The sequence below is a fragment of the Salinisphaera aquimarina genome, from assembly GCF_042643355.1.
GTDB classification, from domain to species: domain Bacteria; phylum Pseudomonadota; class Gammaproteobacteria; order Nevskiales; family Salinisphaeraceae; genus Salinisphaera; species Salinisphaera aquimarina.
This window is the reverse complement of record NZ_JBHRSS010000005.1, coordinates 57,672-102,962: the sequence shown is the minus strand read 5'-3', so window position 1 is coordinate 102,962 and position 45,291 is coordinate 57,672. Positions and strand designations below refer to the sequence as shown.

The 45,291-nt window shown below is 56.6% G+C and carries 37 protein-coding genes, 1 pseudogene and 1 CRISPR repeat array (1 of these 39 cut by a window edge); of the genes and pseudogenes, 22 read left to right on the top strand and 16 right to left on the bottom strand.

Annotated features, from left to right (window positions below; genetic code table 11):
• The first annotated feature begins 296 nt into the window (after positions 1-296).
• Both ACFOSU_RS12680 and ACFOSU_RS12675 read left to right on the top strand, forming a co-directional pair.
• A complete protein-coding gene (locus ACFOSU_RS12680; protein ID WP_380690172.1) occupies positions 297-1,157 on the top strand; it encodes an SDR family oxidoreductase in 861 nt (286 codons plus the stop codon).
• Positions 1,158-1,293: 136 nt separating this feature from the next.
• The gene (locus ACFOSU_RS12675; RefSeq protein WP_380690170.1) at positions 1,294-1,542 is read left to right on the top strand and encodes a DUF7218 family protein; all 249 of its coding nucleotides are present in this window, start codon (positions 1,294-1,296) and stop codon (positions 1,540-1,542) included.
• Between the two features lie 970 nt (positions 1,543-2,512).
• Here ACFOSU_RS12675 and ACFOSU_RS12670 read toward each other — a convergent pair.
• Positions 2,513-2,719 (bottom strand): hypothetical protein, encoded by a 207-nt coding sequence (locus ACFOSU_RS12670; protein WP_380690168.1) that lies wholly within the window; start codon positions 2,717-2,719, stop codon positions 2,513-2,515.
• A gap of 95 nt (positions 2,720-2,814) precedes the next feature.
• The gene (locus tag ACFOSU_RS12665) at positions 2,815-3,633 is read right to left on the bottom strand and encodes a phytanoyl-CoA dioxygenase family protein (protein WP_380690166.1); all 819 of its coding nucleotides are present in this window, start codon (positions 3,631-3,633) and stop codon (positions 2,815-2,817) included.
• Positions 3,634-4,319: 686 nt separating this feature from the next.
• Here ACFOSU_RS12665 and ACFOSU_RS12660 point away from each other — a divergent pair.
• A complete protein-coding gene (locus ACFOSU_RS12660) occupies positions 4,320-5,453 on the top strand; it encodes an AI-2E family transporter (protein WP_380690164.1) in 1,134 nt (377 codons plus the stop codon).
• A 130-nt stretch (positions 5,454-5,583) separates the two neighbouring features.
• Here ACFOSU_RS12660 and ACFOSU_RS12655 read toward each other — a convergent pair whose 3' ends face one another.
• Complete coding sequence (locus tag ACFOSU_RS12655) at positions 5,584-6,549, bottom strand: zinc-binding metallopeptidase family protein (RefSeq protein WP_380690162.1); 966 nt, start codon at positions 6,547-6,549, stop codon at positions 5,584-5,586.
• A gap of 953 nt (positions 6,550-7,502) precedes the next feature.
• On the opposite strand from ACFOSU_RS12655, the gene ACFOSU_RS12650 reads away from it, so the two are divergent.
• The 10 genes from ACFOSU_RS12650 to ACFOSU_RS12605 all read left to right on the top strand — a co-directional run bounded on the left by ACFOSU_RS12650 (position 7,503) and on the right by ACFOSU_RS12605 (position 19,007).
• Entirely contained in the window at positions 7,503-8,495 is a 993-nt protein-coding gene (locus ACFOSU_RS12650) for a sensor domain-containing protein (RefSeq protein WP_380690160.1), read from the top strand.
• On the top strand, positions 8,401-9,267 hold the full coding sequence (locus tag ACFOSU_RS12645; RefSeq protein WP_380690158.1) for a putative bifunctional diguanylate cyclase/phosphodiesterase: 867 nt from the start codon (positions 8,401-8,403) through the stop codon (positions 9,265-9,267). The genes ACFOSU_RS12650 and ACFOSU_RS12645 overlap by 95 nt, the downstream gene beginning before the upstream one ends.
• Before the next feature lie 512 nt (positions 9,268-9,779).
• Positions 9,780-10,331: a hypothetical protein gene (locus ACFOSU_RS12640; RefSeq protein WP_380690156.1), complete on the top strand. Its 552-nt coding sequence runs from the start codon at positions 9,780-9,782 to the stop codon at positions 10,329-10,331.
• A gap of 326 nt (positions 10,332-10,657) precedes the next feature.
• Positions 10,658-11,104, top strand: coding sequence for a DUF2383 domain-containing protein (locus tag ACFOSU_RS12635; protein ID WP_380690154.1), 447 nt, complete (start codon positions 10,658-10,660; stop codon positions 11,102-11,104).
• 58 nt (positions 11,105-11,162) lie between these two features.
• Positions 11,163-11,987, top strand: a complete 825-nt coding sequence (locus ACFOSU_RS12630; RefSeq protein WP_380690153.1) for a manganese catalase family protein — start codon at positions 11,163-11,165, stop codon at positions 11,985-11,987.
• Positions 11,988-12,089: 102 nt separating this feature from the next.
• Positions 12,090-12,872, top strand: coding sequence for a succinate dehydrogenase iron-sulfur subunit (locus ACFOSU_RS12625; RefSeq protein ID WP_380690151.1), 783 nt, complete (start codon positions 12,090-12,092; stop codon positions 12,870-12,872).
• A gap of 229 nt (positions 12,873-13,101) precedes the next feature.
• Positions 13,102-15,642, top strand: coding sequence for a DNA ligase D (gene ligD, locus ACFOSU_RS12620; protein ID WP_380690149.1), 2,541 nt, complete (start codon positions 13,102-13,104; stop codon positions 15,640-15,642).
• Between the two features lie 43 nt (positions 15,643-15,685).
• Positions 15,686-16,462 (top strand): non-homologous end joining protein Ku, encoded by a 777-nt coding sequence (gene ku / locus ACFOSU_RS12615; RefSeq protein ID WP_380690147.1) that lies wholly within the window; start codon positions 15,686-15,688, stop codon positions 16,460-16,462.
• The gene (gene ku, locus ACFOSU_RS12610; RefSeq protein WP_380690145.1) at positions 16,455-17,510 is read left to right on the top strand and encodes a non-homologous end joining protein Ku; all 1,056 of its coding nucleotides are present in this window, start codon (positions 16,455-16,457) and stop codon (positions 17,508-17,510) included. Before ku (ACFOSU_RS12615) ends, ku (ACFOSU_RS12610) begins: the two co-directional genes overlap by 8 nt.
• A gap of 441 nt (positions 17,511-17,951) precedes the next feature.
• On the top strand, positions 17,952-19,007 hold the full coding sequence (locus ACFOSU_RS12605) for a DUF2235 domain-containing protein (protein WP_380690143.1): 1,056 nt from the start codon (positions 17,952-17,954) through the stop codon (positions 19,005-19,007).
• A 315-nt stretch (positions 19,008-19,322) separates the two neighbouring features.
• Here ACFOSU_RS12605 and ACFOSU_RS12600 read toward each other — a convergent pair whose 3' ends face one another.
• Both ACFOSU_RS12600 and ACFOSU_RS12595 read right to left on the bottom strand, forming a co-directional pair.
• Positions 19,323-20,504, bottom strand: coding sequence for a zinc-dependent alcohol dehydrogenase (locus tag ACFOSU_RS12600; protein WP_380690141.1), 1,182 nt, complete (start codon positions 20,502-20,504; stop codon positions 19,323-19,325).
• Entirely contained in the window at positions 20,501-21,256 is a 756-nt protein-coding gene (locus ACFOSU_RS12595) for an SRPBCC family protein (RefSeq protein WP_380690139.1), read from the bottom strand. Before ACFOSU_RS12595 ends, ACFOSU_RS12600 begins: the two co-directional genes overlap by 4 nt.
• Before the next feature lie 1,113 nt (positions 21,257-22,369).
• On the opposite strand from ACFOSU_RS12595, the gene ACFOSU_RS12590 reads away from it, so the two are divergent.
• From ACFOSU_RS12590 to ACFOSU_RS12560, 7 genes are all read left to right on the top strand, one after another.
• Positions 22,370-23,590, top strand: a complete 1,221-nt coding sequence (locus ACFOSU_RS12590; RefSeq protein WP_380690137.1) for a glycosyltransferase — start codon at positions 22,370-22,372, stop codon at positions 23,588-23,590.
• Entirely contained in the window at positions 23,587-24,171 is a 585-nt protein-coding gene (locus ACFOSU_RS12585; RefSeq protein WP_380690135.1) for an SAM-dependent methyltransferase, read from the top strand. Before ACFOSU_RS12590 ends, ACFOSU_RS12585 begins: the two co-directional genes overlap by 4 nt.
• On the top strand, positions 24,168-25,190 hold the full coding sequence (locus tag ACFOSU_RS12580) for a hypothetical protein (protein ID WP_380690133.1): 1,023 nt from the start codon (positions 24,168-24,170) through the stop codon (positions 25,188-25,190). The genes ACFOSU_RS12585 and ACFOSU_RS12580 overlap by 4 nt, the downstream gene beginning before the upstream one ends.
• Positions 25,177-25,899: a PIG-L deacetylase family protein gene (locus ACFOSU_RS12575; RefSeq protein WP_380690131.1), complete on the top strand. Its 723-nt coding sequence runs from the start codon at positions 25,177-25,179 to the stop codon at positions 25,897-25,899. Before ACFOSU_RS12580 ends, ACFOSU_RS12575 begins: the two co-directional genes overlap by 14 nt.
• Before the next feature lie 102 nt (positions 25,900-26,001).
• The gene (locus ACFOSU_RS12570) at positions 26,002-28,224 is read left to right on the top strand and encodes an HAD family hydrolase (protein ID WP_380690129.1); all 2,223 of its coding nucleotides are present in this window, start codon (positions 26,002-26,004) and stop codon (positions 28,222-28,224) included.
• A 35-nt stretch (positions 28,225-28,259) separates the two neighbouring features.
• Positions 28,260-29,138 carry a glycosyltransferase family 2 protein gene (locus ACFOSU_RS12565; RefSeq protein ID WP_380690127.1) on the top strand — a complete coding sequence of 293 codons (879 nt, stop codon included), beginning with the start codon at positions 28,260-28,262 and terminating at the stop codon, positions 29,136-29,138.
• Positions 29,139-29,552: 414 nt separating this feature from the next.
• The gene (locus ACFOSU_RS12560) at positions 29,553-30,269 is read left to right on the top strand and encodes a Crp/Fnr family transcriptional regulator (RefSeq protein ID WP_380690125.1); all 717 of its coding nucleotides are present in this window, start codon (positions 29,553-29,555) and stop codon (positions 30,267-30,269) included.
• A 273-nt stretch (positions 30,270-30,542) separates the two neighbouring features.
• Here ACFOSU_RS12560 and ACFOSU_RS12555 read toward each other — a convergent pair whose 3' ends face one another.
• On the bottom strand, positions 30,543-31,121 hold the full coding sequence (locus ACFOSU_RS12555) for a DUF421 domain-containing protein (protein WP_380690123.1): 579 nt from the start codon (positions 31,119-31,121) through the stop codon (positions 30,543-30,545).
• Positions 31,122-31,789: 668 nt separating this feature from the next.
• Here ACFOSU_RS12555 and ACFOSU_RS12550 point away from each other — a divergent pair.
• Positions 31,790-32,479, top strand: coding sequence for a response regulator transcription factor (locus tag ACFOSU_RS12550; protein WP_380690121.1), 690 nt, complete (start codon positions 31,790-31,792; stop codon positions 32,477-32,479).
• Positions 32,480-32,533: 54 nt separating this feature from the next.
• Here the strand turns inward: ACFOSU_RS12550 and ACFOSU_RS12545 are convergent.
• From ACFOSU_RS12545 to ACFOSU_RS12530, 4 genes and pseudogenes are all read right to left on the bottom strand, one after another.
• Positions 32,534-32,620, bottom strand: a pseudogene (locus ACFOSU_RS12545) (integrase core domain-containing protein); the annotation flags it as partial.
• A gap of 89 nt (positions 32,621-32,709) precedes the next feature.
• Positions 32,710-32,874, bottom strand: a complete 165-nt coding sequence (locus tag ACFOSU_RS12540) for a hypothetical protein (RefSeq protein WP_380690119.1) — start codon at positions 32,872-32,874, stop codon at positions 32,710-32,712.
• 134 nt (positions 32,875-33,008) lie between these two features.
• Positions 33,009-33,371, bottom strand: coding sequence for an antitoxin Xre/MbcA/ParS toxin-binding domain-containing protein (locus tag ACFOSU_RS12535; RefSeq protein ID WP_380690117.1), 363 nt, complete (start codon positions 33,369-33,371; stop codon positions 33,009-33,011).
• Positions 33,372-33,681: 310 nt separating this feature from the next.
• Positions 33,682-34,314 (bottom strand): hypothetical protein, encoded by a 633-nt coding sequence (locus ACFOSU_RS12530; protein WP_380690115.1) that lies wholly within the window; start codon positions 34,312-34,314, stop codon positions 33,682-33,684.
• A gap of 616 nt (positions 34,315-34,930) precedes the next feature.
• On the opposite strand from ACFOSU_RS12530, the gene ACFOSU_RS12525 reads away from it, so the two are divergent.
• Positions 34,931-35,686 (top strand): hypothetical protein, encoded by a 756-nt coding sequence (locus tag ACFOSU_RS12525; protein WP_380690114.1) that lies wholly within the window; start codon positions 34,931-34,933, stop codon positions 35,684-35,686.
• A gap of 39 nt (positions 35,687-35,725) precedes the next feature.
• Here the strand turns inward: ACFOSU_RS12525 and ACFOSU_RS12520 are convergent, their stop codons facing one another.
• The 6 genes from ACFOSU_RS12520 to cas3f all read right to left on the bottom strand — a co-directional run.
• Entirely contained in the window at positions 35,726-36,076 is a 351-nt protein-coding gene (locus ACFOSU_RS12520; RefSeq protein ID WP_380690112.1) for a helix-turn-helix domain-containing protein, read from the bottom strand.
• Positions 36,077-36,584: 508 nt separating this feature from the next.
• A CRISPR array of direct repeats spans positions 36,585-39,852; the repeat unit is 28 nt; unit sequence TTTCTGAGCTGCCTACGCGGCAGCGAAC.
• A 128-nt stretch (positions 39,853-39,980) separates the two neighbouring features.
• Complete coding sequence (gene cas6f, locus ACFOSU_RS12515; protein ID WP_380690110.1) at positions 39,981-40,547, bottom strand: type I-F CRISPR-associated endoribonuclease Cas6/Csy4; 567 nt, start codon at positions 40,545-40,547, stop codon at positions 39,981-39,983.
• Positions 40,544-41,587, bottom strand: a complete 1,044-nt coding sequence (csy3, locus tag ACFOSU_RS12510) for a type I-F CRISPR-associated protein Csy3 (RefSeq protein ID WP_380690108.1) — start codon at positions 41,585-41,587, stop codon at positions 40,544-40,546. Before csy3 ends, cas6f begins: the two co-directional genes overlap by 4 nt.
• A gap of 12 nt (positions 41,588-41,599) precedes the next feature.
• Positions 41,600-42,568 (bottom strand): type I-F CRISPR-associated protein Csy2, encoded by a 969-nt coding sequence (gene csy2, locus ACFOSU_RS12505; protein WP_380690106.1) that lies wholly within the window; start codon positions 42,566-42,568, stop codon positions 41,600-41,602.
• Positions 42,555-43,949: a type I-F CRISPR-associated protein Csy1 gene (csy1, locus tag ACFOSU_RS12500; RefSeq protein WP_380690104.1), complete on the bottom strand. Its 1,395-nt coding sequence runs from the start codon at positions 43,947-43,949 to the stop codon at positions 42,555-42,557. The genes csy2 and csy1 overlap by 14 nt, the downstream gene beginning before the upstream one ends.
• 72 nt (positions 43,950-44,021) lie before the next feature.
• On the bottom strand, positions 44,022-45,291 hold the 3' end of the coding sequence (gene cas3f / locus ACFOSU_RS12495; protein WP_380690102.1) for a type I-F CRISPR-associated helicase Cas3f. The gene runs 2,093 nt beyond the window's last position; the window shows 1,270 of its 3,363 coding nt (coding positions 2,094-3,363); its start codon lies off the right edge, out of view; its stop codon occupies positions 44,022-44,024.

Genomic DNA, 45,291 nt, shown 5'->3' with positions numbered 1-45,291 from the left:
CATTCTTGTGCGTGTTCATCCGGGTCACTCCTTTCGCTGACGGACTTTGAACACCCATCAGCTTCGGGCCCGTGGCTCGGATGAACAACCTACTGAGAGATCACACCTAGGCGTCCGTAGGTCTCCGGATAGTTAAGCTCATAATCCTTGGTCATGCTCTTTGAGATGGCGTAGGAGGGGCAGATTTCCCGGCTAGGATGTCGGATCGCAGCTTCTCGTGGAGCGGATCAACGCCTGGGTAAGTTGATGCCGAACATTCGCGGCTGTCTTTATAACGGTTTCTACAGGGATAGGCTATGAGTGACACGCATTTTCCCCGGCAGTCACAGGAACAGCAGCCTGGCGATGAGCACGCTATGCGGCCTGCGCCCGAATACATTCGCAACAATTACTCGCCCGCAGCCAAACTTTCAGGGAAGTGCGCGATCATCACTGGTGGGGATAGTGGCATCGGGCGCGCTGTCGCAGTTCACTACGCCGCCGAGGGCGCCGATTTGGTCATCGCGTATCGGAGCAAGAATGAGGAAAAAGACGCCAGCGAAACTGCAGCGTTAATCTCGGCATACGGACAACGTTGCGAATTGATGCGAGGCGACGTAGGCGACTCCACATTTTGCAGCGGCGTAGTAGAGCGTGCATTGGAACGCTTCGGAGCTGTCAACATTCTAGTCAACAATGCTGCCGAGCAGTATGACTGGTACGACATCACTGCCATACCCGACGATCAATTACTACGCACGTTCCAGAGTAATATATTTAGCCATTTTTATATGGCACGCGCTGCTGTACCTCATATGGGCGAAGGTGACGTCATCATCGCGACTTCGTCAGTCAATGCTTTCAAGGGTAACGATTCATTGATCGACTATTCGGCAACCAAGGGCGCCATCCAAGGGCTTGTACGCTCGTTGGCTCAGAGTTTGGTTGATCGTGGCATTCGCGTGAATGCCGTTGCGCCCGGACCGGTTTGGACACCGTTAATTCCTGCGAGCTTTTCAGCGGAGAAAACCGCCCATTTCGGGGGTCAAGTACCGATGGATCGTGCTGCCCAGCCCAGTGAAATTGCGCCTGCTTATGTCTATTTGGCAACACATGAATCCTCGTATATGACCGGCCAGACAATTCACCTTAATGGCGGGGTGATTCTCAATACCTAATTTTTCGAGAGGGCGCCAGTGTCGCCCATCCTCCGCGATCTAGTTGTAGCGTTGCGTTAGCGTCCCATGCCACGGAAAGTTAAAGAATATTTCAACCTGCCGGTGAGTATTCGCCGGTCTTAAACGAGGAGCCATCATGACGAAAAATCACGGCAAATCAGTCAAAAATGATGACCAATACGAGGCATTGCGTGACGAAGGCGCTAGCAAGGAAAAGGCGGCGCGCATCGCCAACGCTGACAAGTCGGGCGAAAAAGGTGGCAAGGCAGATCCATACGAAAAATGGACGCGTGGTGAAATGTATGACAAGGCGGCGGAAATTGGTATCGAAGGTCGTTCGAAAATGACTAAGAGCCAGTTGAAGGCTGCATTGCGTTCACACTAACTACGATTCCGCGTTTTCGCGTATGGGGACTACATCGCGTCGATAGCAAGTCTCTCACCCCATCCTAGTTGGCTAGCGATTGTAGTTCGAGAATCTCGGTGGCGCTCGCTCGCTAGCCGCGATGTCTTCCGCCGTATCTGTTTTTTGTGAGGTTAGCCGACCGACAAGGTGTCGTACGTGAGGTCATGATTTCACTTGCTTCTCGGGCCGTTTTCCGCAATGTCCGACAGCCTCTTTCGCCAATACCTAGACGATAACATTTAGGGTGATGCTTCATTTGGCTTGTTTCGTCTACCTACCAAACTATCCAGGCGGAGGAAATAGTCGTGTTTCTAGGTTCATCTATAGTCAATCAGCAGTGGTATCGGATCGAGCTAACAAAACCGCGATCCAATGATCGAGAAGAAGCGTTTGTTCGCAGGCTGTTCGAGCGCGCATTCGTCAATCATCATGCGCCGGCGGACATGAGTCTATGGGTCGAGCGCTACGAGAATGGTTGCGCCGCCCTGTACATTTCCCCGATCGCTGTAATCATCGAACCCGGTCTGGTACACCATACAAATGCGGTGCGTTGCACAATCCCTCCGGCATCAGCGCGACTTATTGCCGGCTCCGTACAAAAAACAAGACTCTCCGAAGCGGAATAGGTATATGGAAAAGGCGACAGTTAACAGGGATATTTCTTTTTTGTCAAATAGATAGGAAAATTTTCCGCTAAACTCGTGGAAACCGGTTTTCGCTAGTCCGAACAGCGATGGGCCATGGTGTGCTTGTCGACAAGAATAGAAGGGTTTGTGCCCTTATTGCTCATGTGATCAGCATGGGCTCGACTGAACCGTAAGAGTACCTCACGCTGAAACTGAGCACATAATGTGGCGTTGGTCAGAAATTCATCAGTGGTGTTGTTGAAACTTGCGCGCCATTTCCTCCTGAAAATCGGGCTGTCCTAGATAGCTAGCTCAGCTCCTTTCTAACCCATTGTCGCCAGTTCGCGTCCGGTTATGATCGCTTCTTCGCGCGACATGTAAGTGCGCTTGGGCGAGAGCTGCTTGGGCGCCTGCTCGTTATCAAACCGAACCTCGATCTCCCATCCATTCTCGACCTCTCTGCCGAGAATTTGGAATCCACGAGTCGTGTCACGCTCGAGTGTCTCCCAGTCAAATTGGTTCTTCTTCATCGGTGAATCCTCAGCTTCAGGTAGTGCAGGCTGAACTCAGTCTAAGTCCTTGGCATATTTCTGCGTAAAATGACGCTGTTGCGGCTTATACGGGCTTAGGTCCGCGCGTTCTCCAGCGGCTGAAAAGCCGTGTCGTTCATATCCAACGGCCCAATATGCTCACGCGTGGCGAGAAATTCCGGCCGCGGCTTATGGCCGCAATAGGGCTCGTTGAGCGTGTTGTCTATGCTGTTGTAGACGNGCAACGAGCCGGGCCGGCCCTTGGGCGCGACGATGCCGCCACGCTCGGCCAGCCACGCGAGGTCATCCTGCTCGGGTACGCCCACGCGCTGGGCCTTGAGCGAATCCTTCCAGTTGGCGTCGGGCGTGGGCTCGATCGCCGGCACGAAATAATGATGCGAGCCGGGGATGAGCATCAGCGGGCCGTTGAACTCGTTGTTGTCGGTGAGCATGAGCGAGGCGCTGATCGCGCGCATATGCGGCATGCCGTCCTCGGCGTGCCAGGTTTCGAAATCCGAGTGCCAGTTGAAGCCGCTGCCCTGGAAACCGAACTTGTCATTGATCCGCGACTGATGGATGTACACATCGCCGCCGAGCAGCTGGCGCACCATGCCGAGTATGCGCGGATCGCGCGTCAGTTCCGAAAAGCGTTTCGAAATCTTGTGCATGGCGAACACCGAACGCAGTTCGTCGGCTTCGGGGTCCCTGATTACCTGCTTCGAGTTCATCAGCGACGTGTCCTGGGCTATGTCGCGCAGTTCATCGAAGAACGGCTGGACCCGTTCTTGGGAGAAGAAGCCGTCGAACCACAGAAAGCCGTCCCGCTCGTAACGCGAGAGCGCTTCTTCGCCGAGCGGCCCGTCCCAGCGGTTCTGATTGCGGTTATGCACGACCGGATCCAGCCGCGGGAACATGGTCTTCTTCTCGCCGCTGCGGGTTGGATATGAATCTTTATCTTGTGTTGCTTTTGTCATCGCATGGCCTCACACAAACTTCTTATTAAAACTTTGGCGACCGCGGCCACAAGGCGACGTGGCACGGTCGAAGTGAACTTAACATCGAGCGCCGAGTCCGCGAACCCGGAAATTTACGGAGGGCACCTCTTGCTCTTGTTAACACCGGCATCAATAGCAGCGATGCCCAGTACGTTCGTTGAAGCGCCGAAAAGCGATTTTCCTATTATCGCGGAATATATTCGCGGATTAGACGAACTGTAATTAGACTTCCGAGTTGCACGTCTCTACGATCGAGTTCGGCGTCGCTAGCAGGCGCGGTCTGTTGACATAAGTCGAACGTTCGGGAAATCAGAAAACATGCAAAAAGAAGGCTCGCTGGGTGCGCACCGGCACACGGTCAATCGATTACGACGAGAGGGGATCGTGCAGCGATCTAAGGCATGTGCTCAATTACCTACTGAGCATTGATCACCCATGTCGCGCTCTACAAGTACTTGGTCAAAAATTTAATTACTCAGTTATTTTTCAGCTAGGAAATTTGGCATATTAATCCCAATTAGTGGGCTTTACGTATATATGATTTGTTCCTCCCAAATCGCGTAAGCTCAACGGCTAGATTACCCACCGAAAAGAATCCCTCGACGATGGCTGATCATGAACGGGATCAATATCGAGCGACCATTCGGCGATATTTGCCTAGCACTATGCCAATGTGGGTTGGGCAAGGATTTGTTATATATGCCTTGATCCAAGCGCTCACGCTAGCTAAAAATCTTCTTGTGCCGGTTGTGCTCGCATTTCTTCTAACAATGGTTTTCGCACCCTTGCGGCGTTTTTTGTATCGTCGAGGCATACCTGCACTGGTGTCCTCTATTGCGATCGTTCTGATGCTGCTTGCCTGTTTTCTAGCAATTATCACCACCGTGGTCGTGCCGGTCAGTACTTGGATCGAAAACGCGCCGGCGATAGAACGCGAAGTACAGGCCAAAATCCGGGATTTGTCCGCCACGCTTAACGGCATCTACGAAGCTGAGAGAAGTGTCCAGAATGCCGTTGATCCCGAAAAAACGAAGAACGCCCACGTTCGACAGGTTGAAATGGCCGACGACGGTATCTTCACAAACGCTATGCTGCTTGCGCCAAGTGTGTTGGCCCAGATTTTATTCACGTTCGTGCTTTGGCTGTTCCTGTTGGCTTCAGGCGACATGTTCTATGAAAAGCTCGTTCACATCACACCGACGTTGAAGGATAAACGCCGAGCGGTCCGAATTGTTTATGGGATTGAACGTCAGCTGTCTCGATATTTGATGACGATCACCGTCATCAATGCCGCCCTGGGTGCAGGCATTGGCATTGCGCTGTGGCAGCTTGGCATGCCCAGCCCGTTGGTTTTTGGCGTCATAGCTTTCGTGTTCAATTACATCCCGTATCTTGGTGCGATTGGTGGCATGTTGTTTGCCGGCGGGGTAGCTTTTATCACTTTCGACGGCACTATCTGGGCGTTGGTTGTCGCCGGAGTCTATCTGGGTTTGACGACAATCGAAGGCCAGTTCGTGACGCCATACTTCGTCGGCCGCAAGCTTCGCTTGAACACGGTTATGGTTTTTTTCACTGTGTCATTCTGGGCTTGGATTTGGTCTGCAGTGGGGATGATTGTGGCAGTCCCGCTGCTAGTGACAGTCAAGACATTCTGCGATCACATCGATGCGCTTCAGAATTTTGGCGATTTTCTCTCGGAGCGACACGCTGAATCATCCTCCGAAGCTCAAACTCCTTAGTCAGCGTTCAGGATTAGCTTCAGATGGGACCGTAGGCCGCCCGTAATTATTATGTCCGATTGATCATGGGCGCGGACTGCGGTACGCCGAAACTTTCACTTTGACGCGTCCACACGCTATAGCTGCCTACTTAACGCCCTTGCGCGCCTCTACGGAGCCAGTCATGTACGAAGGCGAGCTTGTGGTGGGTCGAGGGTGCGAGCATGAACGGATATAGATCCTGCAATCCCATCGAACGGTTGGTGTGATTGATGCCTACTGCAACTGCGGCGGCCACATGGATCAGACGCTCAGAATCAGTCTCTGTATATGGCCCCCAGTTCGTTCCGGGCAGATCAGCGGAGGACATGCCGGCGGCTATAAAACTATCTGTAAGATCGGTTAGGTGCAACAGATGTGCTGTTGTTTCAGCCCAATCTTCATGCGGGTGTGTGGACGCATAACTGGTTAAAAAGTGTTGCTGCCAGTCCTCCGGTGGACCGTTTTTGTAGTGACGCTTGAGCGCATCGGCGTAATCGTCGCGCTCGTCGCCGAACATGGCGCGAAAAGCATCCATGAAGTCGTCGCGGAGGCTTAGTCGCCACCACAGCATGTGAGCAATTTCATGTCGCATATGCCCGATCATGGTGCGATAGGGCTCATTCAGGCGTTGTTGGCGCGTTGTACGCACGACCGGGTCTGCCTCCGCGACGCTAATGGTGACCACCCCCTCCGCATGTCCCATCGGTGCAGGCTTATCAAGCTCGGCAAGCATGTGGAAAACAGGAGGAGCACCTGGATCCTCGGGTCGGAACCAATGCCATTGGCCCAGATTGTCGAGCGCCCAGCGCTTTGCAGCCTCGGTCTGCGCCCAGTTCGCGACGGCATTTTGAATAGAGGGATCGGGTGCGAGTGCAGTCATTGCACAGGAGCGACAAAAGGCACCCTCTTGAGGGGCGATCCAGTTGCACCCGATGCGCTCGCGATTGGTGCAGAAGGGGGGCATTGGCACGAAAGCTCTCGCCTGCGAATCGTAGCCCACGGGGGTACCATCTGCGGTTGTGAGATTATGGAACCAAAGCGAGCCAGAACCGACTGGATTGTCGAAGACTTGCATGTAGTAACCTCCTAACGACCTAAGCACGCCGCTTGAACGAAGTAGTCTACGGACCTTGTTTCTGAGGATAATAGTTTCTCACGAAGTCAGGTACACAGGTTATTCCTTCGCTCAGCAAGTATTGACGATGGCTACGCAGCTGCCACCGTAGAAGTGCGGTCAACGGCTAGCTGCAGGTGACGAGCCCGACGCCGTAAGACTTCGCTTATACGACCCTTGGCTTTCGAGGTAGCAAAAGTCGATCTAAAGAAGCAGCTTTGAATACGTACGCTACGCTTGTCGAGTCGTACGGAGCATCTCAAATAATCTCAGTACCCCAAGCTGTGCTGAAAGCCTTTGCGGCTGTTTTCGGCCATTGACTTAAGTGTCCTCAGCGCGCTGTTAATAGTCGATATCCATTGTCAGCGGCAAAGGAATGCCGCTATTAAATTACCTGCGAATCAATGTCGTACAATCCTGATGATCAACAATCTGCGTTGGACCGCCTTGTGCGCAGCGCTGCACATTCCGCGCATTGTCCCTGGGCGGTGTATTACCATGAAATCGACTAAACGCTGATACCGCATGCCAGCTTTGGCGTGTCAGTTTCGACGCCGTTTGATTCCAGCGGCGCACTTTGGAGCCAATCTGGACTGGATCCTACCGAACTGCTAATCATCAACGATGCCGTAACTGAAAATTCGCTGCCTATACCTGATCTAAATCCGCCTGACAGCGTGCCCGTGAGATTCTTGGGGCTGGTCCCCGTGAAGGGCCCTAACAATTCGGTGCTTGGTATTTTGGCGGTAGCCGATCACAGCCCCCACGCGGGCCTCAGTGCCGCTCAGATCTATGTCCTGCGAACGCTTGCAAGTCAGGTCGCGTTTCTACTCCAATCCAGCTGTGGCAGAAAAACAGACAGCCCGTCAAACGCGGCTGTGTCGGAACGTCTTCGACTCTTGGAATCTGTGGTCGTGAATGCCAACGACGCCGTGCTGATTACCGAAGCCGAACCCATCGACTTGCCGGGCCCGCGAGTGGTGTATTGCAATGCGGCCTTTACCCGTACTACCGGGTATACGGAAGCCGATGTGCTGGGCAAAACCCCGCGTATATTGCAACACAGCGAAACCGACCGCGCAGCGCTTGACCGGCTTCGGGATGCGCTTTCGACATGGTCACCTGTAGAGGTCGAACTGTCGAACGCGCGCAAGGACGGTAGCAAATTCTGGGTGGAGTTGAGCATCGCCCCGGTGGCGAACGAGCGCGGCTGGTTTACCCACTGGTTCTCTGTCCAGCGCGATGTGAGTCAACGCAAGCAGGCGGAGCAGTTGGTCAGCCGGGCCCGACGTGCGGATGCCGAAAACCTGGCGTTGGAGGCTAAATTACTAGAACGCCAGCGCAACGAAGAAAAACTTGCGTATGCGGCGTTCCATGACGAGCTCACGAAACTGCATAATCGCACCTATGTGATGGATCGTCTCAACAATATTTTCCGGCGCCTGCGCGCGGGGCGACCTTTGAAAGCAGCTGTACTTTATCTGGACATGGATCGCTTCAAGCTGGTGAATGACAGCCTAGGACACCGGTCCGGTGATTTGCTGCTCATGGGCATGGCGCGCCGCTTAGAGAGTTGCCTGCGAACAGGCGATACGCTGGCACGGTTTGGTGGTGACGAGTTCGTAATACTAGTCGAAGGCGAGGAGCATGAGAGTGCGGCCATACATCTAGCCGAGCGCATCATCAACCGCTTGACCAAACCGTTCGAACTCGGCGGGCAGAACATCTTTACATCTAGCAGTATTGGCATCGTTAATATTTACCGAAGACTACGACAACCCCGAAGACTTACTGCGCGACGCGGATGTCGCTATGTACGCTGCCAAAGCCGAGGCTGTAGGCAGTTACGCAATTTTTGCGGGTGCGATGCGAGAGAATGCGATCGAAGCACTCGCCCTTCAGAATGATCTTCGCCAGGCGATCGTCGACGAGCAGTTCGCGCTGCATTACCAGCCCATCTACAACCCATCGACGCAAACGCTGCATGGCGTTGAAGCACTGGTCCGATGGCATCATCCGGTACGGGGTTCGGTTGCGCCGAGCGGATTTATACCGGTAGCCGAAGAGATTGGCGTCATTCGTGATATAGGCCGCTGGGTCATGAATGAGGCGTGCAATCAGCTTAGTGTATGGAGCGAGCAATATCCCGAACATACGTTGCATTTGAGTATAAATGTCTCGGCCTCGGAATTCAGTCATCCACAGTTTCTTGCTGACCTTGAGGCCGTATTGCGGGCCACCTCTATTTCAGCTTCACGCCTGCAGATCGAAGTAACCGAGAGCGTGTTTTTATCAAACCCAGAACGCGCCGGGGCCGTGCTCGAGGCCGTGCGCCGATTGGGCGTACGGGTTGCGTTGGACGACTTCGGGACGGGGTATTCCGCGTTGGAATACATCGACAAATATGAAATCGACGCAATCAAAATCGATCGAGCTTTTATCGAACGAATGCTAACCCACAAGCGCACCTTGGCTATCGTACAAAGCGTATTGAGTCTCGGCAAAGCGTTGGATCTCGCCATCGTCGCCGAAGGCGTGGAGACATGGGCACAGTACAACAAGCTCCACGCCATGGACTGCCCCCTTCTACAAGGATTTCTGCTCTGGCGGCCTATGCCACCAGCAGAAATGACGGTCGTATTGGGTAGGTCGCTCCACCGTGCTCGATTCGGCCAATGATCGCGACCGTGTGACGAAATCGCGGCGGAATAGGCACATTCTGTCGACACACAAGGCTCGCTGGTTGGCCACGTAAAATGTCCCATCCAATGGCGACCATAGGCTATTGGTGAGCAGTACTAGCGTGAGGACATCTGACTAAGTTTCCGTAGGGGTGAAGCGTAAAAGACAAATGACAAGTGCGAAGCTTCTCCGGAACCTCCCCCAACCAAGATTCACCTCTGTTCGGAGTCACTACTCGAGCTAGATTTCTCGTCAGCATGGAGGCAAGCGAACCATAACGCGATCAGCATGGAAGCTCTTGATCTAGCATCAGCACGCTGTAGGCGCTACCAGTAACTTTCCGGACCGGGAATCTACGCTGTGCTATTCGAACTACTAAGGCTTATGCTCTCTCGCCATCTCTGCAGCAGGGCCTTGCCGTGTGGCAATTCATATCGACTTACGCTCAGACACTCACTGTCATCGTAACTGGCGCCACTGTTATCGTTTGGGTCGTTTACGGACAGATCATGGCCGCGAACCAAAAGCGTCAACAGAAGCCGAGGCTGTTCATCCGGCAGGGTGGGGGAACTAGCTTTGACTCAATATGTTTGCTATGCAATATGGGCAACGAGTCCGTCTACCTCCGCGGCGTGTTCATCGATATACAGACGGTCGAAGGCGAACAGCAAACCGCAATCGCTGAGAAAGAGTGGAAAGGTGGTGCCGAGGCATCCACGGCCGACGACATAGCGCAAGGTCCAATCGCCTCGAGCCAGCAGATGTCGATGGGTTCGTTCCGTCAACTCTTGCAGGAAGCGTGTCGAAAAGCAGGATTGATTAAAGGTAAAACGGTATCGGAAGACGCGTTATTCTGGCAACGGCTGGAATCATTCACTGTGACTGCAATTGTCACGGTCGGCCCGTACGAAAAGACCGTCGGCGCAACGCGGTCTTTTCAAATCGATCAGTCGAACCAGCAACTCACCTCTAAGTCGGCGAGCACATTCTTACGTTCATCGAGACGCGACGTCAAAGCATTAGGTCGGTATCTAAGCCGGTACATCGATGAAGACGCTTAGCGGTTGTGGGATCCACGAGCGCAGCGATGCACCGCTTCTTTAAATCTGGCGCGGGATGACCGCAGCGTAGCGGCCAAACCAGGTACCGTACAGCAACCTGGCCTATGGTGATCCGAACCTTACATAGCTTTGTTACAGTATGCCTTGGAGCAGGGCACTCGCGATTGGCTCGCATCAGCTGATCAAGTTGTGCCTGGCCAAGCTGGTCCCGGCTGCTTCATGGTCCGTTCCGCTGCCGGACCGGTGAATTACCGACCGTATATGTGCCTATAGCGCTACTTCCACGCTAAGCGCACTGTCAGTCGCACCACATCGCGACTACAGAAATGCTAATGGTAACTACAGTTGGACACGAGAGCGATCTCATAGATCTCTTACACGATTTGATCAAGCTCGACTACGATGCAATCGATGCCTACGACGCGGCTATCGAGCGTCTTGACGATAGCAAGGCCAAGGAGGCGCTCGCTGGTTTTCGCAAGGATCACGAGCGCCACATCGCGGACCTCTCTCCTCACCTAAGCGGAATGGGAAGCGACGTACCGTCGGATAGTGGTGCGAAAAGCATTCTCACCGAAGACAAGGTCAAAGTTGCGTCCCTAATTGGCGATTCCGCAATCCTAATTGCTATGGCTACTAACGAAGCTGAGACGGAAGCGGCTTATCGCTCCGCAAGTGAACGCGACGACATCGACACGATGTTAAGGGCCAAGTTCGAGCAAGGATTGGCTGATGAGTCACGTCATAAAGAGTGGATGAAAGAACGCGCGTAATTCGTCTTACCGTCCGCTATGTTGTTCGCCTCTATATTTGTCTTAACTAGGAGCTCGTATGTTCCGTCATTCTTCTAATCTCCAGTACCCGGTCAAAGTCGATAAGCCAAATCCACAGTTCGCAATGTTGCTTCAACAGGCCATCGGCGGTGTCGAAGGCGAAATTCGCGTGGCCATGCAGTATTTCTTCCAGGCTATGGGCGCGCGCGGCGACGACCGAATCCGCGATCTACTAATGTCCACGGCGACCGAGGAGCTCTCCCATATCGAGATGCTTGGTCACGCAGTTGCGCTTAATCTCGAAGGCGCGCCCCTGTCATACCAGGAAGAATCAGCGAAGGATCCAGTGATCAATGCCATTCTCGGTGGCATGAACCCTCGCCACCTGTTGTCCTCGGGTCTATCTGCAATGCCCGTAAATGCCAATGGTGTGCCGTTCGATATGAGCCATGTCTATGCGACTGGCAATATCGGTGCGGACATGCTGTGCAACGTCGCTGCCGAAGCCGGCGGCCGAGTTTTGGCCTCGCGACTTTATAACTGGACTGACGACAAAGGTATGAAGGATTTCTTATCCTTTCTCATCGCCCGCGACACCTACCATCAACAGCAATGGCTGGCAGTCATCGAAGAACTCGGCGGCATGGAAGAACAGCTGCCGATTCCCAATTCCACCCCCGAGAATCATGAGGCGATGGAGCATTCCTACTACTACCTCAACACCCTCTTGGATAAAAAAGCACCTGAAGGTCGCTGGAGCCAAGGTCCTTCGCTCGACGGCCGCAGTGAGTACTCCACGAAGCAGGAGCCCGAGCCGACCGGCCAAGAGCCGTCGCTGGGTAAAGCGCCCGAGAACTCAGGCGCGCAGAAAGAGCAAATGTAGTTCCCGAACCACTGGCGAAAACGCTGCGCCAGACTCAGTCAGAGTCTGGCGCAGCGACAATAACTTTCGGTTCATAAGCTGTTTGGTTCGCCGGAGACGAGTATGGCCAAGTTTCGATTGCCCAAGAATTCTCGTGTTGCTGAAGGTAAGCGCTATCCGGCCGCGCGGGGCTCCAAAAAAGTCCGAACTTTCAGAATTTATCGATGGGAGCCGGAAGCGGCGGAGAATCCGCGCTTAGATAGTTACGAGATCGATCTCGACAAGTGTGGGCCGATGATTCTTGACGCTCTGATCAAGATCAAAAATGAAGTTGATCCGACACTCGCGTTCAGGCGATCCTGCAGAGAAGGTATATGTGGGTCGTGTGCCTTCAATATTGATGGCAAAAACACGTTGGCATGTACTACGCGTATCGAAGATACCAGGGCAGGGGCGATCAGTATTTATCCACTTCCCCACATGCCTGTGGTGAAGGATCTGGTTCCAGATCTGACCCACTTTTATGCGCAGCTCGCTTCAATAGAACCTTGGCTCAAAACCGATACCCCGGCCCCCACGCGCGAACGACCCCAGACGCGCGAAGATCGCACCAAACTCGACGGCTATTACGAATGCATTCTATGCGCCTGTTGCTCGACTGCATGCCCCAGTTACTGGTGGAACCCCGAGCGATTTCTCGGGCCCGCTGCGTTATTGACGGCTTATCGCTGGATAATAGATTCACGCGACGAAGCTACGGGCCAACGGCTGGATGACCTAGAAGACCCATTCAAGCTTTATCGATGCCATACCATCATGAACTGTACAAATACGTGCCCAAAGGGGCTCAATCCAGCAAAGGCGATACAAGAAATAAAAAAGCTACTGGTAGAACGTCGTTCGTGATTCGAAAACGCCAGGGGATATCACGCCTGGCTCTCCTTAGCGGTCATGCTGAGCCCGACTGTTGGCCGACGTCGGGCTGATAGCCCGACATGAACGGTAGCAATTTACTTGGGGTGAACTCCGTATTTCACCTCATGGCCGAGCCAGCGCGCCTTGCTATCGTTTGGATACGTGTTCTTCGAGGAACGTCAGGTATGCACGGCCAAATGATTGCATCTGCCCACAGCCCATGAGCACGTTGGACGACTATCACAGCAAGCGTGATTTCAAAAACACTGGCGAACCGGCGGGCTCTGACAACGGCGCGAGTCAAGGAGACGGGCCGGTGTTCGTGATACACAAGCATGCCGCTTCGCACCTGCATTTTGATTTGCGCCTGGAAGAGGGCGGCGTGTTGCGAAGCTGGGCTTTGCCCAAGGGGCCGAGCCTGAAGCCGGGCGAGAAACGCCTGGCGGTGGCAGTTGAGGATCATCCCCTCGACTACGGCGACTTCGAAGGCACGATCCCGAAAGGCCAGTACGGCGGCGGTACTGTGATGATCTGGGATCATGGCCACTGGCGCGAGAAGAGCCGACGCAAGAAGGATCGTATCGACTTCGAACTCATTGGCGAGAAGCTAACGGGTCGCTGGACGCTTGCACAGATGGGCAGTAAGGCCGGAGGGCAGGGCAAGAACTGGCTGCTGATCAAGCGCCGTGACCGGGCCGAGCCAATCGAGGAGCCGGATGACGAGGATGTGAGTGTGGTTACCGGACGCACGATGGAGCAGATCGCCGACGGCGCGCCACCAGCTACTACACCTACGCTTGAGTTGAACCTTGGAGAGGTCGACGGTGCGCGCAAACGTGCAATGGCCCGTACGCCCAAGCCACGGTTGGCCAGGCTATCGAAAAAGGTACCGGCTGGGGATAGGTGGCTGCACGAGATCAAGTTTGATGGCTATCGTATTCTGGCTCGGCTCCAGAACGGCCAAGCGCAGTTGCGTACTCGCAACGGCAAGAACTGGAGCGATCGCTTTACGGCAACACGCCGGGCAGTGGAAGTGTTGCCGGTCCAAGACGCGGTGTTCGACGGCGAGATCGTGGCGCTCGATCGCAACGGCATCAGCCGTTTCGGCGTGCTACAGGATGCAATCAGCCGCAAACTTACTGACCGCTTAGTTTATCAAATCTTCGATCTGCTTCATCTCGGCGAATACGACCTCCGTAAAGCGCCGCTGATCGAGCGCAAGCGTCTGCTCGCCGAACTGCTCCAAAATACAGGCGACCATCCGCGGCTGCGCTATACCGATCATGTGGTCGGTCAAGGCCCCGCTTTTCTCGAACAGGCCGAAGCAGCCGCCTTGGAAGGCATCATTTCCAAGAGGAAAGACAGTACTTACAGCGCCGGTCGCAGCAAGCAGTGGCGCAAGACCAAGATGAGTCACGACGCGGAATTCGTTGTCGGCGGATTCACCGAGCCGAACGGCGCGCGCACCCGCTTCGGTTCGCTGCTGCTGGGCGTCTATGAGGCGAACGATCGATTTGTCTATTCGGGGCGCGTGGGCACCGGCTTCTCGGCTCGCCAGATCGACACGATCCATGCCGCTCTGAAAAAAATCGAGATCGAGGCCCGTCCATTCGCCGAACCGGTACCGGATTCGGCTGGTGCCCATTGGGTCGAACCCCTACTGGTCGTTGACGTAGCCTTCTCGGAACGCACCCGCGCAGGCGTACTCCGCCATCCCGGTTTTCGCGGCCTACGTGAAGACCGCGAGCCGACATCGATACGAGGGCAGCAATCGATGAAAGATGACCCGGAGGACCGCTCTGACCGCAGCGTGCCGGAACGACTGCCGCCCAGCGGCGCAAGCAAGACCGGCCGTGGCGGCAAGTCGGTCAAGTTCGAAGGCGTACGCCTGACTCACGCAGATCGGCTGGTTTTTCCTGAAGCCGGCATCAGCAAGCTTGACCTGGCACGCTACTACGTTGCGATTGCCGACTGGATGCTACCCGAACTCGTCGATCGTCCGTTGTCGCTGCTGCGCTGCCCTGGCGGCCTGGGTGACGATTGCTTCTTTCAGAGGCACCCGCGCGAGGCGATTCCGGAAAGCGTGCCGCGTACCGAAATCACCGAGAAGAACGATACCCACGCCACCTATGTCTATATTAGAACCGCAGCTGACCTAGTCGGCCTCATACAGGCCAGTGCGCTGGAAATCCATCCATGGGGCTGCCGCATGGACGCGATCGAAAAACCCGATCGATTGGTCTTCGATCTCGATCCCGGCCCGCATCTCGCTTGGACCGAAGTGATCCGCGTAGCGCGTACGCTGGGCGAACGACTGGAGGGGTTGGGGCTGGCCGCTTTTCCACGACTGACCGGCGGCAAGGGGGTACATCTCGTCGTGCCAATCGTGCGACGCAGCAGCTGGGACGAGGCAAAGGCATTCGCCCGCGCGGTATGTATAGCGCATGTGCGCGACGACCCAAAACGGCTCACCGCGAACATGTCGAAGGCCAAACGCCAAGGCCGTATCTATCTCGATTATCTGCGCAACGGTCGCGGCGCTACAGCGATTGCGAGCTATTCGACCCGTGCCCGTGCCGGCGCGCCGGTCGCGGTACCGATCCGGTGGGACGAACTCGATGCTGCTAGACGCGCCGATCATTATGATATCTCGGCCGTGGCAAAACGCCTTGCGTCGCTCGCTCATGATCCGTGGGAGGGCTTCCATGCCTCGACACGTCAGATTACACGGGCGATGCGAGATACGGTCGGCATGAAATGATGGTATGTCTGGGCAATAACAGAGCAGTTGACCTGAACAAGTTATGAGCGCACGAGCCTTCTGGAAGGGCGCGATCAGTTTTGGCGCTGTGCGCGTACCGGTGAAGTTCTACGCCGCGGTCGCTGACCGCAGCGTGCATTTCCGGTTATTGCATGAAAAAGACCGCGTACCGGTCAAGCAGGCGATGGTAAATCCGGAGACCGATGATGTAGTCGCCTATGCTGACGCTGAACGCGCCTATGTGACCGAGGACCACGACTGGGTTGTACTCGAGGATGAAGACCTGGATTCAATCGAGCCTGATGCCTCCCGCGAGGTCGAGATCCTGCATTTTCTGCCTCCCCGGGTCATCGACCATCGCTGGTACCTGCGGCCCTATTACCTGGGGCCCGACGGCGACGACGACAACTATGCCGCGCTGGTGGGCGCGCTCGAGAAGACCGGCAAAGAGGGTTTGGCACACTGGGTCATGCGCAAAAAGGAATATGTCGGCGCACTGCGCCTGCATGCAGGCTACCTGGTGCTGGTGTCTTTGCGCCATGCCGGTGAGGTGGTTTCGATCGAGGAACTCGAAGCGCCGAAGGGCCGTAAGCTCGACCAGAAGGAACTAGACATGGCGAGCGAATTGATCGGCATGCTGAAGGCCGAGTTCGACCCCGCTGAGTACCAGAACAAACATCGCGAGCGCATTCTCGACCTCATCGAGACCAAGCGTCGTGGCGGCAGCGTGAAGATACGTTTGATCAAGCAGGCGAAACCCTCAGGCAACGTCGCCAAAGCGCTGGAAGCCAGCCTAAAACGCGAGCGCAAGAGTGCCTGAAAAAAAGCAGCACCACGAACAAGAAAGTCACGAAGCGGAACACCATGGGCCGCGCCCGTTCTGGTCCGGCACGATCACTTTCGGCCTCGTCAGCCTCCCGGTGAGCCTGTTCGTGGCCACGCGCTCAAAACGAGTGGCGCTGCGGATGATTGATCACGAGGGCGAACCACTGGCACGCCGCTACTTTTGCCCCAAGGAGAAGACCGCGCTTGAGCCCGAGGAGATCGTGCGCGGCTACGAAATCGAGAAGAACAAGTTCGTGCTTGTGGACGAGGAAGAACTCGATTCGATCGCCCCAGTGAAATCGCAGGAGATCGATCTGCGGCGCTTCGTGCCGGTCGACGGAATCGACCCGATGTTCTTCCAGCGCGCTTATTTCCTCGCGCCGAGCCAGGGCGCGATCAAACCTTACCGGCTGATGGCGAAAAGCATGGAGGAAACCGAGCGCGCCGGGATTGCGACCTGCGTTATCCGCGGCAAGGAGTACTTGCTGGCCATTCTTTCTTATAAGGGTATTTTGCGCGCCGAGATCCTGCGCTTCGCCGACGAACTGCGAACGCCCGCGGATATCGGTCTGCCGAAAATTAAAAAAGCAAAAAACAAAACCGTGTCGCAGATGGTTAAGTCTATCAACGCCAATAGCCGAAAGACGCTGGACCGCGACGAACTGCTCGACGAACGCGCTGCGCGCATTCTAGGGATCGTAGACGAGAAGCTGGAGGCCGACGAGGACGTCATCCACGATCCGGAAGATATCGAGGACGAAGGCAAGGAGGATGAGAGTGTACCAGTTGATCTTATGGCCGTGCTTAAGCAGAGCTTGCAGCAGAAAGCCCATAGTTCTGGCCAACGCGGTGAAAAAAAGAGCAGCGGTAAGTCGAAACGGGCGGCCGGCTCGAAGAAAAAGCGTAATGGCAGAAAAAAAGATACCGGCACAAGAGACGATATGACGCGCGATGAGCTCTACACCAAGGCGAGGGATCTCGACATAGTCGGACGCAGCCGCATGACTAAAAGTGAACTCGCAGCAGCAACTAAAGGCACCTGACACGGCATAGGATGAATCAATCGGCAACTCGAAACTTTGGGTTGGCTCGTCTGTACTGGCTGTCGTGGGCGTGCTGGTGCACGAAGCCACGCCCCGATAATGTTCATCTAAGATCAAAGGTCAGGTACCCAAACGGACCACTTGATGTGGTGGTATTACGCGGAGGGACCTGTTGCGCCGAACAGGTGGGCGAAATGTCTTGAATAGGGATGCCACACACACTTAAATGCTGTTCAGCCGAAGACCGCGTTAGCGCAACGAAATTACGTAGAGGTCGATCAGGTGAAGCATACCTGACAGAAACTCGACGACTTCCGGTTCGAATGCGCTAGTGGGCAAGTGCTGTGACGTCAGATTCAGTCTAGTCGAACTTACGGATTGTAGAACGAGATCCGGGGTGGGACTGTGAGAGGAATCTTTTCACGTCCGCCAAGTTCTCATATGCGCAAGGACATAGTGGTTTGCTGCGATGGCACAAACAGCCAATTCGGCAAACTCAACACTAATGTGGCTCACGCCTACAATGCGTTGCCTAGCGATGACCCTAGACAGGTGGCGTTTTACGAGCCTGGGGTAGGCACCTTTGGCGCTCGGGTGTTTGGCCTTAATGTTGGAGAAACACTGGGCAAGGCCCTGGGTGCCGCCTTTGGCTACGGGATGCGCCACAATCTGGTTCAGGCTTACCGCTTTGTCATCGATGTTTACGAGCCCGGCGATCGGTTGTTCATATTTGGCTTTAGTCGTGGTGCTTTCACGGCACGCATACTCGCCGCCATGGTGGATGCGATGGGCGTCCTTGATACCGATGACCGCCATCTAGCCAAGCCTATGACCAAGGCGTATTTACGTAATGGCGGCGACGATTGGGAAGGTGGTCAGACTCGTCGAGCGTTGACATGCACGCCTCGTTTTGTCGGCGTATGGGATACGGTGGGCGCGCTCGGATTGCTGATTCGGCTGCACAAGTTCGATAACAACCGCCTGAGCCCCGGTGTGAACCGTGCCGCGCACGCACTGGCCATCGATGAGCGGCGCAGCCGCTTCAAGCCAAGTCTTTGGGAAGAAAACGAACTCGAAAGCGACCAAAGTGTTGCGCAGGTTTGGTTCGTGGGCGTCCACAGCGACGTCGGTGGCGGTTATGCGAGACGCGATCTGGCCGACATCACGCTGAGTTGGATGCTAGAACAGGCGGAGGCTGCGGGTCTCGCGTTAAAACCGAATGCCTACGAAGGACTCCAAGGAGATCCCGCGGGGCACCTCCATCATTCCTATCGTGGCGCATGGTGGTTATTGGGTCGCGATGTACGCTATCCGGGGGTGAAAGCGAGGTTTCATGAGTCGGTTGCGAAGCGCCTAGCCTGTGTTCGCGAGTACAATCCGCCAAACCTAGTCCGAGAGGTTTGCAAGGGGTTCTCAACCGTCCGCGGAAACGGCGTAGAACCCTTGTCTACCATAATGATCTCCGATCAATGGCCCCTTGACGAGGCGAAGGGGTAAAAGTGAACCTAGCAGATATCGACCTTACGCCGACTGCAGCGCAGCACAAGCTTTGCAGCGTCCGGCCCCTAAGGGTACCTAAACTCGAGTAGAAAGCATGTCGGAGGAGCGCGATCCGTCGAGCATGCCGATGACGAACCAAATGGGCAGGCCAATCCAAGTTATGCCGTCCTTGAACTGATGCCAAGCTAAGACTCTCGAGCCCGTCTGCACAACTTGCACCGCCGTAGTAGCCTTGACCTACCATCGGAATGGCCAAATTGGTACTACAGCGCGCGGCTTTTAGACTAAAAGTCGAACTGCAGAGGCTTTAGGTTACGGGCGCATTATCACCTTGACGCAACTGTCTCGGCGCTCAGCGAACATACGATAAGCTTCAGGGGCTTGGTCCAGACGCATGCGATGGGTGATTACGAAGCTCGGATCGATATCGCCCTGTTCGACGTGTTTCATCAACGGCTTGAGATAGTGTTGAACGTGTGTCTGCCCGGTCTTCACAGTTAAAGCTTTGTTCATGAGCGCGCCGATTGGAATCTTGTCGGCGATTCCCCCGTACACACCCGGAATGGACACTGTCCCGGCCTTGCGGCATGCCAGGATCGCCTGCCGAAGCACAATCGGGCGCGCGGTTTCCAACTGCATTTTTTGCTTGATGTTGTCGTACCAGTACTCCAGACCGACGCCATGCGCTTCGAGCCCCACCGCGTCCACACAGATATCCGGTCCGCGTCCGGCGGTCATGTCTCGCAGTGCCTCGACGATCTGAATGGTATTGCCAATCTCACGCGCATCGACCGTTTCGGCACCGTGCTCGCGTGCGGCCATGTCCAGCCGGGCGGCGACCGTATCGATGGCAATCACACGAGACGCACCCAGCATCTTGGCGCTGGCGATAGCGAACTGGCCAACCGGGCCACAACCCCAAATGGCGACAGTATCGCCCGATTGTATGTCGCATTGAGCGATCGCTTGGTAGCCGGTGGGAAAGATATCTGTCAGAAATAGAGCTTGTTCGTCGCTGACCGAATCAGGCACTTCCATGGGGCCAACGTCTGCGTAAGGCACGCGCACATATTCTGCCTGACCCCCTGAATAGCCGCCCAGAATATGCGTGTAGCCGAACAAGCCAGACGGCGACTGTCCCCACATTTTTTCAGCCAAGCCAGCGTTCGGATTGGAATTGTCACACAGCGAATGATAGCCACCGTCGCAGAAAAAGCAGTGGCCACAAGCGATTGTGAAAGGTACTACTACGCGCGCGCCGATTCGCAGATTGGTTACGGCCGAGCCGAGTTCGACTACCTCGCCCATGAATTCGTGGCCGACGATATCCCCGGCCTGCATGCCAGGCATGAAACCACCGTAGAGATGTAGATCCGAGCCACAGATAGCGGTCGCGGTAACCTTGATGATGGCATCGCGCGGGTTGAGTATCTGCGGGTCATCGACGGTATCCACGCGCATGTCCTGTGCACCATGCCAGCATACGGCTTTCATGACGTAACGCCCTCCTGCGGCAGTGAGCGAGTCCCGCCGCTAGGTATTTCACCGGCTTCCATGAGCTGCTTGAAATGGCGTAGATCCTCTCTCAACAACTCGCGCGAGAGGCCATTAACGAAACTCAGTGGGGCAGCAGAAAGCAGCCCATGCGGAAGTGCGTAGTGCAGATCGAGTTCCACCTGGGTGCCGCGCCCAGCCGGTCCGGGAACGAACCTAATCTCGCCACGCTGGGGCACTTCGGCGCCTTCCAGGCTACGCCATGCGATGAACTCGTTGGGTTGGTCGTCGGTGATTTCAGCATCCCATTCCAGTGTTTCGCCGATCGGGGTACGTGCACGCCAGTGGCTACGGCCATCGTCAAGCGTCTGAACGTCGATAATCGACGTCATGATTTCGGGTAATCGGGTGAAATCGCGCCAGAATGCATAAAGATCCTCGGGCGGACGGCTGATTGTGACGCCTGTGGTCAAGTGCATGGAACCGGTTTTATGGCCAGTCAACATTCTTTCGGCACAATGCGCGATGGCCGAACCCGTGCCCTTCAGACCTTGACCCGTGGACGCCCGATACGCCAGTAGTCCGCTGAAGGCGCCGAGCGCCAGCCCGCTCAACCCGCCGCGTCGAATCGCAACCATCAACGTGCCGACGCTGGCGAACAGCGCCAAGGATTGCTGGCGCTCGCGCTCACGGACGCTTTCGAGATGTCCAGTGTTCTGGCGGCGGTCCGAGTCGGGACGAGTTGGAGTCATAACAGGCTCTCTGTGATAAAGACTGAAGACCTAATGTAGCGCGCTAAGTTGTAAGTCGCGTCGGTGAAATCACTGAGTGTTCTTCCTGTGAGCGCGAGGTAATTTACTGTCCTCTGTAAGACCACCTTCACCCGTCAGATGTCCGGTTTGCTGATTCTCGAAGAATGGTTTATTGCTCTAGGAAAGTCCGTACCGGTCGCGGTATCTAACCCCGCGATCGGGCTCTATATCTAAACCACACATTGCAACTGACGCAGGAATGGAAATCACATGCCCTTTGAACTTGATCGCCGCGATAAGCGGCCCCTTAGCATGTCGCGCGTGCTCGACGAGGTGTATCAGCACCCGGTGGTGACTGGTGTCGCAGTCGTCGGTATTGCCCTGACTCTCGGGGCACTACTGCATTATGGCCCCCCAATAGGAACGCGCAGTCGGCATTCTCTTTTCGAGCGCATTCGCCGGTCGGTGCAATCGTTGACCGACTGAGTAACGCAGCGCGTTCAAAGCAAAGAAGCGGCACCAATCGGTCGTTCGTCAGGACTTTCGTATCACTGGCGGCGTGGTCGCGCGGCATGAGCATCTCTGCAGAGCGTGTTTTGAAGCGCGCCCGGATTACAGTCAGGATGGGTTGGCTATCCGCCTAGACGGAGGAAGATGGCAGCGCGACGTGTTTTGAGAGTTAAAAATTATTGCGATGATCCATGATGAGATATGTCGCGCTATGGGATGCTGGTGGCATGAAATGACATGTCGGAAAGGTCGGATGAGAGTAGATGGCGTAAATATGCGCTGCTGCGGGTGGCGCTGAATAGCGGATCATGAGCGGGTACTTTTAGAAGCCATACTGTCGCGCGTTCAGTATTGAGGGGGCCGTATCACCGATCATTTGAATATATTCGACAAGGCGCATAGTGGCGGTTGCTTTGCAGAATAATGGCGCGTCTGGCCTAAGCAGTAGCGTTCTGACGGCGAAATTGCGCCTTATCTCAAGTTCAATCGCCTGCGTCGCTTTAGTCGGCGAGTTAGGCTTTATCCCAAATTAAAGCGTCGATTCTTGGGCATGCGTAGACTCCCAGCGATATTTTCCAGCTGATCTTTCAGCCGGACCAGCCGATGAAAGGCGAATTTAACCGGCCAAGTGTGACCATGCGTAACGCTAAAAGACCCATCGGTTTTTTCGTCCACCACCAGGGGCATGGCCATGTTCGGCGTGCCAGTGCTCTGATCGAGCTGCTCCCGCCGCGGCCGGTGACCGTCTTCTGTGCCGAACCGGAACTGTTCGAGATACAACGGCCTGACGTCACAGTAGTGGCATTGCCGGATTTCCATTGCCAGCCGCCCGCTACCCGCCAGTTACTTCATCAGCCGAATTCTACGGCGTTGGACTGTGCGCCACTGGGCGTGAATGCACTCCGCGAAGGCATGGGTATTTTGGCGCAATGGTTTCGAGAGGCCAACCCGGCTTTAGTAGTCGTAGATGTCTCGGCCGAGGTTGCCCTGCTGGCGCGCATATGCAGTGTCCCTGCGGTCAAAATCCGTATGCATGGCAACCGATCCGATGTTGCGCATGAAGCTGCTTATAGTGCTTCGGTCGCCATGCTTGCACCGTTCGACGAACGCCTGGAGCAGCCTGAGTACCCGAATACCTTTCGCGCGAAGACCGAGTACGTCGGCGGGTTGGTGGGCAAGCGCACGCCGACGCGTGGTCGCGCGGCCGCGCGCGACCGCCTGGGTCTGCCGCAAGATCAGATGATTATCGTCACGCTCTCTGGCGGCGGCGGCCTGGGCGCCAATATCGGTTCGTTAACTATGGCGGCCCGAGCCTTCCCGAACGCGCTCTGGTTGCTTATAGGCAGAGTAGCGCGCCAAGGGCATGAGACGGATTTTTACAATCTGCAACTCGTCGGCTGGGTCGAGAACACGATGGACTATATCTGCGCTGCCGATATCGTGGTGGCGCCCGGTGGCGATAACACGGTGCATGAGATAGCGCAGGTAGGACGGCCTTTCATTTGTATTCCCGAGTGGTGTTATTACGCCGAACAGGAATGCAAGGCCCGCGCGCTAGAGTGCCTCGGGGCCGCGGTCTATGCGCCTACGTGGCCAGCTGACTTCAGTCGCTGGCGCACCCTCGTTGAGCGCGCCCAGGCATGCGACTTGGATGTGCAACGCAGTTTGACCTGCCCGAATGCCGCGGAGCATGGCGCGCGCTTTCTCGATCGACTGGCGGACAGTCTATGGGAAGAAGAAGCCCACACTCACCCACTGCAGGGCGGGCCAGAAGTCGCTAATCGCACACTGGGCGAAATCAGACTGATGACTCAACGCACATGAGGCCAATCCCCGACACCTCGCCAGCGTTCTTCGAGCGACTCTACCGGCACAACCCGGATCCTTGGGATTTTAAGCGTAGCCCTTATGAGACCGCCCGCTACCAGCGAATGTTGAATGCGCTTGGCGGTCGCCATTTCGAACGCGCATACGAGCCCGGCTGTTCCATTGGCGCGTTCACGGCGCGTTTGGCTCCGTTCTGTGGCGAGCTCGTGGCGTGCGACGCCTCTAATTGTGCCGTGGGCCGCACTCGCGAGCGAATGAAGCGTTTCCCGCAGGTGGCGGTGACCCATGCAGTGCTGCCCGGCGACCTGAGCCCCGGTCCATTCGATCTCATAGTGTTTGCCGAGATCGGGTATTACTTCGAGCTCCCGGTGTTACAACAGCTGGTACACAACCTAGCTAGTTGTCTGCGGCCCGGTGGGGTAATGCTGGGCTGCCACTGGCTGGGTGATTCGGCCGATCACGTCCTCCACGGCGCGCAGGTCCATGCGCTAATCGAACAAAATGGCTTCACACCCGTGCGTCCTCGTCCTGTATCGGACGACGGTTACCGATTGGATGTTTGGGCAGCCGAGCGATGAAAAGCGCACTGCTTACATTAATGGCGTTGTCAGAGCCACCCAAGCCCGTTGAGTACCGACAGGCGCTGCTCGAGATTCAGGATGCAATGGGAGAGTGGGTCGGTTTCGGACCCTGCCAGCTACAGCGGCGAATTGACGCGCTGATGCGTATCGCGCGGCACGATATCGGTTTGGCGCGATTGAGCGAAGGCCATTTGGATGCGCTATCGATTTTGGAAGAGGCCGGTGCGACACCCGAGCCAGGCGCGCTATACGGCATCTGGGCCTCCGGTGGTCCCGCAGATACCACGCACCTCGACGGTCCCGATGTGTGCACGTTATCCGGTGGCAAGCCTTTTTGTAGCGGAGCCGGCCTGGTTGATCGCGCCTTGATCTGGGTCAGCGATGCCCAGCGCTTGGTCGAGGTCGACCTTGCTGGGAATGCGGACAAGGTGAGTTGGGATAGCAGCAATTGGTGCGTCGATGCGCTGGCCGGCATACAAACTTGGACCGGCATGTTCGACGCGGTGCCGGCGCAGGTCGTAGATGGCGACGGCGGTCGCGATTGGTACTTCCATCGCCCGGGTTTCTGGATGGGCGCGCTGTGCCCGGCCGCCTGCTGGGCCGGTGGTGCACAAGGCCTGCTGGATTATGCCTTGGCGGCCGCGCGGGATAATCCGATCGCCGAGGCTCACGTCGGCCGCATGCTTGCAGCCTCTTTTGGCATGGAAAGCGCGCTTCGCGCGGCTTCGACGCCGTTGGCAGACGACCTGGCCGGTTTGCAAAGTGCGCATACGCGCGCGCTAGCAGTGCGCCATCTTATAGAGCGCGCAAGCACTCACATTATTGATGAATTCAGTCGGTTGCTCGGCCCACGGCCATTGATCAATATGCCCTCGATAGCGCGCCGAATTCAGGAGCTGCAAATTTATTTGCGCCAGTGTCACGGTGACCAGGATCTCGTAGAACTCTCGGCCACAGTCAGAGCGGGTGATCGCGCCGCATGTGCTTTTGAGGACGAGCCCCATGCCGGTGAATGATCCGCCTGTTCTGCGCGCACTTGATAGACAGCGTTCTCGAGATTTGCCTCTATCCGCACTCGGGCCGATCGCAATCATGGCGCCGCACCCAGACGATGAAACGTTGGGATGCGGTGGGCTGATCGCATTCTGCGCACAGCTGCAGGTGCCTCTTACCATCGTTGCCATTACCGATGGCGAGAGCTCTCATCCCGGCTCTCGCCGAGTCTCCCCCGAGCAGTTGATTGTATGGCGTGCTGAGGAACGCGCGCAGGCACTAGCAGCGCTCGGTGCGCAGGCAGCACAAGTAGAGCGTCTTCGTCTGCCCGACGGCGGCATGCACACTATGAGCACTGCAGCACGGCAGGACTGTGTTCGTCAGCTCGCCGCTATTTTATGCCGCGATCGCATTCAGACCGTGCTCGTGACTGCCGCTGATGATGACCACCCTGACCATCGCGCCAGCTACGCGCTCACCCGTCTCGCTCTGCAGCAGAAACCGACGGTACGACTCTTGACATACGCGGTATGGCCACCGTTGGGAGCGATAGCCGGAGGTAGCCGCTGGTCACTGGATATCGAGTCGGTGCGTGAGCGCAAACGCACCGCCATAGATTTCTTTGTCTCCCAGCGAGGGCAGATCGTCAAGGATGATCCGGCTGGCTTCATCATGCCCGCCGCTCTGCTGTCGCGATCGCTAGCTCTACAGGAACTTTATTATCCCGATTGAGAACAGTCTAGCTCTCTTTAATCGTGATTAAAGCAGAGCGTGTGTCGCGTATTCATACTGCCAGCTCATTCCGTGGCGAATCATCATCAGTCGGAACATGTAATGGATAATAGTGGGCATGAAAAAGAGCCGCCGGCGCTAGCCGGAACCTCGAATGGGCGGCCCTTATATCTCGTTCATATCGCCCTACAAGGATGTATCAAATCCGGCGATATAAACTACGGCCTCACAGCCGACACGGGCGGCCATATACGTTATTTGCTGGAGGAGGTGCGCGCGCTTCAGCAAGCCGGAGTAAATCAGTCAGTCGTTACTCGGGCGTTCGCCGATGCCAATCTAGGCCGCGAGTATCAGCAGCAGTCTGAGATTCTGATGCCGGGTGTGACGCTACATCGTTTGCGCGGTCAGTGTCCGGGCTATCTGTGCAAAGAAGACATGCATTGCGACCTGGACGCATTGACCGATGCACTGGCGCTCTGGCTACAGAAGTTGCCGCGCCTGCCCGATGTGCTGCATGCGCACTATGCCGACGCGGGTCTTCTTGCACTTCGAATGCGCGAGCGTCTGGGCATACCATTTATATTCACCGCTCATTCGTTGGGCGCGGTGAAGGCTCGCTGGCTCGAGTCTGTGCCGGGACACAGCGTGGCCGCGCCAGCCCTCAAGCAGCGCATGGCCGTAGAACAGCGCGTCATTGATTGCGCCGACCTGATTGTCGCCAGTTCGGAGGACGAGGCTACGAATCAGTATGGTCTGTACAGCCGGACGGATTGCGCCCGGCCGATACGTATCAATCCGCCCGGTTGTGATCTGAAGCGGTTCGGCGAACCCGCAATGCGTGGTCGCGTCGTTGCTTCATTGCGGCGTTTCCTCGCCGATCCGGACAAACCCATCCTGTTATGTCTGGCACGGCCGGTGCGCAAGAAAAATATAATTGGGGTGATCGACGCTTACGCTAGAGATCCCGCGCTGCGAGCCCGGGCCAATCTAGTGATTTTCGCCGGTACACGCGGCGATATCCAGGATCAGGAAGGCGAATGCGCTGAAGTGTTGCAGGCGATTGTCGATCGCATCGAACATTATGATCTTTACGGCAGTGTCGCCTTTCCGAAACAGCATCTCGCGGATGACGTGCCCGCGATCTACCAGCATGCTGCCCGCAGCGGTGGGCTGTTCATCAACGCCGCGTTCAACGAACCCTTCGGCCTGACCTTCATCGAGGCCGCCGCCGCTGGCTTGCCCATTATCGCGAGCTGTAATGGGGGCGCCCAGGATATTCTAAGCCGTTGCCAGAACGGCATTCTCATCGATCCGGAGAATAGCTCGGCAATAACATGCGCGGCTCACGATCTACTCGATGACCGCAAGCGCTGGTCGCGTTGTGCCCGCGGGGGCAAGGACGCCGTGCGTTACTACAGCTGGCAACGGCATGCTCGCCAGTATCTTCGCGATTGCTCAATGCTTACGAGTCCGCCGCGGCGTCACCTGCCCTTGATGGCGCATGCCAGCCCGCGGCCTAGTCTAATCAGACTCGCGTCCAGGTCGAGTTCGCTTCTAGTCACCGATATGGACGATACACTGCTGGGAGACGCCGCAGCACTTTTGGAATTTACCGAATGGCTTAAGCACAATCGGCAGCTGCGCTATGCGGTGGCGACCGGCCGCAGTGCCGCCGCCGCCTTCGCCGAACTGCTGAGTTGGCATGCACCGTTGCCTGACGTACTGATCAGTAGCGTGGGCGCCGAGATTCATTGGGCCCCAATCGCGCCACGCTACAAGGTGCGTTATATCGACAAGGTCGATCGGATGCGTGCAGATGCAGGCTGGGCCGAACAGTTGTCGGCACGGTGGCGACGCGACGCCTGTGCGGCGGTACTGGCGCGTTGCCCCCTTCTCAGGAAACAGCCGGCAGAGGCGCAGGGTCGTAACAAGCTCAGCTACTTCACTGATGCAGGGCCTAATGTCGTACCGCTGGTTCGAGAGCAACTTGCGAGGGCACAGCTCATCGCTCAGGTGGTTTATTCTCATGACCATTTTATCGATGTGCTCGCGCCCGGCGGTGCGAAGGGTGGGGCCGCCGAGCATGTGGCTCGGTGTCTGGAGATACCTGCAGCTCGGGTGGTAGGTGCCGGCAACTCGGGTAATGATCTGGATCTTTTGCGCCGCACGGCCTATGGAATCGCAGTGGCCAACCGCGACACCGATCTGCAAGCACTCGCACCGTTGCCTAGCGTTTATTTCTCGCGGGCGCCGCATGCCGCAGGGTTGGTCGAAGGCATGTGCTATTGGCAGGGCGGGGCGAGCCCTTCCGTAAAAACGGGTTGATAATGTGCTTGACGGAGCCACATGGCCTGAGAGCGTTGCCCACACCCTCTGTAGAGATCAGCGTTCTCACGCTCGTTCGCAATCGTCAGACTCAGCTCGATAACTTCCTGCGTGCCTTGCGCTGGCAGACCGGCGCCCTGTTCGAGGTAGTCATTGCGAGTATGCAGCCGGAGGTACCCGCGATTGAAGACGGTCTACCTTTCCCGGTTCGGGTGGTAAGCGTACCAGGCACCATACTGCCATTGGCTGCGGCACGTAACCGCGCGGCCTATGCTGCCCAAGGCGAACTGCTGATCTTTCTAGACATAGACTGCATCGCCGCGCCGGGGCTGGTCGCGAATTACGCACGCGCCCTGCGTGCTTACGATGCCTGCTTAATGGGCGAGGTACGCTACCTGCCTGCAGAGGCGTCGGTGCCCACCTTGGACTATCTAGCGCTCAGCGAACTTGCGATCCAGCACCCGGCACGCCCAGCGCCGCCGGCCGACGGGCTGTGTAGTGAAGACAATCCAAGGATGTTGTGGGGTCTATCGTTCGCCCTGCGACGCAACCGTTTTTTCGCAGCAGGCGGTTTGGATGCCGGTTATACCGGTTACGGCGGGGAGGAAACCGATTTTGCGTTGCGCCTCGCTGCTATAAATAGCAGGTTCGCCTGGTTGGCTGATGCACAAGCACTGCACCAATGGCACTCGATAAGTCGCCCACCATTGAATCACTTCAGAGAAATCATCGCCAACGCGCAGCGTTTTCGTGCAATCTGGGGAAGTTGGTGCCTTGAGTACTGGCTGGACGCCTTTGTGCAGATGGGACTTATCGAATGGTCTAATGGCGCCGATCGAATCTCACTACTGCGAGAACCGACAGCGAGGGAAGTTGAACGAGCTCTTGATGAGGGGAGTGGGCGTAGTTTCTAAAACAAGGTAGCTCGCAAAGCAGCTCTGACAGGAGTGCTATTAAGCCGGGTGCCACTATTACTCGAATGCAGTCAATCGTTTCAGGTTTCCACATGCCACAGTTGGTTCTCGATCCATCTGTTGTGACCTCATCAGTGGAGGCATATGCAGCTGATTATGATGTGCTGCAGATCGAGGCGTTATGGCTTCGATCACTTGCCCATAGGCTTATAGCGTTGGATCATTTGATCTTGGCAGTCGAGTTCGTCACTTACCTTAAGATCATAAGATTGCTCGGACGCGGCACCGCGCCGCGAATATCCGTGCAGGCGGCGAGTTGTCATCCATTAGGGCTGTCCTTAGGAATATCAGTATATGTCTGAACAAGATACGGAGAGCAGTACGCAAGCGTCTGATAGTGAGACGGACAGCTGCATGGTTGCAAAACTCAAGCACTACATCGACATCACCGACGCTGAGCACAAATTGCTGGGGGCACTTGAGAAGACCGAACGGTCTACTTCGGCCGGGGAAGAGATATTTGCTGGTGGGGACGTCAATAAAAATTTGTTCGTTGTAAAGTACGGGTGGCTCTACACCTACACCAACCTTCCAGATGGCGGACGACTCGTGGTGCGCGTGTACCACGCGGGCGATATCATCGGTATGCCAGCTCTGGCCTTCGATCATCACACGGTGAACCTACGTGCGGTGACGAAGGGCTGTCTTTGTCCATTTCCGAAAAGCGAACTGGATGTCATCGTGAAACGCGCGCCGAGGATCACCGCGTTGTTGTTTACTATTGCCGCGCGAGAGGAGGCGATCTTGGTCGATACGCTGCGAGCCGCGAGTCGCATGCGTCCTGAGTCGCGCGTAGCCCATTTATTGTTGGGTCTGCATGCCCGCTTGAAAATCACGAATTCTCAAATGGGAAATCGCTTTCGGCTTCCGCTTAACCAGACCGATATCGGAGACGCGATCGGCCTGACGAATGTCACGGTAAGTCGTACTTTCTCAATTATGGAGAAAAAGGGGCTAATTGAACGCGTGGATGGCGAGATAATCCTCATCGACCTTTGCGAGCTCGAGCGTCAATGTGATTTTCAGGATCGTCACGCGGCAATGGATACTTCTTGGTTTCCCTCTAGTTAAACGAACTGATTGTGTGCCTAGATTGCACTTAATGACTGGCGCGCGGCAGCTTGACTAATGCCTAACAGAGGTTGGGGAGCATAAGCATCGTGGTCCGAGGTCATTGCATTCAAGTGCCTCGTGCTTGGTATCGCTGGCCTCTTAAAGGACGTAGAGCGAGAGCCAGCCGATATGTGCGGAATCAGCGAATACTAAGATAGGAAGTTCGACCTCGGGGTTGTGCGTTGTTTCCGGTTGCACAAAAGAATCATACAGTTAATTTTCCGGCTTCGCCTATTGCGCAGAGTGCTCGCTGGTTGCTGAAGCTGCAGACATATTCCGGAGCGAATCGCTGTCGCGCACGCCTTTCAACAGCCAAGGATCAACCGTATCGTCGCGACGGATGACAGACACGTCGCCTGTTGATTCAAAGACGACGGCATAGACCTGATGGCGGTTTGAGATACCGGCCATTCGAAGTTTCGATCGCAGATCGCCTTCGGTGATCCGCGCGATATCGAGATTGGCGGTGAGTACGCGGTTACCCGCCATCAGCAACAGAGGCTCGTTATCCACAAGTCGTCCGACGAATCGAGCCGAGCGCCGACTCTTGGCGACCAGGTACTGGATTAGGTAGAGGGTCGTCAGAGCGGTAATGCCCGAGACTAGTGCAGGCGACTTCGAGAGTATTGTTGAAGCGAGAACCGATCCGAAGGCAACGGTGATCGCAAAATCGAAGCTAGACATCTTGGAGAAGCTTCTCAATCCACACAGTCTTGTTAACACAAGCAGCGAGATATAGATGCCTATCGCAGAGATTACGATCATCGTAAGACTCTGCGGACTAGCGGTCATCCACTGTTTATCAATCATGGAATTCTGCTCAGTTCAAAAGGGAGTTGCCGGGAGGAGACCACCAGCTATCTGCGTACGCGTTTTGTGTCCGCTAAACCGAACTCTTGTCTCATCAGCGTAGGCGTGGTTCCGGCCAGTTAGAAAATAAATCACTATTGTTAAAGCGAAAATTCAAGCTATGTCAGCTAACTCACCAGGCCGAGTGACATTGGAAAATAATCAAAAGAGGTAAATAAGGTTTTCCTAAAAATTTGAACTGTATAGGCATCGAATTGAAGTCTTGGATGCACATCTGGTAGGCGGAACATGCAAATGAATTCTCGTGCCTTGGTCGATTTTAATCGCGATAATATTAATTTAATTTGGTGAACTGTACTGCGCAATCCGGGTTTTTTCGCATAAGGTGCTACGTGCGGTTTGAAACGGGCGGACTTAGCAAGGCTCAAAATGCTGAACACGTGAGATCGTTGACCGTTCAGACAGCGTTAGCCAGAGGTCAATGTCTTGATTTGAACTAACACAAACAAATGCAGAAATGTGGCGCTTTTAGTTAGGAAACAGGGCGCCATTTGTTTGCAACGGGTATCACAGCCAGGGCCGCGTGGCCGCACCGTATACTTCTATAGCGCGAGTTATTGAGGGCACGCCCGTAACGAACGCCAGTTCTTTAATTTCGTTTAAAGCGCATGGCTTTAAACGCGCGTTATCCTGCTTCACGCATGTGCAAATATGTGAAATATGGCGAGGATATCGTGCAAAGCGAATTTTCTATTCAGATTATTAATGGCGATGCTGGCGTCCGCGAATCGCTAAAGCATCACTTTTATAGCGCTGGTCGAAAGGTCTATTGTTATTCGAGCGCTGAAGAATTTCTTAGAAGGGGAGCGACGCGCCGAGGTTGTGCCCTTATAGGCCTTCGGTTGAGTGGTATGGATGGCATAGCGCTTCAAAGAGAGTTGATTAAGTTGAACAGCCCAATAAGGGTAATCATCCTGAGTGCCTTTGGAAGCATCGAACAGGCTGTTACGGCAATGCGTTTGGGCGCAGCAGATTTTATTGAGCAGCCTGTTTTACCAGAACAATTACTTATACGTACTCAAGAGTTACTGAAGGCCGAGGAAGACGCAGATTTAGTGCGTCAGAAATTTGCCAAGCGTACGGTGCTTGTGGAGACTTTGACTTTTAGGGAAAAGCAGGTCTTTACTCTAATAGTGGAAGGCCTTTGTAACAGACAGATTGGCGATGCGTTGAATATCAGCCACCGAACGGTCGAAACGCATCGCGAACGAGTTATGCAAAAGCTGCACGCGAAATCTGTGCCGGATTTGGTCCGAATGTGGTTTGTTGCCAATAGCCACATGCGCCTAACCGCTTAACGCACTTGGATGCATGGGTATTGGTGAAAGGGCTACGTCGACAACCTGGGCACAGAGCCAGTCATAGCGAACCGTTCGATTGTAGCCTTCGACGTAAGCGTTCTGCTGTGGCCTACCCGGCTGGATATAATCGATTTTGATGTCTTGGTTTTTCGATTAACGAGGATATTGGTTTCCTGCGGTAGCACGAGAGGTGGCACGCGCAGCGGCCCAGATCTCGCGCTCGCCAGTCAACCACTGCCGAATGCAGTGGCGTGCACGGCGCTGCCGCCCATGGCGGTGTCGCCGATCGTGAGTGTTTTCAGGCTGCCGGCATTGGCGGCGATCCACTGAAACACGTAGCCGTCGGGCAATTCCTCAAACGCTAGGCTCAGGTGCGCCAAGGCTTCGAGCAACGCCAGCGCGCGATCTCTTGGTGGAGATGATCGGCGCGGGCGTCGCGGGCAAGTGACTGGTAACACGCAGGCCGCCCGCGCCGGACATGTCGGCGTGCCGCCGTGCTGGCGCCGGGTGAGTCAGTATAAATCCCCTAAGCGTAGATACCGTGCTCGATGCGGATCAGGTGATCTAAAACGGCGAGGAAGTTGCGCTCCCACGCGGCGCAATCCAGCGGCGTGCTTCCCCCGAAACGGTACTGGGCACGCGTAAGCCAGCCCAGCGCCTTGCTTTCATCGCCGAACGCCTGCGTTGCCCGCTCGATAAGAAGCTGCAAGCGCTGGAACCGATCGGCCTCACGCTGCTTGAGTGGCTCGCCGGCCTCGACACGATCCTTGCCTGTTCTCGGATGAATAACGAATGCGTCGAACCAGTCTTCGACGCCGTGGTGACGGGCGAATTCGTAGGCATCGGTGGCCGGGATGTCAGTGCCTACCGGATGGATTATAGCGGCCATAGAGCACCCTCCTAGGCTTTCCCAGACTGTATCAGAAACCGTCGCGTGCCTTACCAGCAAGGACGCCCCCCGAACGATCGTGAGGTCTATTTTGTCGCAGCTATTTTAGCGCTAATTCAGATCGGCCCAAGGACGAAGGGTTTGCGCTTCGGACGCGTTGGGTTTTTCCCTTACAGATTTAGGGTAGGAACTGAAGTCCCAGAACCCTATTCACTCGTGTTCCCAGGGGGGGGGCTAAAACGCAGTGTGGCGCGCTCAAACCCGGAGCCGAGTGTGGCCGGCATCAATGAATGGAGCGAGAGTGCTCCACTCACGTAAAGGCGCCATCCTGCATTGCCTGCGCTGCGCTGCAGACGAGCTCAACGTCCCCCGCCCTCAAGGCCGCGATGGGCGCCCTGTAATCAGTATCTCGAATAGGGCGGGCCAGCCAGGCCCAGGCCACGAAGGCATCGTCGAACAGCGCGTTGACACTAGAAATACCCTCGAGTGGGCGTCCTGCCTGGTCGAGCTGGCTGGCAGGGAGCACGAACCGGCCGTTCGCCGCGCGCCATCCGACCAGTCGCTTGCGCTTGATGTACTTGCGTACGGTCTCGGGTGACGCAATGCCCATCAGGTGTGCCATCGCCTTGACGCTGACAATGTCATTATCGGAACCTCCGATGTCCGGGTACGGTGGCAAATCAGGTGCATCGACGCGTTCGCCCGGGGGTTTTCCGAATAGCGTGTTTTCAACAGCCACCTGGCGATCAAATCCGACAGACCCTGTCCTTGCGCCTTTCGCCTCAATCGCATGGGCCTTTCCAAGAGGTCGTGTTCGGCCCACGACCAATAAGGCGGTCTCCAATGCTGCGGCCAGGCGCATGTCAGCCATTTGCTCTTGGCGCAGTGCGTCGGCCAGGCGGATAAGGTCTGCATCGTCCATTCGTTCGAGAATGCCCGCCACGTGACGGTAGATGCCCCGGCGTGCTTCACGACCAGCCGTCTCTGCCCGTGAGGGCTTAGGCCTTGAGCTGTGAAAGGGTCTATCAGCCATGAGGGGTGACTCGCTGCATTTTAATGCTTGAACAGCATAAGCCCATTACGCCCATGTTGCCCATTTCGTGTGGATCTGAGACTGAGGCGATAGCTGGAACCGGCTTGAAAGCTTATTTTTCAAGAACAACGTAGGGCCACGCGTCGCATACAAAGGTACGACTTGAATGGTAAAAAAGGAGACACGGTACAGGCGGTACGCCTGAGCGTGTGCCTCGAATGGTCGGTTGTCTGCAGCACGCCCACATCGTTATGTGCAGTGACGTGGCTCGCTATTCATTGCCGATAATCAGATGTCTCAGGAACGGCTGATTGAAATTTCGGGCGCTCGGGGCCTTTGATGACGTAATCGGTCAGCAGGCCCTCTAGCTCGTCACGGCTGTTCAATTCAGTGAATAACGATTGCGACAGACAATACCTGTATACAACCCAGGGGCCGATCGATGCACCCAGGTGACTTGCCGAGATATTTTACTAGGTTTACGATAATTACCATGTTTACGCCAGTCCGTCGGTCAAGGTGTGACATGAATAAAGACCCGATCAATCTCGACACAGGTTTTGAGCAAGAGATTCAGACGATCGCCGACAACGTCGCCATGGTGATGCGTCAGGTGCTGGCGCATGCGCCGCGGGCTCGGGTTAAGGCACTTCATCAGCGGCTACACAGCCTGATTCAGGAGATTCAGTCGGTTGAGCTGGACGCTGCTCGCGGCGAGTCGGACCTGCACCAGCAAGAGAAGATCGATGCTGTACTGGCGAGGCTTGGCTATGTTGTCAGTCTCGATTTATCAGCTGATGAGGTCGACCCGTCCGTTGCCAGTGGAGTGCATGTCCAAACTGCAAGCTCAACTGTAGGTCCTAAGCTCGCCGTCTTCACTGGCGAAGATTATGCCGACCCGGAACTGTCGCGATCCGCCGTTGCCCGTCGGCTGCCCGATATCGTGTTCGACGACCTACTGTCATCCGACGAGATCGGTCATGTCATGCGCGTGTCGCGGCCGACCGTGCTCAGACGGTTACGTGAGGGCGCGCTTATCGGCTGGTTGAACCAGGCCGGCAGTTACAAGTTCCCCGCGGGCCAGCTTGATCGTTATGGGAATCCCATCGCAGGCATCGCACTGGTACTTGAGCAGTTCAGCGACCCGCAGGTGGCCTGGGAGTGGGTGCTCAAGCCGCAAGGTGAGTTCGGCGGACGCTCACCACTCGAATTCCTACGTGCGGGCCGCGTCGATGAGGTGGTCGATGTCGCAAACGGCCAAGCCCTTGGCGCATTTGGTTGAGCTGGGGGCGGCCGCTGAATGGGAACAACATCAGGTTGATTAATCGGGCCATGGCCGATTGACGTCTTTCTTGCCGTCTGACGCGCGCGGGCGGGCGCGCCTGCGCAGCGTTAGCTCCTGGGCAGCCACGCGCAGCGGGCTCTCGGGCTCGGGTGGCAACAATCCATCGAGACTGCTGTTGAGCTTCAAGGCACGCAGAATGCGGACCAGGCTAATCAGGTCGATCGGTTGGCCGAGCTCGGCCTTGGAGACGGTCTTGCGAGACAGGCCCGCCTCGTGCGCGAGGTGCGCTTGGGTCAGGGTTCGGTTGAGACGATATCGACTCAGGCGAGCGCCCAACTGTTCAAGTGCCACATCATCGCTGATTTCGGATAGATCCAACGTGTCCACGATCGCACTCACTAAGAGACTTTACCGGGTTTAGTGTATCCGAACGGTTACCCGAAGTGATTCGGGGATAGCGCATTTAGTCGACCCGTGACCATCGCGAGTGTGCAATTTGCGCAACGGGGTCGCGGAGGTCGCCAAGCCTTGCGTCGACTTCTTTCTCGACTTACTGGCAGTAAATATCAGGCGTTTATCAAAGCCCGCGGGATCATCTGAAGCATGAGTATTGTTGGCCACTATGAAGAAAAAGTGGCGGCGGAAGGCTTCATCGATACTCTGAAGTGTCAGCGCTGCCATCGCCGACGATATAGAACGAACGGTATCGGGCGCACGGACGGATGCTTTCGACTACATCGTGTGCCACCACAATCCAAGGGTCGATGGACGGATTGCGGCGGGACATCGTTCGTATCAGCGAGCATGTCATCGCGATCCTGGAGAACGTGGTGTAAACCCGAGCTGCCTCCGCGGCAGCAAACTATGACCTGCTGATCGCCCTCGCGCTGTTCTGTTTCTGAGTTGCCTACGCGGCAGCGAACAACTCGTCATGCGGCAGTGGGCTCGATCCGTCTTTCTGAGCTGCCTACGCGGCAGCGAACGACGCCTACGAAACAGAGCAAGCGGACAAGCATTTCTGAGCTGCCTACGCGGCAGCGAACCCATCTACAACAAGGCGGACCCGGGCGTCGAGTTTCTGAGCTGCCTACGCGGCAGCGAACCCGGCCGTCGATATACCCCTCGCCGATCTGCATTTCTGAGCTGCCTACGCGGCAGCGAACTTCGGCGCGACCAGGGCCGTGCCAACGCGTTCTTTCTGAGCTGCCTACGCGGCAGCGAACGGCTACGTCGGCTTTAACTGCACCTTTGTCGATTTCTGAGCTGCCTACGCGGCAGCGAACCGGCGCCAGTGCCGTCCCGGCCGCTCCTTGGCTTTCTGAGCTGCCTACGCGGCAGCGAACACCGATTCACTGTTCCCGCCGATCCGGTGTACTTTCTGAGCTGCCTACGCGGCAGCGAACCCCGATTCACTGTTCCCGCCGATCCGGTGTACTTTCTGAGCTGCCTACGCGGCAGCGAACCATAACCGCAAGCAGCTGCAGTTCTCGCTGTCTTTCTGAGCTGCCTACGCGGCAGCGAACATAAGCCCGTGCTTTGCGTTGTAGGGCGTCTTTTTCTGAGCTGCCTACGCGGCAGCGAACCCCTCTCGTGTTGCGTGGTGGATTGGGTGTCGTTTCTGAGCTGCCTACGCGGCAGCGAACCGAAACGTACGCCTGACGTTCACCGTCAACACTTTCTGAGCTGCCTACGCGGCAGCGAACTCGGCCTGATGCACGACGTTGTTGATCTGAGCTTTCTGAGCTGCCTACGCGGCAGCGAACCCCTCTCGTGCTGCTCGGTGGATTGGGTGTCATTTCTGAGCTGCCTACGCGGCAGCGAACGTGGCATCGGCATCGGCGGCATTGCGGCATTTTTTCTGAGCTGCCTACGCGGCAGCGAACGGCCAGTCGTGGGGGAGCCCAAACGTTTCGCTTTTCTGAGCTGCCTACGCGGCAGCGAACGACTACGCTCTGCTCGGCTTCGACTGAATGCGTTTCTGAGCTGCCTACGCGGCAGCGAACCTGTTTTAGTTGGCCAGTGATAGAAACTGCCGTTTCTGAGCTGCCTACGCGGCAGCGAACTCACGCCAGTCACGTTCGGGCGCGCCGCGCTTTTTCTGAGCTGCCTACGCGGCAGCGAACCATGTCTTCGACGCTCGCGCGGGATTCTGCCTTTTCTGAGCTGCCTACGCGGCAGCGAACAAGCAACGTAAGCCCCGGGATAACACTGTCCTTTTCTGAGCTGCCTACGCGGCAGCGAACGAGCGGCCATGCGCCGCGATAGCGCACGGTCTTTTCTGAGCTGCCTACGCGGCAGCGAACTCGGTAATCAGCGCCACCAGTTCGGTAGCGACTTTCTGAGCTGCCTACGCGGCAGCGAACAGCGGCGCGGCGTGGTGGGGCGTGCGATATGTTTTCTGAGCTGCCTACGCGGCAGCGAACGGAAGCTGGCCATGGCGCCGATGGCACCGCCGTTTCTGAGCTGCCTGCGCGGCAGCGAACCGGTGAGCCTTCGTGATTGATTGCGTCCATCCTTTCTGAGCTGCCTACGCGGCAGCGAACGATATCGCCCGCGAACTGCGCCGCCGCCAGGTTTTCTGAGCTGCCTACGCGGCAGCGAACGATCTGGGCGCGGTGATAAGAGATCGCGGCCTTTTCTGAGCTGCCTACGCGGCAGCGAACCTTCTTTCGCTCCCGATATTCGCGGGCACGCTTTTCTGAGCTGCCTACGCGGCAGCGAACACGGCCGCCAGGTCGCGGTTCACCGTGCTATTTTTCTGAGCTGCCTACGCGGCAGCGAACATTCGCCGCTGTGGGGCTTCGATGGAAACGGCTTTCTGAGCTGCCTACGCGGCAGCGAACAGAAACCGTTCCCTGCGAATCGCGCGCCGATATTTCTGAGCTGCCTACGCGGCAGCGAACGTCGCCGCCCGCGATGCGGCGCTGGATGCGCATTTCTGAGCTGCCTACGCGGCAGCGAACCAAAGAGAAATACTTTATGGACCGATGCCACTTTTCTGAGCTGCCTACGCGGCAGCGAACTACCGGACCCGTGCCGGGACTTAGCACATTGATTTCTGAGCTGCCTACGCGGCAGCGAACCTCACTTCGGCGAAAGCATTGGCAATGCACTTTTTCTGAGCTGCCTACGCGGCAGCGAACTCTCAAAATCCTCGGTAAGCGCATGCACTGCGTTTCTGAGCTGCCTACGCGGCAGCGAACCTGAACAAACTCGCACCCAACGGCAAGGCAACTTTCTGAGCTGCCTACGCGGCAGCGAACCTGCTCACGAACGCCATACCGGCAGATATCGTTTTCTGAGCTGCCTACGCGGCAGCGAACGTCAGCTCTACGTCTCGCGCCTTTGCCGTCTTTTTCTGAGCTGCCTACGCGGCAGCGAACACTGACCGGGCCGCTGAAGGTGCCGGTGTCAATTTCTGAGCTGCCTACGCGGCAGCGAACGAGGAAGGGCCTGCGTTGGGCACGTTGGGGCATTTCTGAGCTGCCTACGCGGCAGCGAACGGCACGATCAGTGCCGATTAGCTCTGCATGCGTTTCTGAGCTGCCTACGCGGCAGCGAACGCCCATCCGATTGATCGAACGTAGCTCGTAATTTTCTGAGCTGCCTACGCGGCAGCGAACAAAGTGAGTTGATCGAAGTGCCGGACGCGATATTTCTGAGCTGCCTACGCGGCAGCGAACGAAATACTTGCCTTTGGTATCGATTTCGTTTCTTTCTGAGCTGCCTACGCGGCAGCGAACGCGCACTTGCGTGCTTCGCCGCGGTGGATCTTTTTCTGAGCTGCCTACGCGGCAGCGAACTATCCCCAATCAACAGATGGGCGGCAGCTGATTTTCTGAGCTGCCTACGCGGCAGCGAACCCGCAAGGCCAGCGCGATGCCTCGCGAGCACTTTTCTGAGCTGCCTACGCGGCAGCGAACAAAGCCGCGCTCGCTGCCCGAACGCGCCACCATTTCTGAGCTGCCTACGCGGCAGCGAACGTATGGGGGCAGCAGAGCGGCCCTGTCCACGTTTTCTGAGCTGCCTACGCGGCAGCGAACGCACGCGTCCCTCGAACTCATCGCCGTCGACTTTTCTGAGCTGCCTACGCGGCAGCGAACTTGAGTTGGTCGCGGCTGGCCTTGAGGGCGTTTTTCTGAGCTGCCTACGCGGCAGCGAACTAGAACAAATAAAGACCAAGTAATTGATTGTTAAAGAACAGTGGAATGCGCTGGCATTTTTTCCTAATTCTGAGGCAAGTTTTAAGTCACTGATTTTTAATGGCTGAAAAGCTAGCGCTGGAAAAGGGTTAAAACCACGGCACAGTGGCGTCGTTGCTTAATCCGTAGGTGTTAAAGTGGCCATCCCTTGGCTGTGTTTGCGGGTCTGTATGCTCGACAAACAAGCTGAATCGTTGGCCGGTACTGGCGCTACGTAGCTGCACGAACGGTAGCGATACGCGTTGCTCGACGCTGTCCGGTATGCGCTCCAGCACCGTTTGTTCCGATTCGGCGTGTCGACGCATACGGCGACGACGCAGACGCTCGGCATTGGTTTTGAACTGTCGCCGGCGCACGAATCGGTGCTTTGCCTGAGTCGGAACCGCGCTGACCGCGTTCACGTCTACATGATCGCGCATGCCGCTCAGCCACGACTGGGTCATCAGCTCGTTAAGTCTAGATTCCGTGCCGTGCAGGCGCAGGCACGCGCCGATTTCACGTGGCCGGAGGCGATGCTCGGGGAAGCTAACGCCGATGTCGTCGGCTTCGTGCGAGACAAGGGCGCGGTGCAATTTGGAAAACAGCGCACCCATGAGTTGGCCTGCCGGAAACTCCGGGTCGGGCCGTAGCTGAATGTCCAGGTAGTGCGTGGTCACGAGCCGGCCTCCCCGAATACGCCCCCGCGGATCAGTGTCGCCATCACGAAGTGCTGTTGTTCTGGCTCCGGCTTCTGATCCTTGAGCATCCAGTTGTCGAGCAGGGTGTAGAAATCGATCTTTTCCTTGGGTTGGCGATAAGCCGTGCCCTGCGTTGTCACTGAGCCATAGGGTTCGACCGCAATCGGGCCAAGTCCATTGTTGTTTGCAGCGGGATACCAAGTGTCTACGGTGCGCAGCGCGTTGCCGATTTTCTGGGAGTGCATGCCGGCTACGTTATCGACCTGATAGAGCGTCTTCGATTTGTCGCCTCGGCCACGGTCGAGAATGAGCTCCTGCGACGGGAAGACTTCCTGACCGGCGCCCACGCGAGCGAAGGCGGTGATTTCCAGCAGTACGTAATGGTCTCCGGATAAGCCGGCTGCGATCTGCCTGGCGAGCGCGTCGAGTGATGCCTGCGCCTTCGGATCCGCATCGAAGCCGCGCAGATCGAAGGCCAGGGCATCGAAAGTCCATTCATTCTCCGGCCGACCTTTAACGAGCTGACGGACATGAATTTCGATGTTCTCGGCGATCAGCCGGTTGCGCCACAGAAAACGCCCGTTGGCGAGGTTGTGGGCATAGCGGACCGCCAGTGTGTCGAAACCATGTTCTTCGCTGTAACCGGACACTGCGTTTCTCAGGCGGTCTTCGTAGCCGGCGTTGTTACAAGCCGAAGGCTTGCCGGCCCCACCGAGCACACGCAAAGTGAAGCGAGCCTTGAGCGTGTCGGCATCGTGGGGCAGGGCGGCGACATCGACGGTCTGCAGGTTGGGGTTTTCGATTGCGGCATCCAGCTTGGCCGGGTCCTGATCCTTGGTTTTCAGCCGGTTCGAGATCGTGCCGCGTACGGATTTCTCACGGATGGCGACCGCCGGCCATGCATCACTTTGGCCACGCGCAGACCAGTCGCCGGCGTAGAACAAGGCATCGGATGGATCGAGCTTGCGCTCGAATGCGAGGACAGAAGCGGTTTTGAGTGCGTCGTCTTTACTGGCCATGGTTATTCCCCCTCAGGAGTGCACGTGGTGGGTGTAGTCGTTATTGAGGCGATAAACGCCGTGTTCGAGATCGTTGTCGATGTACCAGAGCAGCGATTCGGGCCGGCTCAGCCGATGCGGGCTGACCCATTGGCCAATGGAATACAGGCTTTCCACGAATCGGAATGAGCTGGTCGAGTCGCGTGCATTGGCGACGTCGCCGGGGGCATGAAGATCGCCCAGGGCGCCGTAGCCGATCGGAATTGGCACGTGCCAGCCGGGACGGCTGCGTATTTGCCAGCGGTGCTTGCCGGTTTCTGCGTCGACGATGCAGTCGCGATGGAGGCGCGCGTAATCCAGCCAGGCATCCAGGCGCGTGGCGTCCGGTGCGTCATACTGTATTTCCGCCAGCCGGTCAGATAGCGCTTGTTCGTTGAGCACCAGTGCGAAACCCGGCAACAGCCGTGATCGACGCTGCAGGCGGCGGAATTCGGCTTCGTATTCATCGCTGTTGTCGGGCATCGAGACCAACCTGGGGTTCGGACGGCGTATTGGTCCGGCGGGCTCGATGATGCTGCCGCCCGCAATACGCATGCCGTGCACGATGTCGTCGATCTCGCGGGCGATACGCTGGCTTTCAGCCGCGTCTGGCCAGGTCTCGCGATCGACCGAGAAGATGAGGCTGATATCCAGATGCATGCGGCCTTCTTCGGCGATGGCCGCTGTCTTGCCGTCCTTGCCGACCGGGTTACGCGTGAGGTGAAACTGCTGCAGGTTGTAGCCGGCCGACGAGGACAGAATCTCGTGGCTGTGGCAGATCACGCCAATCTGATGAAACTCCAACAGCAGATCGTCCGGCAGTCGGCGTTCCAGCGCATGCATAAAGCCCACGAACGCGCTCATCGCGGGAAAACCCCAGGTGAGCGGGCTGGAAATCGCGTTAGCGTTCTGAATTCGTAGCCGGGGCAGCACTAACAGGTGGCGGGATTTATTCGTCGTCATCGTTGAATACCTCCGGCAGGGCGGCGAGTTCTTTTTCCAGCTTGGTCTGCCAGTCTTTCCATACGAACTCGAACGCTCGCCGGGCGTTTGGATCGCCGGCAGCAGCCTTGGAGAAATGTTTATGCTCGGGATCGCCCATGGCGTGTTTCACATGCCACTCCAGGCGGGCGTTTACCCAGCGGCTGAAGTCGTCACAGATCGTGGGCCACCAATCGGTAGCAAGCATGCGCTCGGCAAACTCGCGATCGAGCCCGGCGCGATAAGGATCGAGCCAGCACTGTTGTTCAAAGGGCAGGCGGCAATGCCAATCGTCGGTCCAGCCGGGTGCGAGTTGATGCATTTCGCTGGTGAACACAATCAGCTCGTCGACCAGTTCGGCGGTGAGCTGGTCGCGATAATCGCGCGTGTGCCTATTCGTCGCCGGATCTTCGGCGAGAAATTCCGCGAGTGCGCGAATTGCCGGACGAACGGCGGGTCGTGCGGCGTAAGCCCGGAACCCGGAGTTCGCTCGAATGGGGGCGACGGTGCGAGAGCGCCAGAGCGGCGGGGCAGAGCTCAGTAAATAGCTTCTGCCATTTCGCTCGCCGTTCAGCTGCGAAATGTTCCGTTTGCCGTTGTCGCCGCCGAAGCGCTGGATTCCAAGAGTCGGGTATTCGCAGTAGCCATGTCCCAGCGGCTGATCCTCGTAGCGCGCATCTCTTGCAGTTTTCGATTCTTCCGAAAATCGATCACGGTTGATGGTCTTGAAAACGCGGTGGACGAGCGAAGTTGCATACAGCGGCGCGAGAAGATGAAAGTCCTCGTCCATAGACGGGTCGTCGCCGCTCAGCCAGTAAATTTGTTTCGATCTCGGGTGTGTTCTATTGAGCGAATTATCCAGAAGACAAAATGAGTCCATCAGGCGTTGGCGAATGTCATGATCGTCGACAAAAGCATTAGCAAGACGCGAGTCATCGCGTTTTGCAAGATCGAGAATGGTTTGCCCGTCGATTTCCAGTGCCGCTAATTTCATGCGCTCTAACGGGCTAGCAGCATTGCCAACAACATCGACCAATCGTCTTGATTCTGATCCGAGAGATTTGGTGCCAACGATGGCGTTAGGATGATTCAACTTCGACGCCGGTCTGAACAGGCAATCGGCTCGAATGATGTCGGGATGCATATTTTTAACAACATGCGTGGCCAAGCGAATCGGATTTCTACCTTCATGCGACGCGGGAACTTGTTCCAGACATTCCAGAAGCCATTCTTCAACCTTGAGTCCCGTGGAAAAACTTTCGGACTCTAGTTTTTCGGCGTCCTCAACCGACCGACTATTTTCGTAATCGACGATAAAAGCCGCGATTTTCTGCCTTATTTCAGAGGCGCTAGTCGTCTCCATAATTTCTCTCCCCCTAGCTTGTCTAAAAAAACCTTAGCGTCTGAGTGGGTCAAAACACGACCCAGGTGATAACTAATTTGTATTTTTCCTAAACCCCAGCATCGGATGCGATAACCAACCGGTTTCCGATGCATCGAGCTGCAACGTGCCGAAAGTCCGTGCGCAGTGATCAATGTCCATATCGCAGGCGTCGGCTAGCTGCGCAAGTTCGGTCATGTAATCGACGTTGGCCCAGGGCTGAATGCGCTCTGCAGTCAGCGTGTCGTTTGCTACCCGACGATTGAAGCGGGCCTCGACTTCGGTTTCTACCGGCGGGCCGTAGCGCTGTGGCTCGCTCTGAATGAGCCGATAGTCGGTCTCGTCATCGGTCGGCAGCAGTACGAGATCGATCTGCGGGCCGTGTTGCTCGCGGAAACGTTGTTGCTGCGCCAATATGCCGGTAAGCCAGAGTTCGGTTCGCGAATAGGCGCTGTGCGCTGCCAATGGCGGCTTGGGCTGTGCGTTGCGGCGTCGTCGGCCGCGGCTTGGCGCGGATGATGGCGGCGGGGCCGGGGGCGCAAGCCATGCGTCGGCCAGGCAGGCATGTTCGAGATCGACCAGGTTGGCACGCGCGTCGAGTGGGTTCCGGGCTTGCAGGCGGGGCCGGGCATCGAGCACCTCGTATTCCTCGGTATGCAACAGTTGCGAGAGCGCATGCGTGGACAGCCGGTGGTCGCTGTCTTCAAAACCCGGACGGCAGAACACCGGCTCGCCGGAATAACCCGACACTGATCGCCAGTTGCGGTCGAGCAGCATGACGTTGGGTTGCGTTGTTTCGCTTACGCGGTGGCGGCGTACACGCCCGGCCAGTTGAATGATCGATCGTATCGAGGACGGCTCGACCAGGGCCCAGTCGTAGTCGTGATCGCGGCCGACTTCGGTCACCGGCGAGCCGAGCACGATGAAGATCTGGTCGGGCTCGGTGCTGTGGTCCAGATGACGTCGAATATCGGTGAGTTCATATACCGCGTTCGGACTGCGGCGGTCGAGTGCGGCGTCCAGACGTGTTTCGATCGCCGAGCGCGACAGCAGTGGAAACTGTGAGTGGTAGACGCATAGATGCATGCGTACGCCGGTCGGTGCATCCAGGGCGTACAAGGCACGCGCGATATCAAACAATGGGCCGATGTTGGCCATGCGGATCAGCCCGAAACTGACGCGATGGCCCGTATGGGGATCGGTCTCATGGTGGTGGGCGTGCAGGTCGAGCGCGTGTTTTTGCAACTGGGCGGCCCACGCGTTGGGCAGCTGTTCGCGCTTGCATCGCGCCAAATCCAGCGCCACGATTTTTGCGCGTCGACGC

What these genes read in the sequence shown, in the direction of transcription:
- ACFOSU_RS12675 (WP_380690170.1), top strand. Translation starts at nt 1,294, where the DNA reads ATGACGAAAAATCACGGCAAATCAGTCAAAAATGATGACCAATACGAG.
- ACFOSU_RS12645 (WP_380690158.1), top strand. Translation starts at nt 8,401, where the DNA reads ATGTACGCTGCCAAAGCCGAGGCTGTAGGCAGTTACGCAATTTTTGCG.
- ku (WP_380690147.1), top strand. Translation starts at nt 15,686, where the DNA reads ATGAGCGCACGAGCCTTCTGGAAGGGCGCGATCAGTTTTGGCGCTGTG.
- ACFOSU_RS12590 (WP_380690137.1), top strand. Translation starts at nt 22,370, where the DNA reads ATGAAAGGCGAATTTAACCGGCCAAGTGTGACCATGCGTAACGCTAAA.
- ACFOSU_RS12580 (WP_380690133.1), top strand. Translation starts at nt 24,168, where the DNA reads ATGAAAAGCGCACTGCTTACATTAATGGCGTTGTCAGAGCCACCCAAG.
- ACFOSU_RS12605 (WP_380690143.1), top strand. Translation starts at nt 17,952, where the DNA reads ATGCGCAAGGACATAGTGGTTTGCTGCGATGGCACAAACAGCCAATTC.
- ACFOSU_RS12630 (WP_380690153.1), top strand. Translation starts at nt 11,163, where the DNA reads ATGTTCCGTCATTCTTCTAATCTCCAGTACCCGGTCAAAGTCGATAAG.
- ACFOSU_RS12660 (WP_380690164.1), top strand. Translation starts at nt 4,320, where the DNA reads ATGGCTGATCATGAACGGGATCAATATCGAGCGACCATTCGGCGATAT.
- ACFOSU_RS12635 (WP_380690154.1), top strand. Translation starts at nt 10,658, where the DNA reads ATGCTAATGGTAACTACAGTTGGACACGAGAGCGATCTCATAGATCTC.
- ACFOSU_RS12535 (WP_380690117.1), bottom strand. Translation starts at nt 33,371, where the DNA reads ATGGCCGCTATAATCCATCCGGTAGGCACTGACATCCCGGCCACCGAT.
- ACFOSU_RS12585 (WP_380690135.1), top strand. Translation starts at nt 23,587, where the DNA reads ATGAGGCCAATCCCCGACACCTCGCCAGCGTTCTTCGAGCGACTCTAC.
- ACFOSU_RS12670 (WP_380690168.1), bottom strand. Translation starts at nt 2,719, where the DNA reads ATGAAGAAGAACCAATTTGACTGGGAGACACTCGAGCGTGACACGACT.
- ACFOSU_RS12680 (WP_380690172.1), top strand. Translation starts at nt 297, where the DNA reads ATGAGTGACACGCATTTTCCCCGGCAGTCACAGGAACAGCAGCCTGGC.
- ACFOSU_RS12655 (WP_380690162.1), bottom strand. Translation starts at nt 6,549, where the DNA reads ATGCAAGTCTTCGACAATCCAGTCGGTTCTGGCTCGCTTTGGTTCCAT.
- ligD (WP_380690149.1), top strand. Translation starts at nt 13,102, where the DNA reads ATGAGCACGTTGGACGACTATCACAGCAAGCGTGATTTCAAAAACACT.
- ACFOSU_RS12640 (WP_380690156.1), top strand. Translation starts at nt 9,780, where the DNA reads ATGGCCGCGAACCAAAAGCGTCAACAGAAGCCGAGGCTGTTCATCCGG.
- ACFOSU_RS12560 (WP_380690125.1), top strand. Translation starts at nt 29,553, where the DNA reads ATGGTTGCAAAACTCAAGCACTACATCGACATCACCGACGCTGAGCAC.
- ACFOSU_RS12575 (WP_380690131.1), top strand. Translation starts at nt 25,177, where the DNA reads ATGCCGGTGAATGATCCGCCTGTTCTGCGCGCACTTGATAGACAGCGT.
- ACFOSU_RS12625 (WP_380690151.1), top strand. Translation starts at nt 12,090, where the DNA reads ATGGCCAAGTTTCGATTGCCCAAGAATTCTCGTGTTGCTGAAGGTAAG.
- csy3 (WP_380690108.1), bottom strand. Translation starts at nt 41,587, where the DNA reads ATGGCCAGTAAAGACGACGCACTCAAAACCGCTTCTGTCCTCGCATTC.
- ACFOSU_RS12525 (WP_380690114.1), top strand. Translation starts at nt 34,931, where the DNA reads ATGAATAAAGACCCGATCAATCTCGACACAGGTTTTGAGCAAGAGATT.
- ACFOSU_RS12595 (WP_380690139.1), bottom strand. Translation starts at nt 21,256, where the DNA reads ATGACTCCAACTCGTCCCGACTCGGACCGCCGCCAGAACACTGGACAT.
- ACFOSU_RS12570 (WP_380690129.1), top strand. Translation starts at nt 26,002, where the DNA reads ATGGATAATAGTGGGCATGAAAAAGAGCCGCCGGCGCTAGCCGGAACC.
- ACFOSU_RS12600 (WP_380690141.1), bottom strand. Translation starts at nt 20,504, where the DNA reads ATGAAAGCCGTATGCTGGCATGGTGCACAGGACATGCGCGTGGATACC.
- csy2 (WP_380690106.1), bottom strand. Translation starts at nt 42,568, where the DNA reads ATGACGACGAATAAATCCCGCCACCTGTTAGTGCTGCCCCGGCTACGA.
- csy1 (WP_380690104.1), bottom strand. Translation starts at nt 43,949, where the DNA reads ATGGAGACGACTAGCGCCTCTGAAATAAGGCAGAAAATCGCGGCTTTT.
- ACFOSU_RS12550 (WP_380690121.1), top strand. Translation starts at nt 31,790, where the DNA reads ATGGCTTTAAACGCGCGTTATCCTGCTTCACGCATGTGCAAATATGTG.
- ACFOSU_RS12555 (WP_380690123.1), bottom strand. Translation starts at nt 31,121, where the DNA reads ATGATTGATAAACAGTGGATGACCGCTAGTCCGCAGAGTCTTACGATG.